At 72.9% G+C, this 55256-nt stretch carries 56 protein-coding genes and 1 pseudogene (1 of these 57 cut by a window edge); 18 read left to right on the forward strand and 39 right to left on the reverse strand.

Annotated elements, in window-relative coordinates:
* Positions 1-56: 56 nt before the first annotated feature.
* Positions 57-536, forward strand: a complete 480-nt coding sequence (locus tag ACFY6U_RS00750) for a hypothetical protein (protein WP_390034394.1) — start codon at positions 57-59, stop codon at positions 534-536.
* Positions 533-1000 (forward strand): annotated as a pseudogene (locus ACFY6U_RS00755) (hypothetical protein). Before ACFY6U_RS00750 ends, ACFY6U_RS00755 begins: the two are co-directional and overlap by 4 nt.
* On the opposite strand, the gene ACFY6U_RS00760 reads toward ACFY6U_RS00755, so the two are convergent.
* Together ACFY6U_RS00760 and ACFY6U_RS00765 are read right to left on the reverse strand one after the other, a co-directional pair.
* Complete coding sequence (locus tag ACFY6U_RS00760; protein ID WP_390034395.1) at positions 978-1817, reverse strand: class I SAM-dependent methyltransferase; 840 nt, start codon at positions 1815-1817, stop codon at positions 978-980. The pseudogene ACFY6U_RS00755 and the gene ACFY6U_RS00760 sit on opposite strands and share 23 nt — an antisense overlap.
* A gap of 5 nt (positions 1818-1822) precedes the next feature.
* Positions 1823-2128, reverse strand: a complete 306-nt coding sequence (locus tag ACFY6U_RS00765; RefSeq protein WP_390034396.1) for a 4a-hydroxytetrahydrobiopterin dehydratase — start codon at positions 2126-2128, stop codon at positions 1823-1825.
* Positions 2129-2246: 118 nt separating this feature from the next.
* On the opposite strand from ACFY6U_RS00765, the gene ACFY6U_RS00770 reads away from it, so the two are divergent.
* From ACFY6U_RS00770 to narI, 7 genes are all read left to right on the forward strand, one after another.
* Complete coding sequence (locus ACFY6U_RS00770; RefSeq protein WP_390034397.1) at positions 2247-3077, forward strand: helix-turn-helix domain-containing protein; 831 nt, start codon at positions 2247-2249, stop codon at positions 3075-3077.
* Positions 3078-3163: 86 nt separating this feature from the next.
* On the forward strand, positions 3164-4027 hold the full coding sequence (locus ACFY6U_RS00775) for a helix-turn-helix domain-containing protein (RefSeq protein ID WP_390034398.1): 864 nt from the start codon (positions 3164-3166) through the stop codon (positions 4025-4027).
* A gap of 53 nt (positions 4028-4080) precedes the next feature.
* On the forward strand, positions 4081-4896 hold the full coding sequence (locus tag ACFY6U_RS00780) for an SAM-dependent methyltransferase (RefSeq protein ID WP_351498784.1): 816 nt from the start codon (positions 4081-4083) through the stop codon (positions 4894-4896).
* A 78-nt stretch (positions 4897-4974) separates the two neighbouring features.
* The gene (locus ACFY6U_RS00785) at positions 4975-8658 is read left to right on the forward strand and encodes a nitrate reductase subunit alpha (RefSeq protein WP_390034399.1); all 3684 of its coding nucleotides are present in this window, start codon (positions 4975-4977) and stop codon (positions 8656-8658) included.
* Positions 8658-10262 (forward strand): nitrate reductase subunit beta, encoded by a 1605-nt coding sequence (gene narH / locus ACFY6U_RS00790; RefSeq protein WP_390034400.1) that lies wholly within the window; start codon positions 8658-8660, stop codon positions 10260-10262. Before ACFY6U_RS00785 ends, narH begins: the two co-directional genes overlap by 1 nt.
* Complete coding sequence (narJ, locus tag ACFY6U_RS00795) at positions 10262-10756, forward strand: nitrate reductase molybdenum cofactor assembly chaperone (protein ID WP_351498777.1); 495 nt, start codon at positions 10262-10264, stop codon at positions 10754-10756. Before narH ends, narJ begins: the two co-directional genes overlap by 1 nt.
* A complete protein-coding gene (gene narI / locus ACFY6U_RS00800; RefSeq protein ID WP_390034401.1) occupies positions 10753-11475 on the forward strand; it encodes a respiratory nitrate reductase subunit gamma in 723 nt (240 codons plus the stop codon). Before narJ ends, narI begins: the two co-directional genes overlap by 4 nt.
* A gap of 73 nt (positions 11476-11548) precedes the next feature.
* On the opposite strand, the gene dnaK is transcribed toward narI, so the two are convergent.
* The 6 genes from dnaK to ACFY6U_RS00830 all read right to left on the reverse strand — a co-directional run bounded on the left by dnaK (position 11549) and on the right by ACFY6U_RS00830 (position 19882).
* The gene (gene dnaK, locus ACFY6U_RS00805) at positions 11549-13396 is read right to left on the reverse strand and encodes a molecular chaperone DnaK (protein WP_390034402.1); all 1848 of its coding nucleotides are present in this window, start codon (positions 13394-13396) and stop codon (positions 11549-11551) included.
* 141 nt (positions 13397-13537) lie between these two features.
* A complete protein-coding gene (locus tag ACFY6U_RS00810; protein ID WP_234537613.1) occupies positions 13538-13963 on the reverse strand; it encodes an OsmC family protein in 426 nt (141 codons plus the stop codon).
* A gap of 67 nt (positions 13964-14030) precedes the next feature.
* Entirely contained in the window at positions 14031-15830 is a 1800-nt protein-coding gene (locus ACFY6U_RS00815; protein WP_390034403.1) for a hypothetical protein, read from the reverse strand.
* Positions 15827-16888, reverse strand: coding sequence for an ATP-binding protein (locus ACFY6U_RS00820; RefSeq protein ID WP_390034404.1), 1062 nt, complete (start codon positions 16886-16888; stop codon positions 15827-15829). Before ACFY6U_RS00820 ends, ACFY6U_RS00815 begins: the two co-directional genes overlap by 4 nt.
* Positions 16889-17075: 187 nt before the next feature.
* Positions 17076-19091 (reverse strand): alkaline phosphatase family protein, encoded by a 2016-nt coding sequence (locus tag ACFY6U_RS00825; RefSeq protein WP_390035168.1) that lies wholly within the window; start codon positions 19089-19091, stop codon positions 17076-17078.
* Between the two features lie 359 nt (positions 19092-19450).
* Positions 19451-19882 carry a hypothetical protein gene (locus ACFY6U_RS00830; RefSeq protein ID WP_390034405.1) on the reverse strand — a complete coding sequence of 144 codons (432 nt, stop codon included), beginning with the start codon at positions 19880-19882 and terminating at the stop codon, positions 19451-19453.
* An 84-nt stretch (positions 19883-19966) separates the two neighbouring features.
* On the opposite strand from ACFY6U_RS00830, the gene ACFY6U_RS00835 reads away from it, so the two are divergent.
* Entirely contained in the window at positions 19967-20740 is a 774-nt protein-coding gene (locus ACFY6U_RS00835) for an MBL fold metallo-hydrolase (protein WP_390034406.1), read from the forward strand.
* Positions 20741-20754: 14 nt separating this feature from the next.
* Positions 20755-21384: a DedA family protein gene (locus tag ACFY6U_RS00840; protein WP_390035169.1), complete on the forward strand. Its 630-nt coding sequence runs from the start codon at positions 20755-20757 to the stop codon at positions 21382-21384.
* Between the two features lie 96 nt (positions 21385-21480).
* Here the strand turns inward: ACFY6U_RS00840 and ACFY6U_RS00845 are convergent, their stop codons facing one another.
* The 3 genes from ACFY6U_RS00845 to ACFY6U_RS00855 all read right to left on the reverse strand — a co-directional run bounded on the left by ACFY6U_RS00845 (position 21481) and on the right by ACFY6U_RS00855 (position 25324).
* Positions 21481-22650 carry an MBL fold metallo-hydrolase gene (locus ACFY6U_RS00845; RefSeq protein ID WP_390034407.1) on the reverse strand — a complete coding sequence of 390 codons (1170 nt, stop codon included), beginning with the start codon at positions 22648-22650 and terminating at the stop codon, positions 21481-21483.
* Positions 22647-23951: an aminotransferase class I/II-fold pyridoxal phosphate-dependent enzyme gene (locus tag ACFY6U_RS00850; protein WP_390034408.1), complete on the reverse strand. Its 1305-nt coding sequence runs from the start codon at positions 23949-23951 to the stop codon at positions 22647-22649. Before ACFY6U_RS00850 ends, ACFY6U_RS00845 begins: the two co-directional genes overlap by 4 nt.
* A gap of 98 nt (positions 23952-24049) precedes the next feature.
* Positions 24050-25324, reverse strand: a complete 1275-nt coding sequence (locus ACFY6U_RS00855) for a hypothetical protein (RefSeq protein WP_390034409.1) — start codon at positions 25322-25324, stop codon at positions 24050-24052.
* A gap of 237 nt (positions 25325-25561) precedes the next feature.
* Between ACFY6U_RS00855 and ACFY6U_RS00860 the strand changes: the two genes are divergently transcribed.
* On the forward strand, positions 25562-25942 hold the full coding sequence (locus tag ACFY6U_RS00860) for a DUF2795 domain-containing protein (protein WP_390034410.1): 381 nt from the start codon (positions 25562-25564) through the stop codon (positions 25940-25942).
* Between the two features lie 80 nt (positions 25943-26022).
* A complete protein-coding gene (locus ACFY6U_RS00865) occupies positions 26023-26556 on the forward strand; it encodes a type 1 glutamine amidotransferase domain-containing protein (RefSeq protein WP_390034411.1) in 534 nt (177 codons plus the stop codon).
* A 38-nt stretch (positions 26557-26594) separates the two neighbouring features.
* Here the strand turns inward: ACFY6U_RS00865 and ACFY6U_RS00870 are convergent, their stop codons facing one another.
* From ACFY6U_RS00870 to ACFY6U_RS00880, 3 genes are all read right to left on the reverse strand, one after another.
* On the reverse strand, positions 26595-26852 hold the full coding sequence (locus tag ACFY6U_RS00870; protein ID WP_390034412.1) for a DUF6158 family protein: 258 nt from the start codon (positions 26850-26852) through the stop codon (positions 26595-26597).
* A gap of 96 nt (positions 26853-26948) precedes the next feature.
* Positions 26949-28568 (reverse strand): ABC-F family ATP-binding cassette domain-containing protein, encoded by a 1620-nt coding sequence (locus ACFY6U_RS00875; RefSeq protein WP_390034413.1) that lies wholly within the window; start codon positions 28566-28568, stop codon positions 26949-26951.
* A gap of 233 nt (positions 28569-28801) precedes the next feature.
* A complete protein-coding gene (locus ACFY6U_RS00880; protein WP_390034414.1) occupies positions 28802-29449 on the reverse strand; it encodes a histidine phosphatase family protein in 648 nt (215 codons plus the stop codon).
* A gap of 79 nt (positions 29450-29528) precedes the next feature.
* On the opposite strand from ACFY6U_RS00880, the gene ACFY6U_RS00885 reads away from it, so the two are divergent.
* From ACFY6U_RS00885 to ACFY6U_RS00895, 3 genes are all read left to right on the forward strand, one after another.
* Complete coding sequence (locus ACFY6U_RS00885; RefSeq protein ID WP_390034415.1) at positions 29529-31016, forward strand: bifunctional phosphatase PAP2/diacylglycerol kinase family protein; 1488 nt, start codon at positions 29529-29531, stop codon at positions 31014-31016.
* A 143-nt stretch (positions 31017-31159) separates the two neighbouring features.
* Positions 31160-31975, forward strand: coding sequence for a class I SAM-dependent methyltransferase (locus tag ACFY6U_RS00890; protein WP_390034416.1), 816 nt, complete (start codon positions 31160-31162; stop codon positions 31973-31975).
* A 48-nt stretch (positions 31976-32023) separates the two neighbouring features.
* The gene (locus ACFY6U_RS00895) at positions 32024-32194 is read left to right on the forward strand and encodes a hydrophobic protein (protein ID WP_234537583.1); all 171 of its coding nucleotides are present in this window, start codon (positions 32024-32026) and stop codon (positions 32192-32194) included.
* 21 nt (positions 32195-32215) lie between these two features.
* Here the strand turns inward: ACFY6U_RS00895 and ACFY6U_RS00900 are convergent, their stop codons facing one another.
* The 14 genes from ACFY6U_RS00900 to ACFY6U_RS00965 form a co-directional block, all read right to left on the reverse strand.
* Positions 32216-32500, reverse strand: coding sequence for a gas vesicle protein K (locus ACFY6U_RS00900; protein WP_093498107.1), 285 nt, complete (start codon positions 32498-32500; stop codon positions 32216-32218).
* Positions 32497-32685, reverse strand: a complete 189-nt coding sequence (locus ACFY6U_RS00905; protein WP_390034417.1) for a gas vesicle protein — start codon at positions 32683-32685, stop codon at positions 32497-32499. The genes ACFY6U_RS00900 and ACFY6U_RS00905 overlap by 4 nt, the downstream gene beginning before the upstream one ends.
* On the reverse strand, positions 32682-33479 hold the full coding sequence (locus ACFY6U_RS00910; RefSeq protein ID WP_390034418.1) for a GvpL/GvpF family gas vesicle protein: 798 nt from the start codon (positions 33477-33479) through the stop codon (positions 32682-32684). The genes ACFY6U_RS00905 and ACFY6U_RS00910 overlap by 4 nt, the downstream gene beginning before the upstream one ends.
* Positions 33476-33829: a gas vesicle protein gene (locus ACFY6U_RS00915; RefSeq protein ID WP_390034419.1), complete on the reverse strand. Its 354-nt coding sequence runs from the start codon at positions 33827-33829 to the stop codon at positions 33476-33478. The genes ACFY6U_RS00910 and ACFY6U_RS00915 overlap by 4 nt, the downstream gene beginning before the upstream one ends.
* On the reverse strand, positions 33826-34977 hold the full coding sequence (locus ACFY6U_RS00920) for an SRPBCC family protein (RefSeq protein ID WP_390034420.1): 1152 nt from the start codon (positions 34975-34977) through the stop codon (positions 33826-33828). The genes ACFY6U_RS00915 and ACFY6U_RS00920 overlap by 4 nt, the downstream gene beginning before the upstream one ends.
* Positions 34974-35606, reverse strand: coding sequence for a DNA primase (locus tag ACFY6U_RS00925; RefSeq protein ID WP_390034421.1), 633 nt, complete (start codon positions 35604-35606; stop codon positions 34974-34976). The genes ACFY6U_RS00920 and ACFY6U_RS00925 overlap by 4 nt, the downstream gene beginning before the upstream one ends.
* Positions 35603-35866 carry a gas vesicle protein GvpG gene (locus ACFY6U_RS00930; protein ID WP_390034422.1) on the reverse strand — a complete coding sequence of 88 codons (264 nt, stop codon included), beginning with the start codon at positions 35864-35866 and terminating at the stop codon, positions 35603-35605. Before ACFY6U_RS00930 ends, ACFY6U_RS00925 begins: the two co-directional genes overlap by 4 nt.
* A gap of 43 nt (positions 35867-35909) precedes the next feature.
* Positions 35910-36674 carry a GvpL/GvpF family gas vesicle protein gene (locus ACFY6U_RS00935; protein WP_390034423.1) on the reverse strand — a complete coding sequence of 255 codons (765 nt, stop codon included), beginning with the start codon at positions 36672-36674 and terminating at the stop codon, positions 35910-35912.
* Positions 36671-37111, reverse strand: a complete 441-nt coding sequence (locus tag ACFY6U_RS00940; RefSeq protein WP_293994518.1) for a gas vesicle structural protein GvpA — start codon at positions 37109-37111, stop codon at positions 36671-36673. The genes ACFY6U_RS00935 and ACFY6U_RS00940 overlap by 4 nt, the downstream gene beginning before the upstream one ends.
* 55 nt (positions 37112-37166) lie before the next feature.
* On the reverse strand, positions 37167-37523 hold the full coding sequence (locus ACFY6U_RS00945; RefSeq protein ID WP_352093317.1) for a gas vesicle protein: 357 nt from the start codon (positions 37521-37523) through the stop codon (positions 37167-37169).
* A 72-nt stretch (positions 37524-37595) separates the two neighbouring features.
* Positions 37596-38543, reverse strand: a complete 948-nt coding sequence (gene ligD / locus ACFY6U_RS00950; protein WP_390034424.1) for a non-homologous end-joining DNA ligase — start codon at positions 38541-38543, stop codon at positions 37596-37598.
* Entirely contained in the window at positions 38540-40387 is a 1848-nt protein-coding gene (locus ACFY6U_RS00955) for a transketolase (RefSeq protein WP_390034425.1), read from the reverse strand. Before ACFY6U_RS00955 ends, ligD begins: the two co-directional genes overlap by 4 nt.
* A complete protein-coding gene (locus tag ACFY6U_RS00960; protein WP_390034426.1) occupies positions 40384-41727 on the reverse strand; it encodes an NAD(P)/FAD-dependent oxidoreductase in 1344 nt (447 codons plus the stop codon). The genes ACFY6U_RS00955 and ACFY6U_RS00960 overlap by 4 nt, the downstream gene beginning before the upstream one ends.
* Before the next feature lie 195 nt (positions 41728-41922).
* Positions 41923-42366, reverse strand: a complete 444-nt coding sequence (locus ACFY6U_RS00965) for a phage holin family protein (RefSeq protein ID WP_351493557.1) — start codon at positions 42364-42366, stop codon at positions 41923-41925.
* A gap of 88 nt (positions 42367-42454) precedes the next feature.
* Here ACFY6U_RS00965 and ACFY6U_RS00970 point away from each other — a divergent pair, with 88 nt between their 5' ends.
* Entirely contained in the window at positions 42455-42805 is a 351-nt protein-coding gene (locus ACFY6U_RS00970; protein WP_351493559.1) for a VOC family protein, read from the forward strand.
* Positions 42806-42816: 11 nt separating this feature from the next.
* Here the strand turns inward: ACFY6U_RS00970 and ACFY6U_RS00975 are convergent, their stop codons facing one another.
* The 6 genes from ACFY6U_RS00975 to ACFY6U_RS01000 all read right to left on the reverse strand — a co-directional run bounded on the left by ACFY6U_RS00975 (position 42817) and on the right by ACFY6U_RS01000 (position 50532).
* On the reverse strand, positions 42817-44736 hold the full coding sequence (locus tag ACFY6U_RS00975; protein ID WP_390034427.1) for a DUF5107 domain-containing protein: 1920 nt from the start codon (positions 44734-44736) through the stop codon (positions 42817-42819).
* Between the two features lie 57 nt (positions 44737-44793).
* On the reverse strand, positions 44794-45369 hold the full coding sequence (locus tag ACFY6U_RS00980; RefSeq protein ID WP_351493563.1) for a GNAT family protein: 576 nt from the start codon (positions 45367-45369) through the stop codon (positions 44794-44796).
* Positions 45370-45486: 117 nt separating this feature from the next.
* Positions 45487-46410, reverse strand: coding sequence for an LD-carboxypeptidase (locus ACFY6U_RS00985; RefSeq protein WP_390034428.1), 924 nt, complete (start codon positions 46408-46410; stop codon positions 45487-45489).
* Positions 46407-48341, reverse strand: a complete 1935-nt coding sequence (locus ACFY6U_RS00990) for an LpqB family beta-propeller domain-containing protein (protein ID WP_390034429.1) — start codon at positions 48339-48341, stop codon at positions 46407-46409. The genes ACFY6U_RS00985 and ACFY6U_RS00990 overlap by 4 nt, the downstream gene beginning before the upstream one ends.
* 60 nt (positions 48342-48401) lie before the next feature.
* Positions 48402-49706, reverse strand: coding sequence for a M20/M25/M40 family metallo-hydrolase (locus ACFY6U_RS00995; protein WP_390034430.1), 1305 nt, complete (start codon positions 49704-49706; stop codon positions 48402-48404).
* The gene (locus ACFY6U_RS01000; RefSeq protein ID WP_390034431.1) at positions 49699-50532 is read right to left on the reverse strand and encodes a M55 family metallopeptidase; all 834 of its coding nucleotides are present in this window, start codon (positions 50530-50532) and stop codon (positions 49699-49701) included. The genes ACFY6U_RS00995 and ACFY6U_RS01000 overlap by 8 nt, the downstream gene beginning before the upstream one ends.
* Positions 50533-50840: 308 nt before the next feature.
* Between ACFY6U_RS01000 and ACFY6U_RS01005 the strand changes: the two genes are divergently transcribed.
* Positions 50841-51338: a hypothetical protein gene (locus tag ACFY6U_RS01005; protein ID WP_390034432.1), complete on the forward strand. Its 498-nt coding sequence runs from the start codon at positions 50841-50843 to the stop codon at positions 51336-51338.
* A 109-nt stretch (positions 51339-51447) separates the two neighbouring features.
* On the opposite strand, the gene ACFY6U_RS01010 is transcribed toward ACFY6U_RS01005, so the two are convergent.
* The 5 genes from ACFY6U_RS01010 to ACFY6U_RS01030 all read right to left on the reverse strand — a co-directional run.
* Complete coding sequence (locus ACFY6U_RS01010) at positions 51448-51798, reverse strand: ArsR/SmtB family transcription factor (RefSeq protein ID WP_390034433.1); 351 nt, start codon at positions 51796-51798, stop codon at positions 51448-51450.
* A 177-nt stretch (positions 51799-51975) separates the two neighbouring features.
* The gene (locus ACFY6U_RS01015; RefSeq protein WP_390034434.1) at positions 51976-52155 is read right to left on the reverse strand and encodes a hypothetical protein; all 180 of its coding nucleotides are present in this window, start codon (positions 52153-52155) and stop codon (positions 51976-51978) included.
* Entirely contained in the window at positions 52152-53873 is a 1722-nt protein-coding gene (locus ACFY6U_RS01020; RefSeq protein ID WP_390034435.1) for a SulP family inorganic anion transporter, read from the reverse strand. The genes ACFY6U_RS01015 and ACFY6U_RS01020 overlap by 4 nt, the downstream gene beginning before the upstream one ends.
* A gap of 246 nt (positions 53874-54119) precedes the next feature.
* Positions 54120-54845, reverse strand: coding sequence for a class I SAM-dependent methyltransferase (locus tag ACFY6U_RS01025; RefSeq protein ID WP_390034436.1), 726 nt, complete (start codon positions 54843-54845; stop codon positions 54120-54122).
* Positions 54846-54996: 151 nt separating this feature from the next.
* Positions 54997-55256, reverse strand: the final stretch of a protein-coding gene (locus ACFY6U_RS01030; RefSeq protein WP_390034437.1) for a SpoIIE family protein phosphatase. The gene runs 2188 nt beyond the window's last position; 260 of the gene's 2448 nt are visible here — the last part of the coding sequence; the start codon falls outside the window, past its right edge — the gene reads right to left on this strand; the stop codon is at positions 54997-54999.

Here is a 55256-nt window from a genome sequence, read left to right on the forward strand (position 1 = left end):
GGATCCCCGGCTCCACTGACAGAAGGTGTCAGTGGAGCGGGCCTAGCGTCACGTCCATGAGCTTCACGGAGAAACTGCTGACCGTGCCGCCGCCGATCACGGTGGCCGGCCGGCGCGTCAAGCGCTACCACGTCACCGCCGATCCCGCGGGCATCGCGCCCGACATCGAGGAGGCGGCGTACGCGATCCTCCCGGAACTGCTGCCGGAGCCGGACGGCACCCCGCCGGCGACCTTCGTGGTCCTGCACCGGGGCGGGGACAGCGGCGCCTACCTGAACGCGTACAGCTGGGTGTGGGACAACGTGCTCCACTTCCGGTGCGCCGCGGCGGGCCAGCCGGTGCTGGGCTGTCCGGACAAGGACCCGGCCCACTTCGTCGAGCCCGGCGTGCCGTGGATCGGCTGCGTCTGGGAGCTGCCGCCGATCCAGCACGAACGGGACGCCTGGGTACGGCACCTGCTCACGCCCGAAGTCCCCGATCTGGAGGCTTACCTGGCCGACTCCCTGCCCGAAGGAACCACCGGAGGCCGCGCGTGAGCACCCCGAACGACTTCGACTTCTTCCACGGCGACTGGGAGGTCCGCAACCGCCGCCGTACCGACTTCCTCGATCCGGGCAGCGCATGGGCGGAGTTCCCCGGCGTCAGCCGCTGCCGGCCGCTGTTCGACGGTGCCGCGAACGTCGACGAGATCGACATGCCGTACCTGGGGGCGAAAGGCGTGACCCTGCGGCTCTTCGACCGGGCGACCGGACAGTGGTCGCTGAACTGGGCGGCGAGCCGGAGCGGGAAGCTGTTCCCGCCGGTCGTCGGGCGGTTCGACGGCGGCCGCGGGGAGTTCTACGGCGACGACACCCACGACGGTGAGGACGTACGGGTGCGGTTCGTGTGGTCGGGGGTCTCCCCCAGCGGCGCGCGCTGAGAGCAGGCGTTCCCGGTGGACGGCGGGGAGACCTGGGTGACCGACTGGACGATGGACTTCAGCAGGCCGCCGGTTTCCTGAACGCCCGAACCGCGAAGCGGGGGTCGGGGCGGCGGCGGTCCTGGTCGGGCAGGGCCGCCAGCCGGTCGGCGAACCCGTCGGCGCGGGGGTCGTCGGGCGGGAGCATCGTGAACCAGCCGCGCCGCAGGTCGGCGAGGGTGGAACGGGGGCTGCGGCCCTGGCCGACGCCGGTGAAGGCGGCCTGTCCCGCGGGCAGCAGGCCGCTCGCCCGCGCGTACGCGCTCACCTCCGCGGCGGCGTCGGATGCCGGGCGGCGCGGGCGGGCGGCGAGGACGGCGTCGATGTCGCTGCCGACGTCGTGCGCCGCGGCCTTGTCGACGGTGGTCACGTACACCCCGCCGGGCCGCAGCACCCGCGCGCATTCGGCGACGATCGCGCGGACCCCGGTGCCGTCCGCTATGAGGTGGAGCAGCCAGACGGTCGTGACGGCGTCGAACGTGGCGTCGGGGAACGGGAGCCGACGGCTGTCGGCGAGCAGGACCGAGCCCGGCAGCCGGGCCGCCGCCAGCCGCGCCATGCCGGGTGCGCGGTCCGCGCCGGTCACCTGGAGCGCGGGGCGGGCGGCGGCGAGCCGGCGGGTGACGATGCCGGTGCCGCAGGCGAGGTCGAGGAGACGGCCGGGGCGGTCGGGGCGCTCACGGCGGTCTCCGTCCTCGGCGCTGCCGGCGCCGTCGGTACAACCGGCGCCGTCGGTGGTGTCGGTGCTGCCGGTGGTGTCGGGGATCAGGGAGAGGACGGCGTGGGCGGCCGCCTCGGCGCGGGCCTCGCCGCCGCGGGTCGCGTCGTAGGCCCCGGCTTCCTTGTCGTAGTCGAGCACATGGCTCAGTGTGCGCCGTGGCCTGGGGCGATGTCCTCCACCCTGTGGGCGAGTTCGAAGTCGTTGGCAGTGACGGCGCCGCCCACGCTGTGGGTGTTCACCGTCAGGGTGACGGTGTTGTAGCCGAGGGTGAGGTCGGAGTGGTGGTCGAGTTCGTCCTGGATGCGGGCGATGTGCACGACCAGGGCGGTGGCGGCGAAGTGCGAGTCGAGCCGGTAGACGCGGGCGAGCCGGTCGGTGGCCAGCGACCAGCCGGGCAGCTCGGCGAGCCGGTCCTCGATCTCCTTCTGCGACAGCGGTGCGACGGCCATGGTGCGGCTTCCTTCCCGGGGACCGGCGAGTGGCGTACGTGCCGTCAGCCTGCCACGAACAGGCCTTCCGGGCGGCGAGGACGGTCGCGTGTCCGGGTCCTCGGCTACGGTCGTCGGCATGACCCTTGCCGCCTCCGGCCCCGCCGCGTCCCGCACCGCCCCCGACGGCCAGGGCGTCGGCCCGCTGCTGCGCGCGTGGCGGGAGCGGCGGCGGGTGAGCCAGCTGGAGCTGGCACTGCGTGCCGACTCCTCGGCCCGGCACATCAGCTTCGTCGAGACGGGCCGGTCGCGGCCGAGCGAGGAGATGGTGCTGCGCCTCGCCGAGCACCTGGAGGTGCCGGTACGGGAGCGCAACGCGCTGCTGCTGGCGGCCGGTTACGCCCCGCACTACCCGGAGACCCCGCTGGACGACCCGGCACTGGACGCGCTGCGCGACGGCATGGAGCGGCTCATCCAGGGCTACGAGCCGTATCCGGCGCTGGTCGTGGACGCCACGTACACGGTGGTCGCCGCCAATCGGGGCATCGCCACGCTCCTGGAGGGCGTCCCGGAGTGGCTGCTCACGCCCGCCCCGAACGCGATGCGGCTGACCCTGCATCCGGAGGGGCTGGCGCCGCGCATCCGCAACCTGCGCGAGTGGCGCGGCCATCTGCTGGCACAGATGGAACGCCAGATCGCCCTGCACCGCTCCGATGCGCTGCGGGAGTTGTACGAGGAGGTCGCCGCCTATCCGGTGCCGGCCGGCGTGGACGACAGTGAACCCACCGAAGGGGTCGCGCACTTCGCTCTGCCGATGCGGATCGAGCACGCGGGGCGGGTGCTGTCGTTCGTGTCGTCGATCTCGACGTTCAACACGCCGATGGACGTGACGGTCGCCGAGCTGGCCATCGAGACGTTTCTTCCCGCGGACCCGGCCACCGCCAAGTACTTGCACTCGTTGGTAAGTTGACGGAAGTAGTTACCTCGACCAGGTGTGCGACGCGGCATCGCGTGACACACTGCTCCCCGTACTTGGGCACGTAGGGGAGGCGTGGCGTGAGTGAGCGGCGTGCTGCGCCCACAGTGGGGCAGGTCGTGCTCGGCAAGCGGCTGCAGGAGCTGCGCGAGGCGGCCGGCCTGGGCCGGGACGAGGCGGCGCGGGTGCTGCGGGTGGCGCAGGCGACCGTGCGGCGGATGGAGATGGCCGAGGTCGCGCTGAAGATCCCGTACATCCAGGTGCTGCTGGAGACGTACGGGGTGCCCGAGGGGGAGCAGGCCGCGTTCGTGCGGCTGGCCGAGGAGGCCAACCAGCCGGGCTGGTGGCAGCGGTTCCACGACGTGCTGCCGGACTGGTTCAGCCTGTACGTGAGCCTGGAGGGCGCCGCCCGGGTCATCCGCTCCTACGAGCCGCACTTCCTCCCCGGCCTGCTGCAGACCGAGGCGTACGCGCGGGCCGTGATGGAGGCCGGGACGATCGGCCACAGCGATCCCACCGCCGTCGAACGGCACGTGGCGCTGCGCATGACCCGGCAGCGGCTGCTGGAGCAGGACGACCCGCCCCACCTGTGGGTGATCATGGACGAGACGGTGCTGCGGCGTCCGGTGAGCACCGACTGCGCGGTGATGCGCGAACAGGTCGACAAGCTCCTCGCGTACAGCGCACGGGACCGGATAACCCTCCAGATCGCCGAGTTCGCGAGCGGCCCGCACCCGGGGACGTACGCGCCGTTCACCCTGTTCCGGTTCGCCGAGCCCGAGCTGCCCGACATGGTCTTCACCGAGTACCTGACCGGCGCCCTGTACCTGGACTCCCGTGACGAGGTCGGGGCACACCTGGAGGTCCTGGACCACATGACGGCCCGCGCGGCCTCGGCACAGCGGACCGAGGAACTGCTCCGCGAGTACCGCGCCACACTCTGATCTCGCGCCCCACTCCGATCTCGACACGGAATCTGATCCGAGGAGCACAGACTGTGACCGCACCCGAGCCCGCCCCGACCTCGATCGACACGAGCCGGCCGCATCCGGCGCGGGTGTACGACTGGTGGCTGGGCGGCAAGGACAACTACCCGGTGGACGAGGAGCTGGCCCGGCGGATCCTCGCCGTGGACGGCACCGTGCTGCGCGGGGCGCGGGCCAACCGCCGGTTCATGCAGCGGGCCGTGCGGACCGTCGCCGAGTCCGGCATCCGGCAGTTCCTGGACATCGGCACCGGCATCCCGACCGAGCCGAACCTGCACCAGGTGGCGCAGGGCGTGGCAGCGGAGTCGAAGGTGGTGTACGCGGACAACGACCCGATCGTGCTGCGCCATGCGGAGGCGCTGCTGCGGGGCACGGAGGAGGGCAGCACCGCGTACGTGCACGCCGACGTCCGTGACGTCGACACCCTGCTGGCCCGGGCCGCCGAGACCCTGGACTTCGGGGAGCCCGTCTCGCTGTCGCTGGTGGCGCTGACCCACTACCTCGACGACGACCCGGACGGAGACGACGTCTACGGCCTGCTGCGCAGGTACGTCGAGGCGCTCGCCCCCGGCAGCCACCTGATCCTCTCCCAGGTCACCCCGGACCTCAGCCCGGAGGCGATCGAGCAGGCGGCCGCGAACTTCCGGCGCAGCGGGACGCCGTTCCACCCACGTGCGCTCCCCGGGTTCTACCGGTTCTTCGAGGGGCTGGAGCTGCTCGGCCCGGGGGTGATCCCGGTCTCCGGCTGGCGCCCGGAGCCGGAGGACGTGGCCGTCCAGGCGGAGGGCATCGTGCCGGTGTACGGCGGTGTCGCCCGCAAGGCCTGACCCGTCCGGGCGCCCTGAACAGGTGCGTTCCCGTGCCCGCCCCTAGCGTCGAAGCAAAGGGCGAGCGAGGGAGCGGACGTGACCGACACGCGGACACCGCCGAAGGAGCCGGGCGCGGCGCTGCTGAGCGCCGCCCGGTTCTTCCGGCCCGGTACGCCCGCGCCGGATCTGCACAGCGTGGCCCTGACCGGCGGCCGGGAGGCGGACGCCTTCTACCGGGACCGCTGGAGCCACGACAAGGTGGTGCGCACCACGCACGGGGTGAACTGCACCGGCTCGTGCCGCTGGAAGGTGTACGTCAAGGACGGGATCATCACCTGGGAGACCCAGGAGACGGACTACCCGTCGGCCGGCCCCGACCGCCCCGAGTACGAGCCCCGCGGCTGCCCGCGCGGTGCCGCCTTCTCCTGGTACACGTACTCGCCGACCCGCGTCCGCCACCCGTACGTCCGGGGCGTGCTCCTGGAGATGTACCGGGAGGCGAAGCGGCGGCTCAGGGACCCGGTGCTGGCCTGGGCGGACCTCCAGAACGACTCCGAGCGCCGCCGCCGTTACCAGCAGGCGCGCGGCAAGGTCGGTCTGGTACGGGCGAGTTGGGACGAGGCGGTGGAGATCGTCGCCGCCGCGCAGGTGCACACGATCAAGGCGTACGGCCCGGACCGCATCGCCGGCTTCTCCCCCGTCCCCGCGATGTCGATGGTGTCGCACGCGGCGGGCGCCCGCTACCACTCCCTGATCGGCGCCCCGATGCTGTCGTTCTACGACTGGTACGCGGACCTGCCGGTGGCCTCGCCGCAGGTCTTCGGCGACCAGACGGACGTACCGGAGTCGGGCGACTGGTGGGACGCGGCCTATCTGATGATGTGGGGCTCGAACGTGCCGGTGACCCGCACCCCGGACGCGCCCTGGATGGCGGAGGCCCGCTACCGCGGCCAGAAGGTGGTGGTGGTCTCCCCCGACTACGCGGACAACGCCAAGTTCGCCGACGAGTGGCTGCACCCGCACCCCGGCACCGATGGCGCGCTGGCCCTCGCGATGGGCCACGTGATCCTCAAGGAGTTCTTCGTCGACCGTGAGACCCCGTTCTTCGCGGACTACGTACGGAAGTTCACCGACCTGCCGTTCCTGGTGACGCTCACCGAGCGGGACGGCGCGTACGTGCCGGACAAGTTCCTGCGCGCCACCGACCTCGGCCGGGAGGGCGAGGGCGCCGAGTGGAAGACGGTCGTCCTGGACTCGGTCTCGGGCCGCGCGGTCGTCCCGAACGGCTCGCTCGGCTTCCGCTGGACGGACTCCGGCAAGGGCCGCTGGAACCTGGAACTGGGCGACATCGAGCCGCAGTTGAGCCTGTACGGCAGTCAGATCGCGGCCGGGGTCGAGGTGCTGCTCCCCCGCTTCGACACGGACGGCGGCGACCACGGCCAGGGACACGGGGACGTGCTGCGAAGGGCGGTACCGGCGACCCGGCTGGGCGGCGCGGACGGACCCCTCGTCACCACCGTCTACGACCTCCTGCTCGCCCAGTACGGGGTGTGGCGCCACGGTCTGCCCGGCTCCTGGCCCACCCACTACGAGGACGCCGACGCCCCCGGCACCCCCGCCTGGCAGGAGCGGCACACCTCGGTCCCGGCCGCCAAGTGCATCAAGATCGCCCGGGAGTTCGCGCGGACCGCCGAACGCTCCAAGGGCCGCTGCATGATCCTGATGGGCGCCGGCACCAACCACTGGTTCCACTCCGAGACCATCTACCGCGCCTTCCTGGCCCTGCTCCAGCTCACCGGCTGCCAGGGCCGCAACGGCGGCGGCTGGGCGCACTACGTCGGCCAGGAGAGGTGCCGCCCGGTCACCGGCTGGGCCTGCCTGGCCTCCGCCAACGACTGGTCCCGGCCGCCGCGCCAGATGATCGGCACGGCCTACTGGTTCCTCAACACCGACCAGTGGCGCTACGACCGGTTCGGCGCCGACGTCCTGGCCTCGCCGCTCGGTGCGGGCAGGTTCGCCGGGATGACCGGCGCCGACTGCCTGGCGCTGTCGGCCCGCTCGGGCTGGATGCCGTCGTACCCGACCTTCGACCGCAATCCACTCGCACTCGGCGAGGTGTCCGGCGACCCCGTGACCCAGGCGGTGGCCGAACTCAGGGCCGGGACCCTGAAGTTCGCGTGCGAGGACCCGGACGCCCCGGAGAACTGGCCGCGCGTCCTGACCCTGTGGCGGGCCAACCTCCTCGGTTCGTCGGCGAAGGGCGCCGAGTACTTCACCAAGCACCTCCTCGGCACGCACTCCTCCCTGCGCGCCGAGGAGGCGTCCCCGGACCAGCGCCCCCGGGACGTGACCTGGCGGGACGAGGCACCCGAGGGCAAGCTCGACCTCCTGCTCTCCCTGGACTTCCGGCAGACCTCCTCCACCCTGTTGTCGGACGTGGTCCTGCCGGCCGCCACCTGGTACGAGAAGCACGACCTGTCCTCGACCGACATGCACCCGTACGTGCACTCCTTCACACCGGCCGTGGACCCGCCCTGGCAGGCGCGCACCGACTTCGACACCTTCAAGGCGCTCGCGGAGCGGCTGAGCGAGCTGGCCGTGCGCCATCTCGGCGTGCGCAGGGACCTGGTGGCCACGCCGCTGCAGCACGACACCCCGGGCGAGACCGCGCAGCCCGGCGGGGTGGTGCGGGACTGGAAGCGCGGGGAGTGCGAGCCGGTCCCCGGGCGGACCATGCCGAACCTGGTCGTGGTCGAGCGGGACTACCCGGCGGTCGGCGCCAAGTTCGCGGCGCTCGGCCCACTGGTGGAGCAACTCGGTCTGCCCGCGAAGGGAATCGCTCTCGAACCGGATCAAGAGGTCGCCCGGCTGCGGCAGTTGAACGGCACCGGATATCGGGACCGGCCCGCCCTCGACACGGCGGTGAAGGCGGCCAACGCCATCCTCGCGCTCTCCGGCACCACCAACGGCCGCCTCGCCACCCAGGGGTTCCGCACCCTGGAGCAGCGCACCGGGCAGGAGATGGCCCACCTGGCCGCCGAGCACGAGGGCAGGCGGGTCACGTACGCCGACACGCAGGCCGCGCCGGTCCCGGTGATCACCTCGCCGGAGTGGTCGGGCAGTGAGTCCGGCGGCCGCAGGTACACGGCGTTCACCCTCAACACCGAGCACCTCAAGCCCTGGCACACGCTCACCGGCCGCCAGCACTTCTTCCTCGACCACGACTGGATGCACGAGCTCGGCGAGGCGCTGCCCGTCTACCGGCCGCCGCTGGACATGAACAAGCTGTTCGGCGAACCGCGTCTCGGCCCAGACGGGCAGCAGGAGGTGACCGTCCGTTACCTGACCCCGCACAACAAGTGGTCGATCCACTCCGAGTACCAGGACAACCTGTTCATGCTCGCGCTCTCCCGGGGCGGCCAGAACATCTGGATGTCCCCGCAGGACGCGGACGCGATCGGGGTCGGGGACAACGACTGGGTGGAGGCGGTCAACCGCAACGGCGTGGTGGTGGCGCGGGCGGTCGTCTCGCACCGGATGCCGGCCGGCACGGTCTACATGCACCACGCCCAGGAACGCACGGTGGCCGTCCCGAGGACGGAGACCACCGGCATGCGCGGCGGCATCCACAACTCGCTCACCCGGCTCGTCCTCAAGCCCTCGCACCTGATCGGGGGTTACGCCCAGCTCTCCTGGGCCTTCAACTACCTGGGCCCCACGGGCAACCAGCGCGACGAGGTGACGGTGATCCGGCGCCGCGCCCAGGAGGTCGAGTACTGATGCGTCCGATGGCCCAGATCGCGATGGTCATGAACCTCGACAAGTGCATCGGCTGTCACACCTGTTCGGTCACCTGCAAGCAGGCGTGGACCAACCGGCGGGGCATGGAGTACGTCTGGTTCAACAACGTCGAGACCCGGCCGGGCCAGGGCTACCCACGCCGCTACGAGGACCAGGAGAGGTGGCGCGGCGGCTGGGAGCTGAACCGGCGGGGCGCGCTGAAGCTCAGGGCCGGCGGCCGGCTGCACAAACTCGCCGGGATCTTCGCCAACCCCAGGCTCCCGGAGATCAAGGACTACTACGAGCCCTGGACGTACGAGTACCGCAACCTCACCGACGCCCCGCTCGGCGACGACTACCCGGTGGCCCGCCCGGTCTCCCTGCTCGACGGCAAGCCCATGAAGATCGGGTGGTCCTCGAACTGGGACGACAACCTGGCCGGTGCCCCCGCCCACGGCGACCTGGACCCGATGGTCGAGCGAGCCCGCCAGCATGCCTCGGACAAAGTGAGGTTCGAGTTCGAGCAGACCTTCATGTTCTACCTCCCCCGCATCTGCGAGCACTGCCTCAACCCGTCGTGCGTGGCCTCCTGTCCGTCCGGGGCGATGTACAAGCGGACCGAGGACGGCATCGTGCTGGTCGACCAGGACCGGTGCCGGGGCTGGCGGATGTGCGTGACCGGCTGCCCGTACAAGAAGGTCTACTTCAACCACGCCACCGGCAAGGCCGAGAAGTGCACCCTGTGCCATCCGCGGATCGAGGTCGGCCTGCCGACGGTCTGCTCGGAGACCTGCGTGGGCCGGCTGCGCTACCTCGGGGTGGTCCTCTACGACGCCGACAAGGTGACGGCGGCGGCCGCGACCAAGGACGAGAAGGCGCTGTACGAGGCCCAGTTGAGCGTCTTCCTCGACCCGGAGGACCCGGCCGTGCGGCTGGCCTGCGCGGCGGCGGGCATCCCGGACGACTGGACGGAGGCAGCCCGCCGCTCCCCGGTCCACGCGCTGATCAGCAGGTACCGGGTGGCGCTGCCTCTGCACCCGGAGTACCGCACGCTGCCCATGGTCTGGTACATCCCGCCGCTGTCCCCCGTCGTGGACGCACTCTCCGAGACCGGCCACGACGGCGAGGACGCCGACAACCTGTTCGCCGCGATCGACACGTTGCGGATCCCGCTCGGCTACCTGGCCGAGCTGTTCACCGCGGGCGACCCCGCCCCGGTCCGCGCCTGCCTGGAGAAGCTCGCGGCGATGCGCTCCCACATGCGGGCGCTCAACCTGGGCGAGGAGCCGGACCCGGCGATCGGCTCCGCGGTCGGGATGCGGCCGGAGGAGATCGAGGCGATGTACCGGCTGCTGGCGGTCGCCAAGTACGAGGACCGGTACGTGATCCCGACGGCGGCCGTCGGCGACGCCCGCCGTCTGGAGGAGTCGGCGCTGCCGGACGGGTGCAGCCTCGACTTCGACGGCGGACCCGGCATGGGCGGCGACGGCCCGTTCGGCCAGGACTCGGGACGCAAACTGCTCCCTCTGGTGTCGGTGGAGAACTTCCACATCCTGCGCGGACGGCAGACCGCCGACACTCCCGACGAGGCGAAGGAGGACTGATGCCCTCGGACGCGGTGTTCTACCAGGCGGCGGCGCTCTGTCTGACCTACCCGGACGACGACTTCGTCGCCCGGCTGCCGCTGCTGCGCGAAGCCGCCCCGCAACTGCGGGAGTTCACCGACCACGCGACGGTGACCCCACCGCAGGAGCTGGCCGCGCACTACGTGCAGGTCTTCGACTTCAAGAACCGGCACAGCCTCTACCTCAGCTGGTGGCGGGACGGCGACACCCGCCGCCGGGGCATGTCCCTGGTCCGGTTCCAGGACATCTACAAGGCGTACGGCATGGAGTTCACCGGCGAGGAGCTGCCGGACTTCCTCCCCGCCGTCCTGGAGTTCACAGCCCGCACCGGCAACACCGACCTGCTCACCGAGCACCGCGACTGCCTGGCACAACTCCGCGGCCGGCTGACCGAGTTCGGTACCCCCTACGCGTGCGTCCTGGACGCGGTCTGCGCCGCCCTGCCGACCGCGGCCGGCGGAGTGCGCCCATGACCACCCTCCTGTGGGGCGCCCTGCCCTACATCGCCCTCGCCCTCCTGGTCGCCGGCCTCGTCTGGCGCCACCGCTACGACAAGCACGGCTGGACCAGCCGCTCCTCCCAGGTCTACGAGTCGAGGCTGCTGGACATCGCCTCCCCCGTCTTCCACTACGGCATCCTCTTCGTCCTGGCCGGCCATGTCGTCGGCCTGTTCGTCCCGGCGTCGTGGACCGGGTCGCTGGGCGTCGGCGAGCACACGTACCACCTGTTCTCCCTCTACGGCGGCACGCTCGCGGGCGTCCTCGCGGTGGCCGGCCTGGCCCTCCTCCTCTTCCGGCGCCGCACCCGGGCACCCGTCTTCCACGCCACGACGGCGAACGACAAGGTCATGTACCTGGTCCTGGTCGCCGCGATCGTGCTGGGCATGACGGCGAAGCTGAGCCACACCTCCGGCGACGGCTACGACTACCGCGCCACGATCGCCCCCTGGGCCCGCAGCCTCTTCGTCCTCCAGCCGAAGACAGCGCTGATGGCGGACGTCCCGGTCCTCTACAAGGTCCACGCGGTCATCGGCATGATCCTCATCGCCCTGGTCCCCTACACCCGCCTGGTCCACATGTTCAGCGCCCCGGTGCAGTACCTGTTCCGCCCGTACGTGGTGTACCGGTCGAGGGATCCCCGCCAGTTGGGCCCCCGCCCGGAGCGGAGAGGCTGGGAGACCACCCGCAACTAGCCCCTGCCACCCGCGACCAAACCTTCTACCGCCGCAACGGCGTTCTGCCACGACGGCGGAACCCGGCGGTGCCTCACCCGGCCGCACCCCTCTCGTCGTCCACGATCTCGGCGTCCACCACTCCCTCCTCCTCGGCTTGGGGCGCCCGCGGTTCTTCGGCCGAGCCGCCGGAGGCCGCCGCGTACATGGCCTGCCCCATCTGCTGGCTCACGCTCGCCAGCTTCTCCGCCCCCTGCCGCAGCTCGCCGGTGTCGGCGTCCCGCTCCAGCAGGGCCTTGAGCTCGGTGACCGCCGCCTCCACCTCGGCCTTGGTGGCGCCCGGCACCCGCTCCTCGTTCTCCCGGAGGAACTTCTCGGTCTGGTAGACGAGTTGCTCGGCCTGGTTCCGCGTCTCCGCGGCCTCGCGGCGCTTGCGGTCCTCCTCGGCGTACTGCTCGGCCTCCCGCATCATGCGGTCGATGTCGTCCTTGGGGAGGGCGGAGCCGCCGGTCACGGTCATCTTCTGTTCGCGGCCGGTCGCCAGGTCCTTCGCCGAGACGTGCATGATCCCGTTCGCGTCGATGTCGAAGGCCACCTCGATCTGGGGCACCCCGCGCGGTGCGGGCGGCAGGCCGGTGAGGTCGAAGACGCCCAGCTTCTTGTTGTACGCGGCGATCTCACGTTCGCCCTGGTAGACCTGGATGCCCACGGAGGGCTGGTTGTCGGCCGCGGTCGTGAAGATCTCCGAACGCCGGGTCGGGATGGTGGTGTTGCGCTCGATGAGCCTGGTCATGATGCCGCCCTTGGTCTCGATCCCCAGGGACAGCGGGGTGACGTCGAGCAGCAGCACGTCCTTGACGTCACCGCGGAGGACACCCGCCTGGAGGGCGGCGCCGACCGCGACCACCTCGTCCGGGTTGACGCCCTTGTGCGGGTCCTTGCCGGTGAGTTCGCGGACCAGGTCGGTGACGGCGGGCATCCGGGTGGAGCCGCCGACGAGGATGACGTGGTCGATCGCCGACACCTGCACGCCCGCGTCCTTGACGGCCTGGTGGAAGGGCTTCTTGCAGCGGTCCAGCAGGTCGGCCGTGAGCTCCTGGAACTGGGCTCGCGTCAGCTTCTCCTCCAGGTGCAGCGGCCCCTCCGCGGAGGCGGTGATGTACGGCAGGTTGATGGACGTCTCCGTCGACGACGACAGCTCGATCTTCGCCTTCTCGGCGCCCTCGCGCAGCCGCTGCACCGCCATCCTGTCGTTGCCGAGGTCGATGCCGTTCTGCCCCTTGAACCGCTTCACGAGGTACTCGACGATCCGCTGGTCCCAGTCGTCGCCGCCCAGGTGCGTGTCGCCGTTGGTGGCCTTGACCTCGATCACGCCGTCGCCGATCTCGAGGAGCGACACGTCGAAGGTTCCGCCCCCGAGGTCGAAGACGAGGACCGTCTGCTCCTCGCCCCGGTCCAGGCCGTAGGCGAGCGCCGCGGCCGTCGGCTCGTTGATGATCCGCAGCACCTTCAGGCCGGCGATCTCCCCGGCCTCCTTGGTGGCCTGCCGCTGGGCGTCGTCGAAGTACGCGGGTACTGTGATCACCGCGTCGGTGACGTCCTCGCCGAGGTAGGCCTCGGTGTCCCGCTTGAGCTTCTGCAACACCCGCGCCGAGAGCTCCTGGGCCCGGAAACGGGCGCCGTCGACGCTTCCGCTCTCCGGGAACCGCCACGCCGCGTCGCCCATGTGCCGCTTGACCGAGCGCGCGGTGCGGTCCACGTTGGTCACCGCCTGCCGCTTGGCGACCTCGCCCACCAGCACATCGCCGTTCTTCGCGAAGGCCACGACCGACGGGGTGGTCCGCGCCCCCTCGGCGTTGGCGACGACGGTGGGCTCACCGCCCTCCAGCAGGGCCACCACCGAGTTCGTCGTACCGAGGTCGATACCGACCGCACGTGCCATGTCCGTCCCCTTTCCACCCGGGCGCTTCCCCGACTCCAGCACAAAACTTGAGCGAGCTGTTGTCAATGCCGGGTACCCCGTGAACGACGCTGCCGCGCACCCCTCGGAAGAGGGGACGCGGCAGCGCGGCGGGCGGGACGGTCAGGCGAGCTTCGCGTCCAGGGTGATCGTGGTGCCGGCCAGGGCCTGGCTGACCGGGCAGTTCTTCTTGGCGTCCTCGGCGGCGGCGGCGAAGCCCTCCGCGTCCAGCCCGGGGACGGTGCCCTCGACGGTCAGGTGGATGCCGGTGATGCCGGTGCCCGGCTGGAAGGTGACGTCGGCGTTGGTGACCAGCTTGGTGGGCGGGGTGCCGGCGCCGGTCAGGGCGTGCGACAGCGCCATGGAGAAGCAGCTGGAGTGGGCGGCCGCGATCAGCTCCTCGGGGCTGGTCCTGCCGTTCGCCTCCTGGGAGCGCGAGGCCCACGTGACGGGCTGCTCGCCGATACCGGAGGAGTCGAAGGTGATGACACCGTTGCCCTCGGTGAGGCTGCCTTCCCAGACGGTGTGTGCGGTGCGCGTGGTAGCCACGGTTGTTCCTTTCGGCGATGAAGGCGAATGAACCGGTTCGCTCGCCCCCATCCGATCACATCAGAGCTCAGCGCACCCGGAAGACCGGCCCACGGGGAGTGAACGGCAGGCGGCGTCCGTCCGGGATCAGATAGGCGTGCTCGCGGCGGACCCGCAGGACGTCGCACCAGCCGTCGGTGATCACCAGGACCGGCGCGGTGGGCGGGAAGTCGTCGGCGCGCTGGAGCAGGTCGATGCCGGGCTGCAGGACGGTGCCGCCGCGGCCGTGCACGCGGACCCGGCCGGCGATCTCGGTGGTCGGGAGATAGCCGGCGTCGTGGGGCGCCGCGTCGCAGAAGACGACGCGTGCGGCCGGTACGTCACGGGCCTCGGCGTAGGAGGCGATCGCGCCGAGGGCCTTGCCCAGCAGGGTGCGGTCCATGGAGCCGGAGGTGTCGAGGACCACGCCGAAGGTGCACCGGGCGACCTCCTCGGGCGGGAAGTACCGGCCGGCGCGCGGGATGTCCGGGGTGGACGACTGCCGGCGCGAGGAGCGGGCGTACGAGCGCACGGCCTCCGGGCGCGGCACGAACTCGTCGAACCAGCGGGCCAGTCGGGCGTCCCACGGCAGTGGCGGATGGCTGAGCGCGCGGATCTCCTCGACCAGGCCGCCGGGCAACAGGCCCCGGTCCTGCGTCTGGTGCAGGTCGAGTCCCTGGCAGAGGCCCCGGCGGTAGAACTCGTCGAGGTCCACGTACGCGCCGGGCGGCCCGAGCGGCGCGCCCAGCACGTCGCCACGCCCCTTGCCGCGCAGCGTGGCGAGCCGCCGCATCCTCCTCAGGTCGACGGCGATCCGGTCGTACACCTCCTCGGCCGACAGCCCCTTCAACTCGGCGTCGTACAGCAGCCCTTCGGGCATCGCGCCGACGCGCATCTCGACCAGCCAGCCGTTGATGACGTAGTCGCAGGCGATGTTGAAGAGGTACGGGTCGCGGGCGCCGAGGCGGTCGCCGTGGCGCAGGGCGGCGTGCAGCATCTCGTGGGCGAGGACGAACCGCCACTCCTCGTCGTCCATCGTCCGCAGCGGGTTGACGTAGATCTCGCCTGCCTCGGGGTTGACCGCGGCGACGGCGATGTCGTGGGCGCGGGCCAGTTCGGCGTCGGCGACCAGTGTGATGCCGGCCGCGATGCCGCCGAGCAGCGGGTAGGAGGAGACGAACCAGCTCAGCGCCCGTTCCCAGGGACGCCGCGGGGTCGGCGGCCCTGACATGGAGGTGCGGCGGCCGCCGGCCAGGTCCATCGCCCGGGACATGGTGCGGGTCAGCGCGTGCGCGAAACCGACCTGCCAGTCGGGGACCTGACCGGCCCACTTGCTCCAGGAGAGGAGGAGCTGGTCGGGCTCACCGCCGTTCGTCCCGCCGCGCTCGTACGCGGCCGGGATGCCGCCGGTCCGGCGCCAGCCGGCGGCGAGCCGCTCCTCGTCGCCCTCCGGGTAGGAGGCGGGCAGGTGGTCGGGGGCCTCACCGATCGGGAAGGTCTGCAGGAAGCGGTTGACGACGGCGCAACGGGCGGCGAGGTCGTAGCGGTCGGGCTGGGCGCGCGGCCCGGTGGCGGCCGGGAGGTGCCCGAAGCCGAGATGGATGGTGCAGTGCGCCAACGCCCAGGCCCACTCGGCGGGTTCGGCACGCCGGGTGGCGTGCGCGTGCAGCACCCCATCGGAGTCGGCCCGTACCAGCCCGTCCCGGGGCCCGAGTTCGCACTTCTCGTGCCGACAGATCGTGAACTCCACTGCCCGCAGGGCGGGGTTGGCGCGCAGCAGCTCGACGCCGGCCGCGAAGTTCTCGGCGGCCGGGTCCTGCTTCTTGCGCGCGGCGGCGGCTCGGCTCATCGCCGGGCCTCCACCAGCCGGGGCATGTCCCGGGCCGCCTCGATCAGGAACCAGGCGGGCAGGACCGGGTTGCCGTCGGCGTCGGAGGCGATGACGGTCTGGGCGACCTCGACGGAGATCTCCGCCAGCTGCACGAGCAGCGACTTGGCCCGGTACGCGGTCTGCCGGCCGTTCGCCGACATGTGCTCCTTGTCGGCGGGCAGTTCCTTGACCAGCCGCCCCCGGAACGACTCGGCGAGGTAGTACAGCAGGTCGCGGTCCTCGATCCGGGACGGCCACCCCGCGTCCCCCTTCAGGACCGCCTCGATCCCGAACCGGCTGCGCACGATCTTGACGTATCCGCAGAAGGCGGTGGCGTGCGCAGGGGTCAGCGTGCCGTGTGCCAGGACCTTCAGCGTCTCCTCGTCCAGCTCGCGCCCGAAGGAGTGCAGGGCGTCGGAGAGCATGTGCCAGGAGCGCGGTGTGGAGAACGGCTCCTCGGTCTTCGGCGGCTTGGACCACAGGTGGTCGGGCCGGTCGGTGAGGTGGTCCAGGATCCACGGGTGGATGCCGCCCGCCGCCGCCCAGGCGAGCCAGTCGTGCGCGGAGGCCTCCAGGTGCACGTGGGCCAGCCGGTTGACGAGCGCGGAGGCGATGGGCCGGGCGAGCGCGTTGTCGGTGGCCCGGTTGCCGGCGCCGATGACGATCGAGCCCTTGGGCAGCTCGTAGTTCCCGATGCGCCGGTCGAGGATCAGCGAGTAGAACGCCTTCTGCACGTCGGGGGTGGCCGCGTTCAGCTCGTCGAGGAAGAGACAGTAGGGCTCGTCCCGGGCGATCGACTCGGGCGGGCAGAACACCGACCGCCCGTCCCGGATCTGCGGAACCCCGATCAGGTCCTCGGGCGCGAGCTGCGTACCCAGCAGGCTCACGCACTCCAGCCCGAGCGATTCGGCGAACTCCCGCACCAGGGAGGACTTCCCGATACCGGGAGCGCCCCAGATGAACACCGGCCGCACGGTGGCGAGACCGAGCAGGAGTTCGGGGATACGGGAGGGCGTGACGGTCACGGCTGCCTGCAAGAGGCGGCTCCTTGGGGGTGTTCGAGGACTTTTGCGACTCGAACAGTGTGAGCCGGGAGCGAAGGGAACGCAGCCGATTTATCCGGGGCGCGGCCGGAGCGCCCCTTCAGGGGCGCTGGGGGTACCCCCGGCCGAAGGCTGGGGGAGGAACCGCGCGACCAACCCCCACCGGCCCGCAGTGAACGAACTACGCGGCCCTCTCCCCCTCCGCAGACAAGGGAACCTGCGGCCCGTCCGCCTCCCGGAGCCACCGCCGCAGCACCCCGTGCACCGCCTCGGCCCCCACCAGCTCCTCCCCCTCCGCCACCGGAGCGGAGACACAGACCGGCGACAACAGGAACGGCCGCCCCTGCGCGCCCCCCAACCCCCCGTGCGACCCGATCTGCTCCTCGAACGCCAGCACTTCCCCGCTCTCCGGGTCGTACCACGAGTTGACCATGATGTCGGCGGTGTGCGGGAAGGAGTGGGTCCGCCGTACGGCGTCGGCGGCGCCCGCCCCGAAGGCGGCCAGCGGCCCGGCGGCGCCGTCGAGCCGGTCGAGCGGTATCTCCGCGCCGTACGCGCCGAGCACCACCCCACCGTGCTCCGCGCTGCGCACCAGCAGGAACCCGACACCGGGATGGTTGGCGAGCGTCGGCAGCAGCGCGGGATGGCGCGCGTCGATCTCCTCCTTGGTCATCCGGTGCGGCACGTCCGGGAAGGAGACCAGCCCGAGGTTGCCGGAGGCGAGCACGATCGGCTCCGAGCGCCGGGTGGGCCGGTGCTTCTCGCCGCCCTCCTCGACCGGCCTGCGCAGCGCCGCGCGGACGGCGGCCCGCGCCTCCGTGCCGCTGTGGGTGCGCTCGGCCTTGCGCGGCACGTGCAGTCCGCAGCCGGCCCGGACCAGGTCGGCGAGGCCGAGGCCGTAGCGGGTGTGGAAGGTCTCGCCGGGGCTCTGGCCGTGGTCGGACAGGACGACGATCCGGTACTGCCGGGGGGCGTGTTCGGCGGCCTTCTCGATCAGGGCGAGGGCGCGGTCCAGGCGCTGCAGCACCTTCTCGGTGTCCCTGCTGTGCGGGCCGGAGTGGTGGGCGACCTCGTCGTAGGCGACCAGGTCGGCGTAGACGGCGCTGCGGCCGACGAGCAGGTCGCCCATGACCGCGGCGACGACCACGTCCCGCTCGACGACGGTCGCGAAGGCGCGGACGAAGGGGTAGAGGCCGCCGCGTTTGACGCGCGGGCGCTGCCTGCGGAGCCGGGCCGCGGTGGACTGGCCGATCTCGCGGCCGACCTCGGCGAAGAAGGAGAGCGCGGTGCGGACGGCGTTGGCCGGGTCGGCGAAGTAGGCGAAGTAGCCGGCGCGGGAACGGTTCTCCCGGCCGCGGCGGCGGGTGGCTATGGACAGGACGAGGGCCTGTTCGTCGGCGCCGCCGCTGAAGAGGTTGCCCCTGCTGGCGCCGTCCAGGGTGAGCAGTCCCCCGTCGGCGGTGCGCTCGACCGCCCGGCGCTGGAGTTCGGCGGCGCTGGTCGGCCGGTTGCAGACCATCACCTCCCGCTGCTCCTTCTCGTACCAGCGGAAGGCGGGGACGTCGAAGTTGGAGCCGTGCAGGATGCCCAGCTGGCTGGCGCCGGTCTGGCTGGACCAGTCGGTGCGCCACGGGGTGAGCCGGTGGGTGGGCCGCTCCTGCGCCGTTCCCAGCCAGCCGGCGACCGTCGGCATCAGGCCCTTGGCGACGGCGGCGGTGAGGACGTCGTGGCCGACGCCGTCGAGCTGGAGGAAGACGGTGCCGGGAGTGGCCGCGCAGGGCGGCTGGGATCTGCGGCGGCGGAGGGCGAGGCGGGAGAGCCGGTGGCCGTAGGCGTCGTCGTCGCGGACGGCGAGGGCACCGCCGGTGGCGGAGGCGACGGCGGACATCACGGCGGCCACGATCACGGCGGTCTCCGGCGCGGCCTCGCTCTGCCCGGAGGGGTTGATGCGCAGGGCGACGAGGAGGAGGGAGCCGTTGAGGAAGAAGACCAGCAGGCCGAGGACGAGGGCGGGCACGAGCAGCAGCAGCCGTACGAGGAGGGGCCAGACGACCGCGGAGAGCACACCGAAGGCGCCGGCGCCGAGGGCGGCGGTCACGGCGATCCGGGTGGCGCTGTCACCGTCGGGGGACTGGAGCTGAAAGTCGGGCAGGAGGCCGGCGAGGACCAGCATGGTGAGGGTGGACACCGCCCACACCGTGACGCTCCGCCCGACCTGACTGACGACCCGCCGCCACCGCACGCCCCACCGACCTCACGTCCACGCCCCCCGCCGGATGCGGGTCTGCTCGCGTCAACACTGTCACATGGGGGCGGGCCGGAAGTGGTCGGTCAGAGTGGGTTCGACACCGCCGGACACCCCCGCGGGGGCTGTACGCCGTGACGGCGGATGCAGGCGAGCCGGCGCGTTCGAACGGCCTGTGGGGTGTCGGCCCTCCGAATCCGCCGCAGCGGTGCTCAGCAGCGGTGCGCAGCCACGACGGGGGTGTCCGGCGGTGCCGTGCCCACGTCCGCCCGGCCGGCAGGGCGCGGCTCCGCCGCTCTACGGCCCCGTCCCTACCGGCCGTCGTACCCCGCCGTCGGCATCGACAGCCTGCGGTGGACCCGGGCCTTCATCTGGGCGTCGTAGCACGGCTCGGCCCGGCCCACCGTCTCCACCCGGACCCCGCGTCGCGCGCACTCCGCCATGAAGTCCTCGACCGATGACAGCGCGCTCTCCAGGACCCGTCTGCTCGGGGCGACGAAGACGTCGAGGCCGGGCCGGACGCCGGTCCACAGGGCGCTGTGGTCGGGGCGCAGGCCGCGGACCAGGAGTTCGCGGGCGATGACGTAGCCGTGTTCCACGGCCCAGCGTGCGCACATCGCGTGCTGGCTGCGGGAGTCGACCAGGAAGGGGTCGCTCTCCAGTTCCTCCAGGGGTGTAAGACTCGCGATCGCGGTCACCCGCACCGACGCGAGCCCGCCGGAGGCACCCCGCACCTGTCCCATGGCGTCCCCCCTCACCTCCGGGTTTCGCCGCCGACCCTACTCCTGCACGTAGGCTTCGGGGAGTCGCGCGAAGGAGGCAAAGAGGTGCCGGTGGAGATCACCTGGTGGGGTCACGCCACCTGCACGATCGAGGATTCGGGCGTACGACTGCTCACCGATCCTCTGTTCGCGCGCCGGCTCGCCCACCTGCGGCGCCGCCGGGGCGCCCCGCCGCCGCCCGAGGCCCGCCGCGCGGACCTCGCGCTCGTCTCCCACCTGCACGCCGACCATCTGCACGTCCCCTCGCTCGCCGGGCTCGCCCCGGGCACGCGCCTGCTGGTGCCCCGGGGCGCACCACGGGCGGTCCCCGCGCTCCGCCGCCTCCGTCGGCTGCGGATCACCGAGGTGGACGTCGGGGACGAGATACCGGTCGGCCCCCTCGTCGTACGGGCCGTGCCCGCGCGGCACGACGGCCGCCGGCTGCCGGTCGGACCGCACCGCTCCCCCGCCCTCGGGTACGTCGTCGAGGGCGGGGCGCGGACGTACTTCGCCGGGGACACCGGGCTGTTCGACGAGATGGCCGACGCGGTCGGGCCGGTGGACGTGGCCCTGCTGCCGGTCGGCGGATGGGGGCCGTACCTCGGGGAGGGCCACCTGGACGCCGGGCGGGCGGCGCGGGCGCTGGCGCGGCTCGCGCCGCGCAGCGCGGTGCCGGTGCACTACGGGACGTACTGGCCGATCGGCATGGACGGGGTGCGCCCGCACGAGTTCCACGCGCCCGGCGACGAGTTCGTGCGCCTCGCGGCCGAGTACGCGCCGCAGGTGGCGGTGCACAGGCTCGGCCACGGGGAGAGCGTGCGGCTGGAGGTCGCGCGGTGAGACTGCTGGTGGTCATGGCGGCCGCCGCCGGCTCCACCGCGGCGACCTCGTCGACGTCGACCGAGTCCGCGCAGCAGGCGATCGGGTATCCGACGCTGTTCCTGCTGGTGCTGATCGGGGCGTTGGTGCCGGTGATACCGACGGGGGCGCTGGTGAGCTCGGCGGCGGTAGTTGCGTTCCATCAGACGGCGCCGTTCGCGCTGGCGCTGGTGTTCGTGACGGCGTCGCTGGCGGCCTTCCTGGGGGATGCGGCGCTGTACTGGCTGGGGCGGCGGGGGCTGCGGTCGAAGAACGGGTCGCGGTGGCTGGAGGCGATCCGGTCGCGGGCGCCGGAGGAGCGGCTGGCACAGGCGCAGGAGAAGCTGGCCGAGCACGGGGTTGCCGTGCTGGTGCTGTCCCGGCTGGTGCCGGCCGGCCGGATACCCGTGATGCTGGCGTGTCTGCTGGCGGAGTGGCCGCTGCGGCGGTTCGCGCGGGGGAATGTGGCGGCGTGCCTGGCGTGGGCGGTGACGTATCAGGTGATCGGGATCCTGGGTGGGTCGTTGTTCCCGGAGCCGTGGGAAGGGGTGGTGGCGGCGGTGGGGCTGACGGTGGTCATCAGTGTGGCGCCGAGTGCGTGGCGGCGGGTTAGGTCTGCCGGGTGACGGTGCGTCGCGGGGCGCGGGTGCGTCGTGGTTGCTCGCGCCGTTCCTCCCCCAGCCTTCGGCCGCGGGTACCCCCAGCGCCCCTGTCGGGGCGCTCTAACCGACGGCGCTACCGATTGAAGTCCGCTCCAGAACCCTCGATCCCCCCACCGGCAGATCCCACAGGTCCTCTCGCCCCAACCCCGCCTTCTCCCAGGCCGCCCGCACCCGAGTCAGCGGTTCCAGGACCGGCTCCGCGGAGAGGATGAAGGTGCCCCAGTGCATCGGGGCCATCCGCCTGGCCCCCAGGTCCTGTGTCGCCCGTACCGCCTCCTCCGGGTCCAGGTGGACGTCGCTGAGCCACCAGCGGGGGTTGTAGGCGCCGATGGGCATCAGGGCGAGGTCGATGCCCGGGTAGCGGCGGCCGATGCGGGAGAACCAGTGGCCGTAGCCCGTGTCGCCGGCGAAGTGGACGCGGCCGCCGTCGGGGGCGGTGAGGACCCAGCCGCCCCAGAGGCTGTGGCAGGTGTCGGTCAGGGTGCGCTTGGACCAGTGGTGGGCGGGGACGAAGTCGAAGCGGACCCCGGACAGTTCGGCCGCCTCCCACCAGTCCAGCTCGGTGACGGTGGTGAAACGGCGGCGCCGGAACCAGCGGCCAAGACCGGCCGGCACGAACACCGGTGTGTCGCGCGGGATGCGGCGCAGGGTGGGGGCGTCCAGGTGGTCGTAGTGGTTGTGGCTGATGACCACCGCGTCGATGTGCGGCAGGGTCTCCCAGGGGACACCGACCGGGGTGACGCGGGCGGGGGTGCCGAGGATGCGGCGGGACCAGACCGGGTCGGTGAGGACGGTCAGGCCGCCGATCCGGACGACCCAACTGGCGTGTCCCGCCCAGGTGACGGCGACGGTGTCGGCGTCCGCGCGGGGCAGCGGGCCGGGTTCGTAGGGCAGCCGGCCGACGTCGGCGAGGCCCTCGCGGCCGGGGCGGACGGAGCCCTCGCGGGCGAACCGGGCCATGGCCTTGAGGCCGGGCAGCGGGGCGGTCAGGCGGTCGTGGAAGGTCCGCGGCCAGACCCGGAGTTCACCCAGCGGGCGGGGGTCGGCCAGTGGCGGGAACGGCGGCGCGTACGGAGCAGGGGCCGTGGCGGGACCGGCTTCTCCGGTCGTCGTGGCGGTCGTCGTGACAGGCGTGGTGAGGGCCGGCGTGGTGAGGGCGGTCGTCGTCGGAGCAGTCGTCGTGGTGGCAGTCGTCGTCGCGGGCGCTGACTCATGCGTCTGCTGCGTCATCGAGGAGGCTCCCATCGCTGAGCGTCGTCGCGGAGATCGTCGAGTACCGACTCCAAGGACATCAACGCGCGTTGCACGTGTGGCAGTTCCAACGGTGCGGGTGACGTGAGGCATTCCAGGCGTTCCGCGTCGGTACCGCCCAGCAGCGGGCCGGTGGCGAGCCGGACGCGCAGCGCGCCGAGGTCGTCTCCGAACCGATGGCCGCCGGGTGCCGGCATGCCGAGGCGGGCGGTGAGGAAGTCCTCCAACTCCTGTGCGTCGCCGACCCCGTGGGCGCCGAGCGCGGCCCGCAGCGGCTCCAGGTCGGCGTACAGGTGACGGCCGGCCTGCGGGGGCCGGGCCAGGGCGCCGCCGGCGACCACCGCGGTGTGCGCGGCGGCGGCCACGCGCGCGTGCAGCCGTACGACGGCCTCCCGGCGCGCGGTGACGGGCCCGGGCTCGTCAAGCGCGTACGCCGCGGCGACCGCGACCGGTCCGGCGAGACGGGCGCCCAGCGCCGTGAGGATGTCCAGCACGCGCGCGTGCAGGGTCCTGCCGGTGGCGCCCTCCGGGAACCGGGCCACGGCGGCGGGCCAGCCGGCCGGCAGCAGGGCACCGGCCAGGTCGGTGACGACGGTGACCCGGTCGGGGAGCATCTCGGCGGGGCTGAGCAGCACCGTGGCGTCCGGGGCGTGCAGGGTGTCGCGCCAGGTCTCGTCGCTGACCAGGTGCAGTCCCGCGCTGGTCGCGGCCTCCACGGTCTCGTGCAGCAGCTCGGGCGGGGCGACGGTTGCGGTGGGGTCGTCGGCGACGGAGAGCACGAGCAGCCGGGGGTCGCCGCCCTCGTCCCGGACCCGGCGCACGGTCTCCAGCAGCGCGTACGGGTCGGGGGCACCTCCGGACTCGGCCGGGGTGGCCACGTGGAAGACGGGCCGGCCGAGGAGCCGGGCGTACGGCGCCCACCAGGCGGCGCAGGGGCGCGGCACCAGGACGTCGCCGCCGAGGGCAGCGGTGAGCGCCAGCAGCAGGGCGGGGGCGCCGGGTCCGGCGGTCACCCGGTCGGGCGGGGCGGGCAGACCGCGGCATTCCCAGTAGCCGCAGGCCGCGTCCAGCAGCGCCGGTCCGCCGCCGACGGGCTCCTCCGCGCCCAGGTTCGCGACGGTGGCCAGGACGGCGGCGAGCTCGGGCAGGACGGGCAGCCCGTCGTCGGGCAGGGGCGGCCCGTAGCGGACGGGACCGTGGCCCTCGGGTGACGCCGGTCCGCTCTCCTCCGTGGAGCTGCCGTCCGCCGGTCCGTGGGCCCCGGGATCCGTCCGCCGCATGTCCGCCTCCGCGCAGTCCGTGGTGCCGTGTGCTGTCCGGTCCGGGTCGTGCGTACGGTGCCGGAGTGGTCGCTCCGGGGTACCCGGCCGCGGCCCGGTCACCCGTCGACGCCGGGCCTCCCGCCCCACAGCCGGTACGGCCGCCCGCCCCACAGCCGGTACGCGGCACCGCAGCAGGCGGCCGCGATCAGCAGCCCGCCCGCGACCAGCGCCGGCACGGACGTGTTGTAGGCGCCCCCGTCCCCGGCCGCCACCCCGTGCTGCACGCCGGCCGCGGCGCAGGACCCGTCACCGCCCCGGGCCCCGCCGCACTCCTGCCCGCCACCGCCACCGCCGCCGCACGACTGCTGCCCTCCGGAGCACGGCCGCTCACCGTTCCCGTGCGGGACGTCACCGCCCTCCCCCCGGGGGTCCGTGGCACCGACGTCACCGCGGGAGGCCGTGCCGTCATCACCACGATCACCACGGGAGGCCGTTCCCTCGTCACCGCGAGCGGCCGTGCCCTCGTCCCCACGGTCGCCGGTGCCGTCGTCACCGCGGGCGGACATGCCGTCGTCCCCGCGCGGGGTCGTTCCGTCGTCCCCGCGCGGGGTCGTTCCGTCGTCCCCGCGCAGGGTCGTTCCGTCGTCCCCGCGCAGGGTCGTTCCGTCGTCCCCGCGCAGGGTCGTTCCGTCGTCCCCGCGCAGGGTCGTTCCGTCGTCCCCGCCGGGGACCGTCCCCCCGTCCACCTGGGGCACCGTGTCGCCGCCAGCCTCGGGCGCGGCCCCGCCACCGACCTCCGGCGCGACCCCACCACCGGCCTCCGGCGGAGCCCCACCTCCAACCCCCGGCACAACCCCACCACCGACCCCCGGCACAACCCCACCGCCGCCCTGGAGAACGGTGCCGCCGTCGCCCACGGAAGCCGTACCGCCGCCGTCACCCGGCGCGACGGCCAGCCGCGCGCTCCAGGGCCGTCCCTGCTGTCCGCTCGCCGCCGGGCAGGTCCCGTCGACGGTCCGGGTACCGTCCCGTCCGGCGCCCGCCGCGTCCCCGGCCGTGTCGCCCGCCGCCGCGTCCCCCTCCGTATAACCCAACGGCTGGTCGCCGGAGACGACCTGTGCGGTGCCCCGGTAGAGAAGGCCGCTCCCCTGCTCGACCCTGGCCAGCCGCACGGTGTGTCCGGCGAACGCCGAGGACGTCGCGTCGATGGCCGCAGGCGCCTGCCCCCCGGCCTTCGCGCAGGTCACGGAGACGGTGACGACGGTGCCGGGCCGGGCGTTGCCGGGGCTGATCTCGGCGGCGGGGCCGGCGGCCGTGGCGGCCGTGCCGGTGGCGCCGAACGCGGCACCCGCCAGGGCGGCGACGGACAGGGTGCGAACGGTGCGGCGCATGGGAGGAGCTCCTTGCACGGACGACTCGGAGGCACGGGGTCCGTACCCCCGCAGCCATCACAGCCCGGCCCACGTCCGGTCGCGCGCGGCCGGACCCCATTCGCGGGACACGCGCCCTCTTTCGGGTGACGTCACGGCCCGGTTCCGGCGTGTCGGGAACGTCCGGGTGGATCCCCGTGTCGGTCACCCGTCCCCGGGTACGCGGTCCGCACCCCCTGACGTACCTGGAGGGAGAACATGCAGCGAGGCAGTGACCGGCTGAACGTGCACCGGGACGACGAGATGAAGCACGAGCTCCAGGGCCTGCTCAGGTCCGGGCACCCGACGCGCACCGAGGACTGGAACGACCCCGAGCCGCCGGCCGAGGACGATCCGGAGCTCTACCGCGGTGCGGTGGTGCCGGGGACCAGTGAGCGGGCGGCGCCGGAGAGCGTACGTCTGGAGTTGTCCCGGTCCCTGACCCGGCACGACTTCCCGGCCGCCCCGCGGGAGCTGGCCGGCGTGCTGCGGCACAAGAACGCCCCCGACGCCCTGGTCGAGCGGGTTTCCCGGCTGCCGCGTTCGGCACGCTATGGCAACCTGCTGGCGCTGGCCGAGGCGGTGTCCGGCGGGGAGTGAGCCGGGGCGCAGAGAACGAACGAAGCCGCGCGCCGGCGGGCCGCCCGTCCGCCGGCGCGCCTCGGAAGGGAGTGAGCATCATGCGTGTCGCGTTTCTGGTCGCGCCCGAGGGCGTCGAGCAGGTGGAGCTGACCGAACCGTGGAAGGCGGTCTCCGACGCCGGGCACGAGCCGCTGCTGGTGTCGACGAAGCCGGGGAAGATCCAGGCCTTCGACCACCTGGACAAGGCGGAGACGTTTCCGGTGGACGAGGTGGTCGGCGAGACGTCGGCGGACTCGTTCGGGGGGCTCGTGCTGCCGGGCGGGGTGGCCAACCCGGACTTCCTGCGGATGGACGAGAAGGCCGTCGCGTTCGTCAAGGACTTCTTCGACGGCGGCCGGCCGGTCGCGGCGATCTGCCACGCGCCCTGGACGCTGGTCGAGGCGGATGTCGTACGCGGCCGGACGCTGACATCCTGGCCGAGCCTGCAGACCGACATCCGCAACGCCGGGGGCACCTGGGTCGACGAGCAGGTCAAGGTCTGCGACAGCGGCCCGAACAAGCTGGTCACGAGCCGTAGGCCGGACGATCTCAAGGCGTTCTGCGAGGCCTTCCTCGACGTGCTCACCGGGTAGTCCGCGCGGCGGCCGGCCGGAACGAGGGCGCCGTGGCCTCAGCCCGCGGTGGCGCCCGGCGTCGCCGTCTCGGCGCAGTTCCGCTCCCGGGCGCCCTCGCGGGTCCGGCCGGAGGCGACGACGCGGCGCGGATTGCGCCGCAGGTACTCGCCCTCCAGCTGGGCCATGCGCTCGTTGTGGGCCCGCAGCGCGTCGTTCGAGCCGTACAGCAGGGTGTCGTGGCGCGTCCGGTGGATGGTCTCCAGCTCCTTCATGAGCTGCTGGTCGTCCAGCCGGCTGGGGTCGACTCCGGTCATGGTGGTACCCCGCTCGTCGTGTGGGTCCCGGCGGTCCGGATTCCTGCCTCCACTGTACGAACATCCGGGCGCGCGGGCCTGTCTGGAGGCGCCGCCCTACCGCACCCGGTCCACCCGGCGCTCGTCCCACACCGGCTCGGCGGTCTCGCGGACCCGGCCGTCGCTGCCGAAGACCAGGTAGCGGTCGAAGGAGCGGGCGAACCAGCGGTCGTGGGTGACGGCGAGCACCGTGCCGTCGAAGGCCTCCAGACCCTCCTGGAGGGCCTCGGCGGACTCCAGGTCGAGGTTGTCGGTCGGCTCGTCGAGCAGGAGCGCCGTCACACCCTGGAGCTCCAGCAGGAGGATCTGGAACCGGGCCTGCTGGCCGCCCGACAGCCGCTCGAAGTTCTGTTCGGACTGCTGGGTGAGTTCGTAGCGGCGCAGCCGGGACATCGCCGCCCCGCGGTCCTGGGAGTGCTCCGTCCACAGGATGTCCAGGAGGGTCCGGCCCTCCAGCTCGGGGTGGGCGTGGGTCTGCGCGAAGTGCCCGGGGACCACCCGCGCGCCCAGCTTCCACTGCCCCTCGTGGGCCACCTCCTCACCGGCCAGCAGCCGCAGGAAGTGCGACTTGCCGGAGCCGTTGGAGCCGAGGACGGCGACCCGTTCGCCGTAGAAGACCTCCAGGTCGAAGGGTTTCATCAGGCCGGTGAGTTCGAGCTGCGCGCAGGTGACGGCCCGTACGCCGGTACGGCCGCCCTTGATGCGCATCCTGATGTCCTGCTCGCGCGGCGGCTCGGGCGGCGGGCCGGCCTCCTCGAACTTGCGCAGCCGGGTCTGCGCGGCCGCGTACCGGGACGCCATCTCGTGGGAGACGGCGGCCGCCTGACGGAGCGTCAGCACCAGCTTCTTCAGCTGGGCGTGCTTCTCGTCCCAGCGGCGGCGCAACTCCTCGAAGCGGGCGAAGCGTTCGCGGCGGGCCTCGTGGTAGGTGGCGAAGCCGCCGCCGTGCACCCAGGCGTCGGCGCCGGTCGGCGAGGGCTCCACGGAGACGATCTTCTCGGCGGCGCGGGCGAGGAGTTCGCGGTCGTGGGAGACGAACAGGACGGTCTTGCGGGTCTCCTTCAGCTGCTGCTCCAGCCAGCGCTTGCCGGGCACGTCGAGGTAGTTGTCCGGCTCGTCGAGCAGCAGCACCTCGTCGGTGCCCCGGAACAGCGCCTCCAGCACCAGCCGCTTCTGCTCACCGCCGGAGAGGGTGCGCACCTGCCGCCACTGGGCCTTCTCGTACGGCACCCCGAGGGCGGCCGTGGTGCACATGTCCCAGAGGGTCTCGTGCTCGTAGCCGCGCACCTCGGCCCAGTCGGCGAGGGCCTGCGCGTACGTCAGCTGGGCCGCCTCGTCGTCGACGGTCATGAGGGCGTGCTCGGCCTTGTCGACGGCCTGCGCGGCCGTGCGGATGCCGGGCGGCGCGACGGAGACGAGGAGATCCCGTACCGTCGTCTCGTCCCGTACGGAACCCACGAACTGGCGCATCACGCCGAGACCGCCGCTCACGGCCACGGTGCCGGCGTGCGGCTTCAGCTCGCCGGAGATCAGCCGCAGCAGAGTGGTCTTGCCGGCACCGTTGGGCCCGACGAGGGCGACGGCGGCGCCCTCTCCGACCCGGAACGAGACATCGCCGAGCAGGGCCCTCCCGTCGGGGAGGTAGTACTCGAGGTGCGCGGCTTCCAGGTGTCCCATGGTGAGGGATTCTGCGGGGCGCGCCCGCGATGGGGCAAACCGTTATCAGGTGGTTCTACGGGTGCAGGCCGGTGGGGGCCGGTCGCGCAGTTCCTCCCCCAGCCTTCGGCCGGGGGTACCCCGAGCGCCCCTGACGGGGCGCTGCAGCGAGGGGCGCTGCAGACGCGCCCCAAAGGGGCGCGGGGAACTGCGCGAGCAACCACGACGCACCGCGGCCGAAAACGTCGGCGGCCCTACTCCACCGGCTCCCCCGTAGGCCCGCTCGCTCCCGTCGGCTCCACCACCGCGCCCTCCCAGGACAGCGCCTTCCAGCCGTCGGCCGGGGAGCCCTCCAGGATCACCACGCCCGTGTTGCCGAGGGGGCGGGAGGCGGCGTAGGGGACGTCGACGTTGTCGGCGCGGGCCGCCGTCCACAGGCGGATCACGGCGCCGTGGCTGACCATGGCGACCGTCCCGGCGCCGGTCGCGGCGGCCTCGGCGATCACCGCGTCGTAGCGGCCCAGGACCTCGTCCCCGGTCTCCCCGCCGGGCATGCGCGGCGCGGTGTCCCCGGCCGCCCACGCGAACACGGTCCGCATGTACTCCTCGCCGCGCTCGGAGTGGCCGGGCAGCAGCTCCAGGTCGCCGGCGAAGACCTCGCGGATGCCGTCGCGGACGACGGGGTCGAGACCGCGGGCGGTGGCCAGCGGGGCGGCGGTGAGCTGGGTGCGGGTGAGGGTGGAGACGTAGAGGGCCTCGATGTCCTCGTCGGCGAGGGCCCCCGGGAGGGCCGCCGCCTGCTGCTCGCCGAGGGCGGTCAGACCGGGACCCGGTACCGCGGTGTCGAGCAGGAAGTCGACGTTGGTCGGGGTCTGCCCGTGACGTATGAGGAGCAGGCGCATCCAGGATTCCTCTCACTCGGCTCACTCGTCCGCATCGCGGGCCGGCAGGAAAGTGCCACTTCAGGGTACCCGCACCCGCATGAGCCCAGACGTCGACCTCACCGTCCCGAAGCCCGGCCGGCACGCGCTGCGCGACCGGCTGCTCGCCCTCGACAGCCGGCTGTTCGAGATCGCCGCCGAGCGGAACTGGCCGTTCGCCGAGCCGGTGCTGCCCCGACTGAGCCGGAGCGCCAACCACGGGGTGCTGTGGTTCGCGACGGCCGCCGCGGTGGCCGCGACCCGCACACCCCGGGCCCGCCGGGCCGCCGCCCGCGGCCTGGCCTCGCTCGCCCTGGCCTCCCTGACCATCAACACCCTCGGCAAGCGCTCGGTGCGCCGTCCGCGCCCGCTCCTGGACCCGGTGCCCGTGGTACGGCACCTGAAGCGGCAGCCGATCACCACCTCGTTCCCCTCCGGGCACGCCGCGTCGGCGGCCGCCTTCGCGACCGGGGTCGCCCTGGAGTCCCCGTCGTGGGGCGCGGTGGTGGCGCCGGTGGCGTTCTCCGTCGCCATGTCCCGGGTGTACACGGGCGTGCATTTCCCGAGCGACGTGCTCGCGGGTGCGGCGCTGGGGGCAGGCGCCGCGTTCGCCGTACGGGCGCTGGTGCCGACCCGGGCGCAGACCGGCCCGCCGCCCCGGCCGCGCGCCGAGGCCCCGGCGCTGGCCGACGGCGAGGGTCTGGTGGTGGTGGCCAACCGGGCCTCGGGCAGCGCCGAGCGGATGCGGGCGCTGCACCGCGAGCTGCCGGCGGCGGAGCTGGTGGAGTGCGAACCGGGCGAGGTGCGGGCCGAGTTGGCGAAGGCGGCGACGCGGGCGCGGGCGCTCGGGGTGTGCGGCGGCGACGGCACCGTGAACGCGGCGGCCGACGTCGCGCTGCGCCACGGGCTGCCGCTCGCGGTGCTGCCCGGCGGCACCCTCAACCACTTCGCCCACGACCTGAGCGTGGAGGACGGCCGGGGCATCGGCCGGGCCGTGCGCGAGGGCGAGGCGGTCCGGGTGGACGTCGGCCGCTTCACCTCCGGCGATCTGGAGGGCGTCTTCCTGAACACGCTGAGCCTGGGCGTCTATCCGGAGCTGGTCCGGGAGCGGGAACGCTGGTCGCACCGCATCGGTGCCTGGCCCGCCGAGGTGCTGGCCGTGCTGCGCGTGCTGCGCACGGACCGGCATCCGCTCCGGGTCGAACTGCGCGGCGAGACCCACCCGTTGTGGCTGCTGTTCGTCGGCAACTGCCTCTACCACCGGCTGGCCCTGACCCCGGGCCGCCGCACCGACCTGGCGGACGGGCAGCTCGACGTACGCGTGGTGCACGGGGGCCGGCATCCCGCGCTCCGCCTGCTCTCCGCCGCCCTCGCGGGTCCCCTCACCCGGTCCCCCGCCCATGCCGAGGCCCGAGTGAGCCGGCTGCTCCTGAGGGGCATCGCGGCCGGCACACCGCTCGCCTACGACGGTGAAGTCACCGATGTCGCGGGCGAGATGACCGTGGAGAAGCTGCCGGAGGCACTGACCGTGTACCGGCCGCTGCCCTGACGTCCGTCGACACTCATGACGAACCGTCAGTCCACATAGTAAAACACGGGTCTCATCATTCGACATGCGCGCGTAGCGTTGCGGATACCGCGGGACGGGGCCGTCCGGCCCCGTCCGCCGGTGTGACGCGAAGGGGTTGAGCCATGTCGAAGCCACAGGAGACCGCCGTCTACACGCACGGGCACCACGAGTCGGTGCTGCGTTCCCACACCTGGCGCACCGCCGCCAACTCCGCCGCCTATCTGCTCGGTTCGCTCAAGCCCCACATGCAGATCCTGGACATCGGCTGCGGACCGGGAACGATCACCGCCGACCTGGCCGCACTGGTCCCCGACGGCCGTGTCACCGGAGTCGACCACGCGCCGGGCATCCTGGAGCAGGCCCGCGCGACCGCCGCCGGGCGCGGGCTGACGAACGTGGACTTCGCGGTCGCCGACGTGCACGCGCTGGACTACCCGGACGACACCTTCTGCGTGGTCCATGCCCACCAGGTGCTCCAGCACGTGGGCGACCCGGTGCAGGCGCTGCGCGAGATGCGGCGGGTCACCAAGCCGGGCGGCTTCATCGCCGTACGCGACTCGGACTATGCGGCGATGACGTGGTACCCGGCGGTGCCCGGCCTGGACGACTGGTCGGACCTGTACCGGCGGGTCGCCCGGGCCAACGGCGGCGAGCCGGACGCCGGGCGGCGGCTGAGGTCCTGGGCGCTGGCCGCGGGGCTCACCGACATCACGGCCACCTCGGGCACCTGGACGTACAGCACGGCCGGGGAGCGGGCCTGGTGGGGCGGGCTGTGGGCGGACCGTACGGTCGCCTCGTCCTACGCCGAGCGGGCCACCGAGGGCGGACACGCGACCTCGGAGCAGTTGGCGGGGATCGCGGCCGCCTGGCGGGAGTGGGCGGGGCACGAGGACGGCTGGTTCGCCGTACTGCACGGAGAAATTCTGTGCCGTAAGTGAGCCTGATCCGCGGATTTCGGGAAACCCGCTTTGCAGGAGGTTCACACTATGGTTCCCATCCTGCTGGTGCTGCTTCTGGTCCTGATTCTCTTCGGTGCCGGATTCGCGGTGAAACTACTCTGGTGGATCGCACTCGCCGTACTTGTGATATGGCTTCTCGGATTCCTGGTCCGGGGCACGACCGGCGCCGGTGGCAGGGGTCGCTGGTACAGGTGGTGACGCCACCCGCCGGTGGCGCGGTCAGTCGCGCGGCAGCAGCGGTCCCAGCGGCCCGAGGTCCAGGTTCAGGTCCTCGGGCCGCAGTCCGTAGCGGTCGCGCAACTCGGCCATGCGGTCCTCCAGCAGCATCAGGGTGAGCCCGATGCGTTCCTCCTGCTGTTCGGTGAGGTCCCCGGTGTCGAAGCGGCGCAGCGCCTGCCGTTCCATCAGCTGGCGCAGCAGCTCCACCACGGTCAGCACGAGTTTCACCAGATCACGTTCCACCGTGTCCGGTTCGAGGTCCAGCCGGTTGCGGTGCTCGCTCACGTGTGCTCCCCCCAGGGTGCGGGAACTTGGGCGTTGACCGAGCTGATCAGCGCGTTGAGGTCGATGCGGACGAGGTCGACGTCCGCGATGCGCAGGGTGACGTCGCCCGTGATGACCACGCCACCGGCCAGCAGCCGGTCGAGCAGGTCGACCAGGGCGACCTGACGGCGTTCGACGACGGTCACCGCTGCTCCCCCGCTTCCGCCGGCTCCGTGGGCTCGGTGGTCGGCTCGGTGAAGGAATAGGCCGCCCAGGGTCCCGTGAGTTCCACCCGAATTTCCGGCACCTCGTCCTTCGTACGGTCGACCAGTTCCACGAATTCCTCGGAATCCGCACGGGACACCAGATAGGCGGCATTGAGCAGGTTCCGCCCGGACGCCCCGGAAAGGGCCGCATTCTGCGGAGGGTGCAGCCGGGAATCCTCGGCACGCCGGGACAGCCGCTCGTGCAGGGTGTGCGCGAATTCCTCGGCGGCCCGCCACTTCTCCTCGTGCGCACGCGTGCTCATCCGCCGCTGCCGCAGGTAGTCCCGCCCGCTGGCGGGCCTGCCGGCGGGCGCGGGCGCCTGCTCGGGCGGGTCGGCGTACAGCTTCACGCCCCACTCGACCCGCCCTTCCAGCCGGTCGAGGATGTGCAGGAAGTCGGCTTCGCGGTCCTCCATCATGGTCCGCACGCCGCTGTCGTCCCGGAAGACCGTGGCCAGCCTGAGCGGCAGCGGCGTCGTGACCGTGGTGAGCGCGTCGATCACACCCTGGTGGGCACGGGCGGTCGCGGCCAGCCAGTCCAGGTCCTCCAGATGGTCCCGCAGCGGCCCCTCGGCGAAGTCGCCCTCCGGAACCGTACTGACCACGGCGACCAGGCCGTGGTGCCTGAGCAGCCCCGGCGGGGCGCCGGCCACGCCGGTGAGCTGGGCCTGCAGGGCCGCCTCGAACGGACGGCAGACGGCGTACACGTACCGGAGTCCGCCCTGTGCGGTCATCTGTCCTCCTCCTCGCGCTCATGGCGCTGTCCCCGGCCGGCCTCCAGGGCCTCCAGGGCGGCCAGCCGCTCCCGCAGCTCGTGGTTCTCCCGGGTGAGCTGATCGCGCCGGGCGCGGGTGGACAGCTCGGGGTCGTGCTCCCACCAGTCGATGCCCATCTCCTTCGCCCGGTCGACGGAGGCGACGATCAGGCGGAGTTTGATGGTGAGCAGTTCGATGTCGAGCAGGTTGATCCTGATGTCACCAGCGATGACGATGCCCTTGTCCAGGACGCGCTCCAGGATGTCGGCGAGGTTGGAGCCCCCGCCGTCCCGTCCGTAGGGCTCGGGCAGCCGGCCGGCCATCGTCATCGACGGCTCCGGGAACCGGCGTACGCTTCCTCGTCCTCCGGCTCTTCCTCGTCCTCGGTCTCCTCGGTGTCGGTGTCCTCGTACTCACCCTCGGGCTCCTCCTCGCCCTCGGCCTCGTACTCCTCATCCTCCCCCTGCTCGGCGTCCTCCGCCTCGTCGTAGGGCTCCTCCGCCTCGTCCTCGTACGACTCCTCGTCCTCCGCCTCGTCCTCGGGCGCGTTCTCGTCCTCGGCCTCGTCCTCGGGCGCGTTCTCGTCCTCGGCCTCGTCCTCGGGCGCGTTCTCGTCCTCGTTCTGCTCCTCGGCCTCTTTCTCCTCCTCCTCGGCCACCGCGTCCTCGTGGCTCTGGACGACCTCGCCGTCGCGGATCTCGCCGCGCCAGCCGTCGTCGACCTCTCCCTTGACGGAGATGTGGCGGGCGTAGTGCTTGAGATCGAGACGGGCCCGGCGGCCCGAGGCGCGCCAGACGTTGGCGGTCTTCTCGAAGAAACCGCTCGGGTAGTACTCGATCACCAGGAGCACCCGGGTGAGGTTGTCGTCGAGCCGGTGGAAGGTGACGACGCCCTTGTGGCTGCCCTTGGCTCCCTGCGCCGACCACTGGATGCGGTAGTCCGGGATCTGTTCGACCGTCTTGCCCTTCCAGCTCCGGCTGGACCACCAGATCTTGCCCTGCCAGTCCGACGAGGTGTCGTCGGCACGGCTGGCGCTCTTCACGCCCTTGGCGAAGGTGCTGAAGTCCTGGTAGCGGGTCCACTGGTCGTAGGCGGTGCGCACCGGCACGCCGACGTCGACCGACTCGATGATGACGGTCGGCTTCTGCCCGCTGCTCTTGCCCTTGCCCTTGCCGCCCCCCAGGTTCTTCACCTTGTCCATGACGGTGTCCTTGGCGTGGGTCAGGCCGAGCTCCAGTGCGGAGCGCACCGGACCCTTGCCCTCGGCGACCTTGCGGCCTGCGTCGAGTGCGAGCTTGCCGAAGCCGGGGCTGTTGCCCTCGGCGATGTCGTTGAGCTTGCCGGTGGCCTCGCCGAGCTTGCGCCCGGCGCCCGTCAGCAGGCGTTCGGTCTGGGCAGCGAGGTACTCCTGCACCTCCGCCTTCAGGCGTTCCGCGGCCTCGGAGTGAGCCGCGTCCGTCAGCGGTCCGCTGTTCATCGGTCACCGCCTCCCTTCGGCCGGGCCCGGCCGGCCGTCTTCTTGACAGGCGCCCGGCCCTGCGCCGCCTTCTTCCCCGGCGCCTTCCTGGCAGGCGACTTGGCGGACGCCTTCTTCGCCGGTGGCTTCTCGGGGGCCTTCTTCGCGGGGGCCTTGCGGGCCGGCGCCTTCCGGTCGGACCGCTCCTCGCGGTCGTCCCCGGCCCTGCTGCTCCCGGCCCTCTCCTCCTGCTCCTCGTCCTGCTCCTCGTTCTCCTCCGGCTCCTCATCGTCCCGGCCGTCGCCGAGACCGAGGTCGCCGGTGTCGGGCGCGACGCCGACCAGCTGGTCGCGCACCTCCGCGGTACGGCCGTGCAGCCGGTCGGCGAGGGCGCCGAGCTGCCGTTCGACCATGGCGCCGGATGCGGCCTTGCCGACCCCGCGCAGATCCTGGCGCAGCTGGTCGCCGATCTCCTTGAACTGCGGATTGTCGCGCAGTTGCTGGTTGGCCAGGTCGAGGACCGCCTTCGGGGTCAGGTTCAGCCGCTTCCCGGCCACCACCGACCCCACCGCGACGGCCAGTTTCAGCTTCTTGGTCCGGCCCAGCAGGTATCCGGCCCCGATCGCGAGGCCCAGTCCCATGCGGTTCATGTATGCATCCCATTGCCGTGCCCCGCGTCTTTGCGCAGGGCGATCTCCAGCCGGTCGAGAAGTTCGTCCTCGGCTCGGTCGAACTCCTCCTCGTCGATATCGCCGGCTTCCAGCCGCTCTTCCAGCCGGGCCAGTTCGGCCCGGACCGTGGCGGGGTCGTAGTAGATCCGCTCCGCCTCCTGCACCACCTGCTCGATGACCCAGGCGCTGCCGCGCACGGGCGCGAAGGGCAGTAGCAGCAGCTCCTTGATCAGTCCCATGGGTGCCTGCTCCTTCTTGCTTGCTGCTTCGCGGCCGCGCCGGCTACTTCTCGGCCGCGCCGGCCGTGCTGCCCGCCGGTTCGGCGGGCCCCGGTTCGACGAAGCTGTACGGCGGGAGCGGTCCGTTGACGCTCAGGTCGAGATGCGGATGGCTCTTGCGCAGCCGCTCGACGCCGGCGAGGAAGGTCTCGGCGGAGTGCCGGTCCAGGAGGAAGGACAGGTTGACGAGCCAGCCGGTGGATTCGGGGCCGACGCTGACGGCGGCCGCCTCGGGTTCCAGCGCCTGCCGCACGTCGGCCGCGTCCTCCGCCTCCCGGGCCTTGACAGCGCCCGCCACCATCTCGCCGAGCCGCAGCCGGCTCTCGTAGCTTCCGCCGCCCGCCTTCCGGTTGGCCTCGGCCAGGGCGCGCAGCTCGGGGTTCTCGGACATCACCCGGTGCAGCACGGCATCTTCGACGTGACTGGCCTTGATGTTGTACTCGACCTTGCCGTCGAGGGTGCGCAGCCGCTCCAGGTAGTGGTCGACGCGTTCGGCGAGGACGCCGGTGACGGTGTCGTCGTCCGGGGCGACGCTGCCGAACCGCATGGGCAGCACGCAGCCGCCGCCCCCTGCCTCCGCCAGCACGTTCTGGTGCGCGAGCAGGTCGCGGCGCTTGGGCCGGAGGCCTTCGGGGGCGTCACTGACGATGGCGGCCAGTTCACCTGCCGTGAGCACGCGCACCCGGCGCGGCGGGTCCCCCACCCCGTCCATGCCGTCGGGCAGAGCGGGGTGCGCGGCGGCCGTGATGCCGTAGACGTACGTACTCACTCCTCTTCCTCCCTCTCCTTGCGACGGGCCGGGGCGGTCTTGCGGGCGCGCGGCCGGGACTCGGCCTCGCCCGAGCCCGAGTGCTCCTCACGGGCCTGCTTGAAGGCATCCGAGATCGTTTCGGCGGCGCCGGAGAGCGCGCCCTTCGACTTGCCGCGAGCGCCGGACTCGGTGACCTCGCCGACGATCTCGGGCAGGCCGGGGCTCTTGCGCGGCCCGGCCTCCAGGTCGAGCCGGTTGCAGGCCTCGGCGAAGCGGAGATAGGTGTCGACGCTGGCGACGACGACCCGTATGTCGATCTTCAGGATCTCGATGCCGACCAGGGAGACCCGCACGAACGCGTCGATGACAAGCCCCCTGTCGAGGACGAGTTCGAGCACGTCGTAGAGGCCGCTGCTGCCGCCTCCGCCGGTCTGCTGTGCCGGTACAACGGTCATGCCTGTCCAACCTCTTCCATGTCGTGGGACCTGTCCGCCAGCACCGGCCGGCGGCCTAGCGGCCGCCGGGCCTGTGTGCGTCGGCGCGTCCGCGTTCGTAGCGGCTCACGCGCCGGTAGCCGGTGAGCTGTCCCTGCGGGTCGAGTTCGACCTGATAGCTCGCCATCAGGCTCATGGTGTCGGGCACCTTGGGCAGTTCCAGGACTTCGACCGCCAACTCCCAGCCGTCCTCGGTCTGTTCGAAGGACGACACGGACTCGGCGGCCATACCGGTGAGCTCCGCGAGCTGGGCGCGTGCCCGGCGCAGCACCTCAATGGGGCTCGGCAGGTCCGGTGCCGTGTCGGGTCCGTCGTCACGCTTGCGCTCTTTGCGTGAATCCTGCGTCTGAGACGTGTCGCTTGTGTTCGTCATGGCCACCTCTTGGTCCGAGTGGCCGGAGGTTCCAGGGTCAAACCTTCACAACCGGTCGTTGACGCGGTGCGGTCAGCCGGATGCGTCGCGCAACGCGTCGAGCCGCCGCCGGGCCGGCCCGAGCGCCCGGCCCCGGGCGGGGATGCCGGCCCAGGGCCTGGTACGGGCCTGGTCGACGGCTTCGGCGATGGTCCAGCGACGGGCGTCCAGGGCGGGGTCGGCGAGCTGGTCCCAGGTGATCGGGACGGCGACGGGGGCGCCGGGCCTGGCCCGCACGGTGTAGGGGGCCACCGCGGTCTGGGCGTAGGCGTTGCGCCCCATGTCCAGGAAGAGCCGGTCGCCGCGGTCGGCCTTCCGGACGGCCGTGGTGAGCCGGTCGGGGTGCTCGGCGGCGAGCAGGTCGGCCAGGTCCCGGGCGAAGCCGCGGACCTCGTCGAAGTCGTGCCGGCCGTTCAGCGGTACGACGAGGTGGAGGCCCCGTGACCCGGTGGTCATGGGCGCCGCCGGCAGTCCGAGCCGGTCGAGCAGCTCACCGGCCCAGCCGACGGCCTCCCGCACCGCGGCGAAGTCGTCACCAGGCGGGTCCAGGTCGAGGACCAGCCGGTCGGGACGGTCGGGAGCGGTGGTGCGGGAGAGCCAGCGGTGCAGGGTGAGACAGGCCTGGTCGGCGAGGTAGACGAGAGTGGCGGTGTCGCCGCAGACCACATGGGTCACGGTCCCGTCCTCCTTGGCGACCTCGGCCCGCCCGATCCAGTCCGGGTAGTGGTCCGGGGTGTTCTTCTGCATGAACCGGGGGCCGTCCAGGCCGTCGGGGTACCGCTCCAGCATCAGCGGACGCCCGCGCAGGTGCGGCAGCAGGTACGGCGCGACGGACCTGTAGTAGTCGACGAGGTCGGCCTTGGTGTACTCCTTCGCGGCGCCGTCACCGCCCCCGTCGCCGGGGAAGAGCACCTTGTCGGGCCGGTGCGTCCGCACCGTCCGGCGGCCCGCCCGTACCGGCCGCACCTCGTCCGGGGTCATCGCACGACCGCCTCCTCGACCAGCAGCCGGCCGGCCGCCGCGATGGCGTCGGCGTCGATCCCCGCGGCGTGCAGCTGCTGGTCCGGGGCGGCCGACCCCGGCATGGTGCGGACGGCGAGCCGCACCAGTCGCGGCACCGGCCTGCCGTCGGCGAACGCCTCCGCGACCGCGTCGCCGAGTCCGCCCTCCTCGTGGTGGTCCTCGACGGTGAGCAGGCAGCCGGTCTCCTCGGCGGCGGTGCGCAGCGTCTGCCGGTCGACGGGCTTCACGGAGTAGAGGTCGACGACCCGGATCCGGATGCCGTCCTCGGCGAGCGCGTCGGCGGCCTTCAGCGCCTCGTGCAGGGTGACCCCGGCGGCGACCACGGTCAGCCGGTCCTCCTCGGAGGAGCGCAGCACCTTGCTGCCGCCGACCGGGAACTCCTCGTCCGGGCCGTAGATCACCGGGCTCGCCCCGCGCGAGGTGCGCAGGTAGCGGATGCCGTCGAGCCCGGCCATGGTGGCGACGAGCCTGGCGGTCTGGTTGGCGTCGCACGGGTAGAGCACGGTCGAGCCGTAGACCGAGCGGAACATCGCCAGGTCCTCCAGGCCCATCTGGGAGGGCCCGTCCTGCCCGATGGCGACGCCCGCGTGCGAGCCGACCAGGTTGATCCCGCTGCCGCTGACGGAGGCCATGCGCACGAAGTCGTAAGCACGGCTGAGGAAGGCGGCGAAGGTGGAGGCGTACGGCACCCAACCGCGGGCGGCCATGCCGACGGCGCCGGCGACGAGTTGCTGTTCGGCGATGTAGAACTCGAAGTAGCGGTCGGGGTGTTCCTTGCCGAAGAGCTCGGTGCGGGTGGAGTCGCCGACCTCGCCGTCCAGCGCGACGACGTCGGCGCGGGCGTGGCCCAGCGCGACCAGCGCCTTGCCGAAGGCGTCGCGGGTGGGGACCTCTTCTCCCTTGTCGTAGCGCGGGAGTTCGAGCGCACCCGTGGGCACCGAGTGCAGCGCGCGGGCGGCCGGCGGCTCCTGCACGTGGACCCGCACATCGCGGAGTCCGCCCAGTTCGGCGACGGCCTCCTCGGCGTCCGGCAGCGGCTTGCCGTGCATGCCCTCGCGGTCCTCGACGGCGGCGACGCCCCGGCCCTTGCGGGTGCGGGCGAGGATCACGGTGGGCTGCCCGGCGGTGGAGACGGCCTCGCCGTAGGCGCGGTCGACGGCGTCCACGTCGTGCCCGTCGATCTCCACGGTGTGCCAGCCGAAGGCCTGGAAGCGGCGGGCGTATGCGCCGAGGTCGTGGCCGTGCCGGGTGGGGCCGCGCTGGCCGAGACGGTTGACGTCCACGATCGCGGTGAGGTTGTCGAGGTGCTCGTACCCGGCGTGCTCGGCGGCCTCCCACACGGAGCCCTCCGCCAGCTCGCTGTCGCCGCACAGCACCCAGACCCGGTAGCGGCCGTGCTCCAGCCGCTTCCCGGACAGCGCGATGCCGACGCCGACCGGCAGGCCCTGGCCGAGGGAGCCGGTGGCTGTCTCCACCCACGGCAGCCGGCGCGGGGTCGGGTGTCCCTCCAGGTGGCTGCCGAGCTTGCGGAAGGTGAGCAGTTCGGCGTCGTCGATGGCACCGGCCGCCTTGTAGGCGGAGTACAGCAGCGGCGAGGCGTGGCCCTTGGAGAGGACGAAGCGGTCGTTGCCGGGGTGGTCGGGCCGCTCGAAGTCGTAGCGCAGGTGGTGGGCGAGCAGGACCGCCATCAGGTCGGCGGCGGACATCGACGAGGTCGGATGCCCGGACTCGGCCGCGGCGGCCGCCCGCACGCTGTCCACGCGCAGCTGCTGGGCGAGTTCGACGAGTTCGGCGGTGTTCATGAGGCTCCTTCCGGAGGATGGTCCGTGACGGATTCGGGGGCCTTCGGCAGCTCGGGCGAGGCCGTGTCCAGCGGCACCGACCAGGACCGTACGAGGCCCAGCTGGACGCCCTGGCGCGGCAGTACGGCGTCGAGCAGCCAGTCGGCGGCGACCCGGGCCCGGCCTCCGGGCATCGCCGCGAGGTGGTAGCCGCGGGTCACCAGCCCGGCGGGCAGCCCGGCCAGGGGCACCCCGAGCGGGTCGGCGGCGGCCTGCACGCCGCCGAGGTCCACGACGAACCCAAGGTCGCGATGGCGGTACGGGCGCCGGTGCCGTCCGACGCCGAGCGAGGCGGCCATGTTCTCGGCGGCCACCCGGCCCTGCCGCCAGGCGTGCTGCGCGGTCATCGGTGTGAACGCGCCGGGATTGACGAGGTCGGGCACCGCGGCCGCGTCGCCGCAGGCGAACACGTCGGCACAGCCGGGGACCTGCAGGTAGGGATCGACGACGATCCGGCCCTTCTCCAGGGGCTGCCCGGTGCCCTCGACGAGCGGGTCGGGCCGTACGCCCACGCACCACACCAGGGTCCGCGAGTTCACGAACTCCCCGTCGGAAAGCAGCACCCCGTCCCGGGTCGCCTCCTTCACGGAGGTCCCCGTCCGTACCTCGACCCCGCGCCGGCGCAGTACCCGGTCGGCGGTACGGGACAGTTTCTCGTCCATCCCGGGCAGCACCCGGGGCGCCACGTCCAGCAGCAGCCAGCGCGGCCGCACCCCGTACGGCAGGCGGTTGCGGCGGGCCAGGTCGACGGTGAGCATCCGCATGTGAGCGGCGACCTCGGTCCCGGTGTACCCGGCCCCGACCACGACGAAGGTGCACCGCGCGGCGGCGACGTCGGCGTCGGGGGCGACGGCGGCCAGCTCGATCTGCCGGATCACGTGGTCACGGAGGTAGAGCGCCTCGGGCAGCCCCCGAAAGCCGTGCGCATGCTCGGCGACCCCCGGGATGGGCAACAGCTTGTTGACACTGCCGACCGTCAGCAGCAGCCGCTCGTAGCCGAGGCTGCCGGCGACGCCCTCGGGGTCGGTGTAGTGCACGCGCTGCCCGTCGAGATCGATACGGCCCGCCTCCCCGAGCACGGTCCGCACCCCGGGGAGGGCACCGGACAGCGGGAGGGCTATCCGCCGGGGGTCGAGGATCCCGGCGGCGACCTGGGGCAGCAGGGGCAGGTACAGGAAGTAGTCGGTGGGGTTGAGCAGGGTGATCTCGGCGCGGCCCCTGGCCGGCCGCCCAAGCGTGCGAGCCGCACGGTACCCGGCGAACCCGCCGCCGACGATCACGATCCGGGGTCGACGACTCACGGTGCGCCTCCGGGGTTACGACGGGGTCCAAGGCCACCCACGTAACCGTAGGCTCGACCTCGAAACACCGCGCGTCGAAACCGCGCGTCGAAGCACCGCCCGCTGAAGCGCGCCCCAAAGGGGCGCGGGGAACTGCGCGACCAGCCCCCACTGCCGCGCGTAGAACCACGGCCGAGACCAATACGGCGCTCTCCGTCAACCCCGGTGATGAGGCGACTCCGGATCCGCACCCGGCATGCCCGGAACATTCGGCGGCTCCGCCGGAATCGGCGGATACGGCAGCCCCATCCCGCTCGGCGGTGCGCCCGGCGCCGTCCCTCCGATCACCCGGTGCGGCGCATGCGGCCTCTTCGGCCGCCCCGCCTCCCGCAGCGCGTAGGCGACCGCGCCCAGGATCACCGCGGTGACCAGCGCCGCGGCCCACGCCGGCAGGAGGATCGCCCACGCCAGCCCCACGGCCAGCGCCACGGCGGCCCCCGCGTACAGGGCGACCGCGCCGGACGCGCCGTACAGCATGGCGGCCCGCCGCCGCTTGCGGCCCTGCTCGCGCAGTTCGTCCCGCACCGTCTCGCGCGCGACCTGTGCCAGCTCGTCGACGAGCTCCTTGTCCAGATGTTCGAGATGATCCAGGTGTTCCATACCGTGCGGGTACCCGGTCCGGAATTGGCGTAACAGGAGATCACCGGAGGCGACGCCATCCCGGCCCGCGGCAACTAGGCTCGTGCCCATGGAGATTCTGGGCGCCTCCCTGCGCATCTGCGTCAACGACCTCGACACCGCGATCCCGTTCTACGAACGCCTCTCCGGCGGCAGAGCCCAGCGCTTCGAACGCGGCGGTGTCCAGGTCGCCGCGGTCGGCTCCTTCCTCCTGATGAGCGGACCGGAGGCGGAGCTGGAGGTGCTGCGCAAGGTGGCCGCGACGATCGCGGTGCAGGACGTCGAGGCGGCCCACCGGTTGCTGGACGACCTCGGCGCCCGCATCCTCGCGGGGCCGGTGGCCACGCCCGCCGGCCGCAACCTGCTCGCGATGCACCCGGACGGCTCGCTGTTCGAGTACGTCGACCAGCACAAGGACTGAACCGGGGCTGATCAAAGACCCTGGGGCCGCATCCGGAAGTCGTAGCGGTCGGGCAGCGGCTCGTCACCGAGCCGCGCCCACAGCCGGCCGAGCGCGTCCGACCCCTCCCGCAGGTCCGCCACCTCGAAGCCGGCGTCGAACACGGCCCGGGCCGCCGCCCGCCGCCCCTCCGCGAGCAGCAGCTCCGCCTCCAGGAGCCGGAACCGCCCGCGCTCCCGGATCGCGGGGTGCAGCGCCTCCCACACGGCGCGGGCGTCCGCGACCCGCCGTACCCGCAGCTGCGCCTCGACGGCCTCGCGGCCGAGCGCCGCGCAGGCCGCCGTCCAGGTCTCGCCGTCGTCGCGGCGCTCCCGGCACAGGTCGTCGAAGGCGTCGGCGTACCGCTCGGCGGCCCGCTCGTGCTGCCCGTACTCCTGGTCGGCGACGGCGAGGCAGCGCAGCAGCGGCCAGAGCGAGGGGGCGAGCGGCAGGGCCCGTTCCCAGCTGCGGACGGCCTGGGCGTGGTCGCCGGCGTGCCACTGGGCGACGCCGAGGTGGTACTCGGTGTGCGGGGTGGCGGGGGCCGTCTCCAGCATGTCGCGCCAGTGCGGGGCGACGAGGGTCGGTCCGGGCGGGCGCACCCGGCGGGGTTGCGGCAGGGTGCCGGTGCGCAGCAGCTCCCGCCAGGGAGCCTGTTCCTCGGTCAGCGTCGGCTCGGCGAACGGCGTGCCGGGCAGCTTCCAGTCCGCGCGCAGCACTTCGAGGGCGCCCCAGCCGGAGCCGGTGGCGAGGAGTTCGCCGGGTTCGCTGTCGGCGTACGGCTTCCAGGCGGCGTGGGCGGCGTCGAACCCGGCGCGCGGCAGGGCGAGTTCCAGCCGCTCCTCGACGCTCTGCGACGGTGCCGCCGACAGCGGGCCGTACGCCTCCAGCCAGGACACCTCGCTCTCCGGGTCGAGGCGGACGTGCTCCAGCTGGGTGCGGGCCAGTCCGGCCTGGATCTCGCGGTAGCCGCCGGTGCCGGGGCCGCCGAGCCACTCCTGCCAGCGCCGGCCGCCGGGGCCGGACCCCCACACGAACTGTTTCCGGCCGCGCAGTTCGTCGGTGGAGGTCTGCACCAGGCCGTGGCCGTCGGCGTCCAGCGCGGCGATCCAGCGGCGCCGCCCGTCCGGGATGTCGTAGAACCAGTCCACCGGGTACGGGGGTTGGACGCCGTACGCCGGGACGGGCACCCGGTGCAGTCGGCGCTCGGGCCCGAACTCCCAGGCCTCCTCGGCCGGGACGACGATCCGGCGGTCCTCCGGTACGGCCGTGTTGGACCACCAGTAGACGGGCACCGGGTGTTCGTGCGGGTTGCGGACGCGGACGCCGGCGTACAGGAAGTCGGATCCGTCCGGCAGCCACAGGTCGACCTGGAAGGGCAGGTCGCGAAGCCGTTCCCACTCCCACAGCCGGAGCATCTCGCCGCCGTCGGGGGCGGGGACGCGGGCCGCGTGGAGCGGGGCGCAGGAGAGGGTGGTGTGGCCGGTGGCGCCGATGTTCCACTCGATGCCGCCGGCGAACCAGGCGCCGTTGAGGGCCAGGTTGGCGGGCTGGAACACCGGGTTGCGGTGCAGGAGTTCGCGGCCGGTGGGCAGGTGGACGAGGGAGGCGACGCGCCCGCCGAGGCCGGGCAGGACGGTGGCGCGCAGCCGGTCGTTCTCGATCACCAGGGCGTCGAGATCGCGGGGCGTGCGCACTCTGCCGTAGCCGTCGCGGATCCGCACCGGGAGGAGGCTGCGCAGCGGCTCGTGGCCGCTCTGGCGGGCCATGTCCCGGGGCAGGTCCTCCCGGTCACGCTCGTCGACGCGGTGAATCTCCTCAAGGAGGCGGAGCGGCGGCAGCGGGTTGTCCGGGCCCAACTCCGCCGCGGGAAGGGTCAGTACCTCACGTCGGATCCTCGTCACGATCACCATGGAACCCGCCGCCGGGTGAGCTGACCAGGGGAGCTGCCGGTCAGGATTGCGCAAAGGTCAGCGGGTGGTCCGCATCTCCGCCGTGATCGCCCAGCGTTCGTGGTCCCGCCAGGCCCCGTCGATGTAGATCATGTTCGGCGAGAAGCCCTCCAGCCGGAACCCGGCACCGCGGGCGAGCGCGATGGACGCGGCGTTGCCCGGCTGCGCGTTGATCTCCAGCCGGTGCAGCCGCATCGGCCCGAAGGCGTAGTCCACGACCAGGCCCATCGCCTCCCGCATCAGGCCGCGCCCGGCCGCGTGCGCGAACACGCCGTAGCCGAGCGCACCGCACTGGAAGCCGCCCTCGACGATGTTGTTGATGTTGATGAACCCGGCGATGGCGCCGCCCTGCTCCCCGCCGCTCTCCCCGGCGTCCTTCTCGCAGACCAGGAACCCGGCCTTGCTGCGGTCCTCGATCAGCCGTCCCGCGTAGCCGGCGTAGGCCGCGTCCGTGGTGGGCGGGAACAGCCAGGGCTGGTGGAGGTCCTTGCTCTCCCGGGCGCGGGCGATGAACTCGGCGCCGTCCTCGTAGGTGAAGTGGCGGATGCCCACGCGGGGGCCCTCGGCGAGATAGCGGGATGCGGTGTGCGGCATCCCGACACCCTACGCGGAGCCACCTCCGGTGTTTCATGAAATACGCCCGGCGGAGCGCGCCGATGCCCCCCGGGACCGGGCCCCGCGGACCACCGCGCGGCCCTCCGGGGCAAGCTCTCAGCGCAGGGCCGGCTCCCGCAGGGTCAGCGTGCCCGCGTCCGCGTCCAGCTCGGCGGCCGCCCCGAGCGGCATGGTCAGGGCCGCCTCGCAGTGCCCGAACCCGAACTCCTCCAGTACCGGCACGCCAAGGCTGCCGAGCCGGTCGAGGAGCATCGGCCGTACCCGCTCGTAGGGGCCGCACCGGTCCCAGGAGCCGAGCAGGATCCCGGCGACGCCGTCGAGCCATCCGGACCGCAGCAGCTGGGTGATGCTCCGGTCGAGGCTGTACGGCGCCTCGCCGACGTCCTCCAGCAGGAGCAGACCGCCCCGCGCGCCGGTGTGGGTGTGCGGGGTGCCGACGCCCGTGGCGAGCAGCCGCAGGCAGCCGCCCACGGTGACGCCGGTGGCCCGGCCGCCCACCAGCGCGGCGCCCCGTGCGGGGATGGTGCGGACCGTCTCCGGGGCGAAGAGGGTGGCCCGCAGGTGCTCCTGTGCCTCGGTGCTCTTGACGAAGTCGGCGCCGGCCGCCACCGGCCCGTACAGGGTGGCGAGGCCGAGCCGGGTCGCGAACGCCTCGTGCAGCACGGTCGCGTCGCTGAAGCCGACGAACACCTTCGGGCCGGCCGCCCGCATCGCGTCCCAGTCGAGCAGGTCGACGAGGCGCTGTGCGCCGTAGCCGCCGCGCGCGCAGAGCACGGCGGAGACGGACGGGTCGCACCAGGCCTGCTGGAGGTCGGCCGCGCGTTCGGCGTCGGAGCCCGCGAGGTATCCCAGATCACCGTCCGTGGCGAGCACGTGGGGTGCCGCCACCGGGTCGAGGTCCCAGCCGCGCAGGATGTCGAGGCCGGCCTGGAGCCGCTCCTCCACCACCGGCCCGCTCGGCGCCACGACGGCGACCCGCGCGCCGGCGGCGAGGCGCGCCGGGCGTGTCAGTTCGGTCACTTCACCAGCTCCAGCTCGGGAATGCCGGGCACGTCCAGCCCGAACACCTGAGCGTACAAGGCGAGCTCCGCCTCCAGCGCGCGGACCAGGGTCTCCGCGCGCCGGAAGCCGTGGCCCTCGCCCGCGAAGGTGAGGTACGCGTGCGGCACCGGGCGGCCGTCGAGCCGGGCGAGGAAGCGCTCGCACTGCGCGGGCGGGCAGATCACGTCGTCCAGCCCCTGGAGCAGCAGGAAGGGCGCGGTGAGCCGGTCCGCGTGCTCGCCGGGCGACCGCTCGACGTACCGCTCGGGCACCTCGGCGAGCGGGCCGATCAGGGATTCCAGGTACCGGGACTCGAAGTCGTGGGTCTCCCCCGCACCCCAGCTGGTGAGGTCGAGGACGGGGTAGGCGATGGTGCCGCAGGCGTAGACGTCGGTGCCGGTCAGGGAGGCGGCGGCGGTCCAGCCGCCGGCGCTGCCGCCGCGGATCGCGAGCCGGGCGCGGTCGGCGGTGCCCTGCTCGGCGAGGGCGAGCGCGACGGCCGCGCAGTCCTCGACGTCGACCACGCCCCACTGCTCGCGCAGCCGCTCCCGGTACTCCCGCCCGTATCCGGTGGAGCCGCCGTAGTTGACCTCGGCGACGCCGATGCCCCGGGAGGTGAAGTAGGCGATCGCGAGGTCGAGGACGAGCGGTGTCCTGCTGGTGGGGCCGCCGTGCGCCCAGACGACGTACGGGGGCAGCTCGCCCTCGGGGGCGCGGTGGCCGGGGTGGCGGGGCGGGTGGAGGTGGGCGTGCACCTCGCGGCCGCCGGGACCGGCGAAGGTGCGGATCTGCGGCTCGGGGTAGTAGGCCGGGTCGACCGCGTCCTGGTGGGGGGTGCCGACGACCCGGGCGCGGCCGGAGGCGGTGTCGAGTTCGACGACCTCGTGGGAGGTGCGCGGGCCGGCGCCGACCGCGAGAACGCGGGTGCCGTGCACGGCGAGGGTGGCGGAGAACTCGGTCCACGGTCCGGCCGCGTCGGCGAGTTCGCCGGTCTCCGGATCGAGTATCCCGAGCGTCATCGCGCCGCGGCCGTGGAGGACCGCGATCAGCCCGTTGTCCAGGGGCGCGAACCAGTTCTGGCCGAGCCGCCAGAGCGGTCCCGCGAACTCCTCCTCGCGCGGGCAGAGGGGTACGTCGTCGCGGTACAGGTTCCACCAGCCGCTGCGGTCGCTCGTGTACAGCAGCCGGTCGTCGGGGGACCAGTCCACCTGTGCGACGGCCTCCGTGGGACCGCCGGCCACGGTGCGGACCGTGTGCAGGACTCCGTCGCCGCCGACCTCGCCGACCAGCAGTTCCGTGCCGTCCCACGGCATCCGCGGATGGTCCCAGGCGAGCCAGGCGGCCCGGCGCCCGTCGTGCGAGAGACGCGGCCCGGTCACGAACCGGTGCCGTCCGTCGGTGAGTTCGCGTACGGCGGCCCGGTCGGCGGCGGCCGAACCGTCCAGCGGGACGGCGGCGAGCACCCGGCGCACGTCGGTGGGCCCGTCGCCCGTGAACTCCTCCAGCACGCACCAGACTTCGTCCCGGTCGAGCAGCAACTGCGGGTCGGCCCACCGGGGTCCGGGCGGGGTCAGCGGCCGGAGCGCCTCTCCGGGCCGGTACAGGTAGAGCCGCTGGTCGTCGAAGTGCACGAAGACCAGCAGCGGTTGATCACCGCCGTCGGGTACGGCACCGGCCCAGGGCCGTCCGCCGTACTCGATGACCCGGCTGCGCACGTTCCACGGCGCGGGCAGCACGGACTCCCCGGTGGAGCCGCGGACCAGGGTCCTGCGGCCGCCCTCCGCCGGCCGGGGTTCGGTCCACCAGGGCTCGTCGCCGACGAAGCCCACCCACTCGGCGAAGCCGTCGTGCGCCGCCGCCAGGGCCGCGTCGACGGGTGAGGGCCACGAGCCGTACGCCTTCGTCTCCACGTGCTCTCCTCGTCTGCTGTGCCGTGCCGTGTCACATCTCCCGGGCCGTGCCGCGCCGCGCTATGCCGTGCGCAGGAAGCGGTCCAGGACCTGGACGCCGAAGTGCAGGGCCTCGACGGGGACGCGTTCGTCGACGCCGTGGAACAGGGCCTGGTAGTCCAGGTCCTCGGGGAGCTTGAGCGGGGCGAAACCGTAGCCGGTGATGCCGAGCCGGGAGAACTGCTTGGCGTCGGTGCCGCCCGACATGCAGTACGGCACCACGTGCCCGTCGGGGGCGAACTCCTCGACGGCGGCGCGCATCCGGGCGTACGTCGGTGAGTCCAGCGGTGCCTGGAGGGCGACCTCGCGGTGGTGGAACTCCCAGTCGACGTCGGGGCCGGTGAGTCGGTCGAGGGTGGCGCGGAACTCGTCCTCGGTGCCGTACAGATAGCGTCCGTCGACGAAGGCGACGGCCTCGCCGGGGATCACGTTGACCTTGTAACCGGCGTGCAGCATGGTCGGGTTGGCGCTGTTGCGGACCGTGGCCTCGACCAGCTTGGCGGCCGGGCCGAGCTTGTCGAGGAGCAGGTCGACCTCGTGCAGGTCGGGCTCGATGCCGTAGAGGGCGGCGAGTTCGGTGAGGGCGGCGGAGACCGTCGGGGTGAGGCGGAGCGGCCACCGGTGCTCGCCGATGCGGGTGACGGCGGCGGCGAGGCGGGTGACCGCGTTCTCCCTGTTGACCTTGGAGCCGTGTCCGGCCCGGCCGCGCGCGGTGAGTTTGAGCCAGGCCGTGCCGCGCTCCCCCGCGGCGATGGGGTAGAGCCGGCGGCCGGTGCCGTCGTGGAAGGTGAAGGCGCCCGACTCGCTGACACCCTCGGTGCAGCCCTCGAACAGTTCGGGGTGGTGGTCGGCGAGGAACCCGGAGCCGTCCTCCGCGCTGGCCTCCTCGTCGGCGGTGAACGCGACGACGATGTCCCGCCGCGGCCGTACCCCCTCCCGGGCCCAGGCCCGCACCACGGCCAGGATCATCGCGTCCATGTTCTTCATGTCGACGGCGCCCCGCCCCCACACGACCCCGTCGCGGACCTCCCCGGAGAAGGGGTCGACGCTCCAGTCGGCGGCCTGCGCGGGTACGACGTCGAGGTGGCCGTGGACGAGGAGCGCGTCCGCGCTCGCGTCCGTCCCCTCGATGCGGGCGACGACGTTGGTGCGCCCCGCGGTCCGCTCGAGAAGGATCGGCTCCAGGCCGGCTCCGGCGAGCCGCTCGGCCGCGTACTCGGCGGCGGGCCGCTCCTGGCAGTCGCCGCCGCCGAAGTTGCTGGTGTCGATCCGGATCAGCTCGGAGGTGAACCGGACGACCTCGTCGAGTGCCTGCTGGTCAGCCATACTGCTCCTCCACCGCGGCCGAGACGATCGTGGTGACCGCCTTGAAGGTGCGGATGCCGTCGTACATGGTCCCTTCGGTGTACGCGACCTTCCGCTCGCCGACCTGGTCCACGCCGGGGACGACGGTGGCGGCCAGGGCGAGGTGCTCGGCGTCGAACTCCAGGGCGATCGTGAACGGTCCGCGGGACACGGGTTCGTGGCGCACCGCCAGCGCGGTCGCCTCCTTGGCGGCGGCGCGGATGTCGGCGGCGGTCCTGGCGGGCGTCCGGCAGACCGCCGCGTACCTCGACACGTGGTCCTTGACGGCGACCTTGCGGGCCTCGGGCGCGTAGCCGAGGGCGTCCTCGCAGGCCAGGTCGTCGCCGGTGACGAGGACGACCGGCACGCCGTACTCGGCGACGACGTGCGCGTTGAGCAGGCCCTCGCTGGCCCGGACGTCGTTCAGCCAGACGCCGGTGACGGAGTTGGGCAGGTAGGTGTGGGCGAGGACGCCCTCCATGCCGGCGCCGGCGTGGTAGCCGACGAAGGCGATGCCGTCGACGTCACCGTGCTGGACGCCCTCGACCATGGAGAGCGTCTTGTGGCGGCCGGTGATCATCTGGGCGCGGTCGTCGAGCTGCTCCAGGAGCAGGTTGCGCATGCTCCAGTGGGCCTCGTTGATGAGGACCTCGTCGGCGCCGCCGTCGTAGAACCCGAGGACGGCGGCGTTGACGTCGGAGGTGAACATCGGCCGGCACCGCTCCCACTGCGGCGCGCCGGGCAGCACGTCGCCGGGCCAGGTCACCCCGGTGGCGCCCTCCATGTCGGCGCTGATGAGGATCTTCATGATGCTTCACGTTACGCGCCGGCGGGGGAACTTCCCACGAGGCTGGGAGAAGGAAACCCGCGGCACCGGTGTCCGGCCGTCCCGCCGAAAGGGCCGCCACGCGCGCGCACGTGACCGGCGTCAGGGCCGGCGCACCTGCGACAAGGGCCGATCAGCTCTGATGCGGGTCCGGTCGATCCATGGCCCGGGTTCTTCCGGCCGGAGAAGATCGGCTGGCCGGGCGGGCGGCGGCGCGTCCTCGTCTTCGTCGAATGACGCTACCCGGTGTGGTTACCGGCCTGCGGGCGGTGCGGAGAGAGGTGCCTGAAGTGATCACTGTCGTGGGACACCCCGACCTCACCACGCCCGTGCTCGCCGTGGTGGAGGAGGAACTGCGGCGACGCCTGGCCGAGTTCGCGCGGGCGGGCAAGGCGGGGCTGGTGCGTGCCGGGCAGGGACTGCCGGTCGCCTTCGGCAGGGCGGCGCGCGCCGCGGGACTGGCGCTGGTGACGGTCCTGCCTTCCCGGGACGGCGTCCCCGACGTGCTGGAGCCGGGTGATCGCACCGCGGCCGGCGAACTGCTCCTGCTCTCGCAACAGGTGCGGCTGCTGGAGTACGACCCGGCCGACCGCGGGGCCTGCGTGGGAGCGGACGAGACCCTGGTGCGCTCCTGTGCCCGGCTGCTGGCCGTCTGGGACGGCTCCCCGTCCAACTCCCGGGACGCTACGGCCCATCTCGTGGCCTACGCCCGCAGCAGCGGCATCGAAGTCGACGTCGTGTGGCCCGAGGGAGCCGGCCATATCGCGGCGGACGGGCAGAGGGCATGACCACCTCGCCCCGTTGGGGGAGCCGACGGCCGCCCACCGCACCTGCGCCGACCCGCCACAGCCACCCGCCCGGTGGTGCGGGTCGGCGACCGCCGTCCGCCGGCGGTCGCTACGACGGCGGCTTCGCCTCCGACCGGGCCGCCTGCAGGTCGGCGAGCAGCTCCGCCTGCCCGGCCAGCACGCCCGACAGGATCGAGCGCGCCACCCGCAGCAGTTCCGCCAGCTCCGGGCTGGCCAGCGAGTAGTACACGCTCGACCCCTCCTTGCGGGTCCGCACCAGGTTCGCCCGCCGCAGCACGGCCAGCTGCTGCGAAAGATGCGCTGCCTCGATGCCCACCTCGGGCAGCATCTCCGCCACCGCGTGCTCGCGCTCGCTCAGCAGTTCCAGGACGCGGATGCGGGCCGGATGCCCGAGGGTTTTGAAGAACTCGGCCTTCAGCTGGTACAGCGGCGTGCTCACCTGGCCCTCCTTTCCCCTGTGCAACGGCACAGCCCCACCGGGCGGGTCCCGGCGCATCGCATCCACCCACTCGTCAAGAACATGTGGCCCATCCTCGCGCGCGGCACCGACCAGGCCGAAACCGCGCCGAGAGGGCCACCGGGTCCCGTGCTCCGCCGAGAGACCCGCCGGCGCGAGTCACGGCCGGTGCCAGGCGGGGGCGACCGGGCAGCCGTACACCCGCACATGCCGGAAGGGACGGATCACGGTCGGGCCCCACTGCGCGTACGCCGACCGGCCCCGCATGCCGCCTACCTGCGGCCAGAGGGCCTCCGCACCGGAGGACTCGACCGTGCGAAGGGGAGCGGGGGCGCTCATCGCCGGGCTTCCTCACCGGGGTTCCGGGGCTTCTGGGCGGGAAGGGCCGACAGGACGCCGGCCGTCTCCAGGTGATCGCGGGCGGCCCGGATGGCCTCGGGGGTGGTGGCGTACTCACGGCCCTCGTGGCACAGCAGGTCCAGCGCGCCGACGGAGTCCAGGACCTGACGCTGGCCGGGGCGTATCCCCGAGGCGAGGACGGCGATGCCACGGCGCCGCAGCCTCTCCACCGCGTCCTTGAGGACGAGGGCGCCGGTCGCGTCCATGGTCGACACCCGCGACAGCCGAAGGATCACCACCCGTACGTCGGCGACCTCGGTGAGCTCCAGCAGGAAGCGGTGGGCAGCGGCGAAGAACAGCGGGCCGTCGATGCGGTACGCGACGATGTGCTCGGCCAGCAGGGCGTGTTCCTCCGCGCTGTGATCGCCCATGTCGAGCGGCACCTGGTCGAAACGGGCCTGCTGGGCGACGGCGCGCAGCGCGAGGGCGCCCGCGACGGCGAGCCCGATGATCACCGCGTACACGAGGTCGAGGGCCAGTGTCGCCGCGGCGGTCAGGACGAGGATGAGGGCGTCGGAGCGGGTGGCCCGCACCATGGCCTTCAGCGAACCGACCTCGACCATACGGATCGCGGTGGCCAGCAGGACGCCGGCGAGAGCGGCCAGCGGGATCTTCGAGACGAGGGGCGCCGCCGCGAAGACGATCGCGGCGAGCACGGCGGCGTGGGTGAGGGCGGCGAGGCGGGAGCCGGCCCCCGTACGGACATTGACGGCGGTGCGCGCGATCGCGCCGGTCGCCGGTACCCCGCCGAACAACGGGGCGGCGATGTTCGCGAGCCCTTGGCCGAACAGCTCCCGGTCCGGGTCGTGTCTCTGGCCCACGGTCATACCGTCGGCGACCGAGGCCGACAACAGGGACTCCAGCGCGGCGAGCGACGCGACCGCCACGGCAGGAGCGAGCAGGGTTCCCAGCGAGCCGAGGTCGACGAAGGACAGAGACGGCACGGGCAGCCCCGCCGGCAGGGTGCCGATCGGCTTCGCCGCGTCCAGGTCGGCCAGCTGTGCCACGACCGTCGCCGCGATCACGGCGACGATCGAGAAGGGTACGGCCGGCCACCGCCGGGCGCCGATCATCATGCACCCGGCCACCACGGCCGCGAGGCCGAACGACGTCCAGTTCGGGCTGCCGGCGAACTCCTCGACCGCCCGCCAGGTCACCACCAGCACCCGGTCGCCTTCCGGCTTGGGGACACCGAGCGCGTTCGGGATCTGCTGCAGGCCGATCACGCAGGCGATGCCGAGGGTGAAGCCCTCGACGACCGGCGCGGGCACGTACTGCATGTACTTCCCGGCCCGCAGTACCGCCAGGCCGACGAGCATGACGCCCGCCATCAGCCCGACGGTGAGCACCCCGCCGGGCCCGTACCGGCCCACGATCGGCACCAGGACGACCGTCATCGCGCCGGTCGGACCGGAGACCTGGAGGTTGGACCCGCCGAACACCGCGGCGAGCGCGCCTGCGACGACGGCGGTCGCCAGGCCCGCCTCGGCGCCGAGCCCGGAGGAGACGCCGAAGCCGAGCGCGAGCGGCAGCGCGACGATCGCCACGGTGAGGCCGGCCAGCAGGTCCTGGCGCGGGCTTCGCCTGACCTCGGCGAGGTCTGCGCGACCGGGCAGCAGCCGCGCGAACCGGGCGCACACCTGACTGAAAAGGGTCACGACTCCTCGGCTTCCCCTACAAGGCCCGACTCCGGGACAGACGCGAAGGCCCGCTCCCACGCCCACTTGCGAACACAGCAAACATAACGAACATAGCATCTAGTCAATTGCGAAAATTGGCAACTCTGCATCAGGATCATGCAGGATTCTCCGCTGTGGTGCCGTACCGGAAGGGTCGGGGGCCACGGTGCGCCCGGCGGGTTGGCCGCCGGGCGGTGGCCCGGCGCGGCGGCCGCGTCCCGTCCCTCAGTTCTCCCGTCCCGCCAGCACCCACTTGGACGGCAGGACGATCAGTTCGCCGTCCGGCGTGACCTCGGTCGTGGTCAGAGGAAGTTCGCCGGTCGCGAGGACGGCGAGGCCGGCGTTGCGCAGGTACTCCAGGACCGCGGCGTCGGCGACCTCGCCGGGGGCGATGCCGTGCCGGAAGACCGGGGCGAGCTTGGGCGGCGGTCCCGACGGGCTCTGGGCGAGGCCGCCGAGGACGGGCCCGGCCGCCTCGGCGAGCTCGACGAGGAAGGCCCGGCCGCGGCTGCCGACGAGGGTGGCGATGGTGTCGATCAACGGCTGCCGGTCGTCGGGTTCGCACTGGTGCAGGACGCCCCGCATGTAGACGTTGGCGTCGCCGAGCTCCGCGTGCAGGGCCTGGGCCTCGCTCTTCTCGGCCGCGTCGAGCAGCCGGTAGCCGGCCTGTCCGCCCGGGTCGGCGTGCCGGGCGTGGTCCAGGGCGGCCTCGGATATGTCGGTGCCGAGGACGCGCGGGAACCGGTCGGCGAGGAAGCGGGTCTGGGTGCCGTTGCCGCAGCCCAGGTCGACCAGGGGCAGGCCGGGGTCGGTGAGGTGGGGCTCGAAGAGGGCGACATGGACGGCGGCGGTCACGGCCGGTTCGGCGTCCCAGAACACCGCCCCCGGTTCGTCGGGCGCCTCGCGCCAGAAGCCCTCCCAGGCACTGCGGTAGCGACTCGTCACGCTCATGGCCCAACTCCCCAGGATGCAGCCGTCTATGACCCGTCGTAAGTGACGGGCCAGTACGGTTTACCCTGCGCGCGTTTCGGCCACAAGCGCCCGGCGCGTTCCTTCACCCCGCGTTCGACGGACGTGCGCCCGCGGGTCTGCGGTGCCCGGGTCAGCGGCGCCGTGCGGTGAGTTCGAACCAGACGGTCTTCCCGGCGGTCGTACGGCTGGTGCCCCACTCCCGGGCCAGCGTGGCGACCACCCGCAGTCCGCGTCCGGCCTCGGCGCCGGGGTCCGTGCCGAGCAGGGTCGGCAGAGTGTGGTCGTCGTCGTCGACCTCGCAGAGCAGGGTCTCGCCGCGGATCAGCCGGAGCTGCACCGGGCGGCTGTGGGAGTGCCGTACGGCGTTGGTGACGAGTTCGCTGACCATGA

The organism is Streptomyces sp. NPDC013157 (assembly GCF_042899865.1).
In the GTDB taxonomy this organism is placed as follows: domain Bacteria; phylum Actinomycetota; class Actinomycetes; order Streptomycetales; family Streptomycetaceae; genus Streptomyces.

Coding starts and splice junctions, on each gene's coding strand:
- ACFY6U_RS00930 (WP_390034422.1), bottom strand. CDS start 35,866: ATGGGACTGATCAAGGAGCTGCTGCTACTGCCCTTCGCGCCCGTGCGC.
- ACFY6U_RS00830 (WP_390034405.1), bottom strand. CDS start 19,882: ATGGGACAGGTGCGGGGTGCCTCCGGCGGGCTCGCGTCGGTGCGGGTG.
- dnaK (WP_390034402.1), bottom strand. CDS start 13,396: ATGGCACGTGCGGTCGGTATCGACCTCGGTACGACGAACTCGGTGGTG.
- ACFY6U_RS00920 (WP_390034420.1), bottom strand. CDS start 34,977: ATGAACAGCGGACCGCTGACGGACGCGGCTCACTCCGAGGCCGCGGAA.
- ACFY6U_RS01015 (WP_390034434.1), bottom strand. CDS start 52,155: ATGAGCGCCCCCGCTCCCCTTCGCACGGTCGAGTCCTCCGGTGCGGAG.
- ACFY6U_RS00860 (WP_390034410.1), top strand. CDS start 25,562: ATGCAGCGAGGCAGTGACCGGCTGAACGTGCACCGGGACGACGAGATG.
- narI (WP_390034401.1), top strand. CDS start 10,753: ATGACCACCCTCCTGTGGGGCGCCCTGCCCTACATCGCCCTCGCCCTC.
- ACFY6U_RS00770 (WP_390034397.1), top strand. CDS start 2,247: ATGACCCTTGCCGCCTCCGGCCCCGCCGCGTCCCGCACCGCCCCCGAC.
- ACFY6U_RS00875 (WP_390034413.1), bottom strand. CDS start 28,568: ATGGGACACCTGGAAGCCGCGCACCTCGAGTACTACCTCCCCGACGGG.
- ACFY6U_RS00910 (WP_390034418.1), bottom strand. CDS start 33,479: ATGACCGCACAGGGCGGACTCCGGTACGTGTACGCCGTCTGCCGTCCG.
- narJ (WP_351498777.1), top strand. CDS start 10,262: ATGCCCTCGGACGCGGTGTTCTACCAGGCGGCGGCGCTCTGTCTGACC.
- ACFY6U_RS00965 (WP_351493557.1), bottom strand. CDS start 42,366: ATGGAACACCTGGATCATCTCGAACATCTGGACAAGGAGCTCGTCGAC.
- ACFY6U_RS00890 (WP_390034416.1), top strand. CDS start 31,160: ATGTCGAAGCCACAGGAGACCGCCGTCTACACGCACGGGCACCACGAG.
- ACFY6U_RS00995 (WP_390034430.1), bottom strand. CDS start 49,706: ATGGCTGACCAGCAGGCACTCGACGAGGTCGTCCGGTTCACCTCCGAG.
- ACFY6U_RS00855 (WP_390034409.1), bottom strand. CDS start 25,324: ATGCGCCGCACCGTTCGCACCCTGTCCGTCGCCGCCCTGGCGGGTGCC.
- ACFY6U_RS00970 (WP_351493559.1), top strand. CDS start 42,455: ATGGAGATTCTGGGCGCCTCCCTGCGCATCTGCGTCAACGACCTCGAC.
- ACFY6U_RS00980 (WP_351493563.1), bottom strand. CDS start 45,369: ATGCCGCACACCGCATCCCGCTATCTCGCCGAGGGCCCCCGCGTGGGC.
- ACFY6U_RS00870 (WP_390034412.1), bottom strand. CDS start 26,852: ATGACCGGAGTCGACCCCAGCCGGCTGGACGACCAGCAGCTCATGAAG.
- ACFY6U_RS00940 (WP_293994518.1), bottom strand. CDS start 37,111: ATGACCGTTGTACCGGCACAGCAGACCGGCGGAGGCGGCAGCAGCGGC.
- ACFY6U_RS00975 (WP_390034427.1), bottom strand. CDS start 44,736: ATGGTGATCGTGACGAGGATCCGACGTGAGGTACTGACCCTTCCCGCG.
- ACFY6U_RS00885 (WP_390034415.1), top strand. CDS start 29,529: ATGAGCCCAGACGTCGACCTCACCGTCCCGAAGCCCGGCCGGCACGCG.
- ACFY6U_RS00865 (WP_390034411.1), top strand. CDS start 26,023: ATGCGTGTCGCGTTTCTGGTCGCGCCCGAGGGCGTCGAGCAGGTGGAG.
- narH (WP_390034400.1), top strand. CDS start 8,658: ATGCGTCCGATGGCCCAGATCGCGATGGTCATGAACCTCGACAAGTGC.
- ACFY6U_RS00815 (WP_390034403.1), bottom strand. CDS start 15,830: ATGAGCCGAGCCGCCGCCGCGCGCAAGAAGCAGGACCCGGCCGCCGAG.
- ACFY6U_RS00765 (WP_390034396.1), bottom strand. CDS start 2,128: ATGGCCGTCGCACCGCTGTCGCAGAAGGAGATCGAGGACCGGCTCGCC.
- ACFY6U_RS00845 (WP_390034407.1), bottom strand. CDS start 22,650: ATGACGCAGCAGACGCATGAGTCAGCGCCCGCGACGACGACTGCCACC.
- ACFY6U_RS00840 (WP_390035169.1), top strand. CDS start 20,755: ATGGCGGCCGCCGCCGGCTCCACCGCGGCGACCTCGTCGACGTCGACC.
- ACFY6U_RS00850 (WP_390034408.1), bottom strand. CDS start 23,951: ATGCGGCGGACGGATCCCGGGGCCCACGGACCGGCGGACGGCAGCTCC.
- ACFY6U_RS01000 (WP_390034431.1), bottom strand. CDS start 50,532: ATGAAGATCCTCATCAGCGCCGACATGGAGGGCGCCACCGGGGTGACC.
- ACFY6U_RS00895 (WP_234537583.1), top strand. CDS start 32,024: ATGGTTCCCATCCTGCTGGTGCTGCTTCTGGTCCTGATTCTCTTCGGT.
- ACFY6U_RS00955 (WP_390034425.1), bottom strand. CDS start 40,387: ATGAACACCGCCGAACTCGTCGAACTCGCCCAGCAGCTGCGCGTGGAC.
- ACFY6U_RS00880 (WP_390034414.1), bottom strand. CDS start 29,449: ATGCGCCTGCTCCTCATACGTCACGGGCAGACCCCGACCAACGTCGAC.
- ACFY6U_RS00915 (WP_390034419.1), bottom strand. CDS start 33,829: ATGACGATGGCCGGCCGGCTGCCCGAGCCCTACGGACGGGACGGCGGG.
- ACFY6U_RS00945 (WP_352093317.1), bottom strand. CDS start 37,523: ATGACGAACACAAGCGACACGTCTCAGACGCAGGATTCACGCAAAGAG.
- ligD (WP_390034424.1), bottom strand. CDS start 38,543: ATGACCCCGGACGAGGTGCGGCCGGTACGGGCGGGCCGCCGGACGGTG.
- ACFY6U_RS00925 (WP_390034421.1), bottom strand. CDS start 35,606: ATGAACCGCATGGGACTGGGCCTCGCGATCGGGGCCGGATACCTGCTG.
- ACFY6U_RS00750 (WP_390034394.1), top strand. CDS start 57: ATGAGCTTCACGGAGAAACTGCTGACCGTGCCGCCGCCGATCACGGTG.
- ACFY6U_RS01025 (WP_390034436.1), bottom strand. CDS start 54,845: ATGAGCGTGACGAGTCGCTACCGCAGTGCCTGGGAGGGCTTCTGGCGC.